Annotated in this window: 52 protein-coding genes (2 of these 52 only partly in view); 45 read left to right on the top strand and 7 right to left on the bottom strand. The window is 68.1% G+C overall.

Annotated elements, in window-relative coordinates:
- The 15 genes from ACQY9S_RS14450 to ACQY9S_RS14380 all read left to right on the top strand — a co-directional run.
- Positions 1-604: the end of an FTR1 family protein gene (locus ACQY9S_RS14450; protein ID WP_428425765.1), read on the top strand. The gene continues 1,343 nt to the left of window position 1, outside the view; the window shows 604 of its 1,947 coding nt (coding positions 1,344-1,947); its start codon lies off the left edge, out of view; the stop codon is at positions 602-604.
- Between the two features lie 43 nt (positions 605-647).
- Positions 648-1,016 (top strand): cation efflux protein, CzcI family, encoded by a 369-nt coding sequence (gene czcI, locus ACQY9S_RS14445; RefSeq protein ID WP_428420476.1) that lies wholly within the window; start codon positions 648-650, stop codon positions 1,014-1,016.
- Positions 1,017-1,123: 107 nt separating this feature from the next.
- Positions 1,124-2,461, top strand: a complete 1,338-nt coding sequence (locus ACQY9S_RS14440) for a TolC family protein (RefSeq protein ID WP_428420474.1) — start codon at positions 1,124-1,126, stop codon at positions 2,459-2,461.
- Positions 2,458-3,657, top strand: coding sequence for an efflux RND transporter periplasmic adaptor subunit (locus ACQY9S_RS14435; RefSeq protein ID WP_428420472.1), 1,200 nt, complete (start codon positions 2,458-2,460; stop codon positions 3,655-3,657). The genes ACQY9S_RS14440 and ACQY9S_RS14435 overlap by 4 nt, the downstream gene beginning before the upstream one ends.
- A 25-nt stretch (positions 3,658-3,682) precedes the next feature.
- On the top strand, positions 3,683-6,802 hold the full coding sequence (locus ACQY9S_RS14430; protein ID WP_428420470.1) for an efflux RND transporter permease subunit: 3,120 nt from the start codon (positions 3,683-3,685) through the stop codon (positions 6,800-6,802).
- 52 nt (positions 6,803-6,854) lie between these two features.
- On the top strand, positions 6,855-7,523 hold the full coding sequence (locus tag ACQY9S_RS14425; protein ID WP_428420469.1) for a ZIP family metal transporter: 669 nt from the start codon (positions 6,855-6,857) through the stop codon (positions 7,521-7,523).
- Positions 7,524-7,566: 43 nt separating this feature from the next.
- Positions 7,567-7,905 carry a P-II family nitrogen regulator gene (locus ACQY9S_RS14420; protein WP_428420467.1) on the top strand — a complete coding sequence of 113 codons (339 nt, stop codon included), beginning with the start codon at positions 7,567-7,569 and terminating at the stop codon, positions 7,903-7,905.
- A 10-nt stretch (positions 7,906-7,915) separates the two neighbouring features.
- Positions 7,916-8,464, top strand: coding sequence for a hypothetical protein (locus ACQY9S_RS14415; protein ID WP_428420465.1), 549 nt, complete (start codon positions 7,916-7,918; stop codon positions 8,462-8,464).
- Positions 8,465-8,504: 40 nt separating this feature from the next.
- Positions 8,505-9,548: an EamA family transporter gene (locus ACQY9S_RS14410; protein WP_428420463.1), complete on the top strand. Its 1,044-nt coding sequence runs from the start codon at positions 8,505-8,507 to the stop codon at positions 9,546-9,548.
- Positions 9,549-9,647: 99 nt separating this feature from the next.
- Positions 9,648-10,082: a hypothetical protein gene (locus ACQY9S_RS14405; RefSeq protein WP_428420461.1), complete on the top strand. Its 435-nt coding sequence runs from the start codon at positions 9,648-9,650 to the stop codon at positions 10,080-10,082.
- A 77-nt stretch (positions 10,083-10,159) separates the two neighbouring features.
- Positions 10,160-10,600 (top strand): hypothetical protein, encoded by a 441-nt coding sequence (locus ACQY9S_RS14400; protein ID WP_428420460.1) that lies wholly within the window; start codon positions 10,160-10,162, stop codon positions 10,598-10,600.
- 10 nt (positions 10,601-10,610) lie between these two features.
- Positions 10,611-12,032, top strand: coding sequence for a TolC family protein (locus ACQY9S_RS14395; RefSeq protein WP_428420458.1), 1,422 nt, complete (start codon positions 10,611-10,613; stop codon positions 12,030-12,032).
- 17 nt (positions 12,033-12,049) lie between these two features.
- Complete coding sequence (locus tag ACQY9S_RS14390; RefSeq protein ID WP_428420457.1) at positions 12,050-13,462, top strand: multicopper oxidase family protein; 1,413 nt, start codon at positions 12,050-12,052, stop codon at positions 13,460-13,462.
- A gap of 48 nt (positions 13,463-13,510) precedes the next feature.
- Positions 13,511-14,050, top strand: a complete 540-nt coding sequence (locus ACQY9S_RS14385) for a cupredoxin domain-containing protein (protein WP_428420455.1) — start codon at positions 13,511-13,513, stop codon at positions 14,048-14,050.
- Between the two features lie 44 nt (positions 14,051-14,094).
- Complete coding sequence (locus ACQY9S_RS14380; RefSeq protein WP_428420454.1) at positions 14,095-14,439, top strand: copper-binding protein; 345 nt, start codon at positions 14,095-14,097, stop codon at positions 14,437-14,439.
- Here ACQY9S_RS14380 and ACQY9S_RS14375 read toward each other — a convergent pair.
- The gene (locus ACQY9S_RS14375; protein WP_428420453.1) at positions 14,424-14,864 is read right to left on the bottom strand and encodes a MerR family transcriptional regulator; all 441 of its coding nucleotides are present in this window, start codon (positions 14,862-14,864) and stop codon (positions 14,424-14,426) included. The genes ACQY9S_RS14380 and ACQY9S_RS14375 overlap by 16 nt on opposite strands.
- Positions 14,865-14,953: 89 nt before the next feature.
- Here ACQY9S_RS14375 and ACQY9S_RS14370 point away from each other — a divergent pair, with 89 nt between their 5' ends.
- The 28 genes from ACQY9S_RS14370 to ACQY9S_RS14235 all read left to right on the top strand — a co-directional run bounded on the left by ACQY9S_RS14370 (position 14,954) and on the right by ACQY9S_RS14235 (position 48,857).
- The gene (locus tag ACQY9S_RS14370; RefSeq protein WP_428420451.1) at positions 14,954-17,407 is read left to right on the top strand and encodes a heavy metal translocating P-type ATPase; all 2,454 of its coding nucleotides are present in this window, start codon (positions 14,954-14,956) and stop codon (positions 17,405-17,407) included.
- A 4-nt stretch (positions 17,408-17,411) separates the two neighbouring features.
- The gene (locus ACQY9S_RS14365) at positions 17,412-17,738 is read left to right on the top strand and encodes a hypothetical protein (RefSeq protein ID WP_428420449.1); all 327 of its coding nucleotides are present in this window, start codon (positions 17,412-17,414) and stop codon (positions 17,736-17,738) included.
- A 210-nt stretch (positions 17,739-17,948) separates the two neighbouring features.
- Positions 17,949-18,380 (top strand): hypothetical protein, encoded by a 432-nt coding sequence (locus ACQY9S_RS14360; RefSeq protein WP_428420448.1) that lies wholly within the window; start codon positions 17,949-17,951, stop codon positions 18,378-18,380.
- 181 nt (positions 18,381-18,561) lie between these two features.
- A complete protein-coding gene (locus ACQY9S_RS14355; protein WP_428420446.1) occupies positions 18,562-19,854 on the top strand; it encodes a TolC family protein in 1,293 nt (430 codons plus the stop codon).
- Positions 19,855-19,856: 2 nt separating this feature from the next.
- A complete protein-coding gene (locus tag ACQY9S_RS14350; protein ID WP_428420445.1) occupies positions 19,857-21,521 on the top strand; it encodes an efflux RND transporter periplasmic adaptor subunit in 1,665 nt (554 codons plus the stop codon).
- Positions 21,518-24,688, top strand: coding sequence for an efflux RND transporter permease subunit (locus tag ACQY9S_RS14345; protein WP_428420444.1), 3,171 nt, complete (start codon positions 21,518-21,520; stop codon positions 24,686-24,688). Before ACQY9S_RS14350 ends, ACQY9S_RS14345 begins: the two co-directional genes overlap by 4 nt.
- Before the next feature lie 157 nt (positions 24,689-24,845).
- Positions 24,846-24,971 carry a hypothetical protein gene (locus ACQY9S_RS14340; protein WP_428425844.1) on the top strand — a complete coding sequence of 42 codons (126 nt, stop codon included), beginning with the start codon at positions 24,846-24,848 and terminating at the stop codon, positions 24,969-24,971.
- Between the two features lie 285 nt (positions 24,972-25,256).
- Entirely contained in the window at positions 25,257-25,697 is a 441-nt protein-coding gene (mraZ, locus tag ACQY9S_RS14335; RefSeq protein WP_428420443.1) for a division/cell wall cluster transcriptional repressor MraZ, read from the top strand.
- A 5-nt stretch (positions 25,698-25,702) separates the two neighbouring features.
- Complete coding sequence (gene rsmH / locus ACQY9S_RS14330) at positions 25,703-26,659, top strand: 16S rRNA (cytosine(1402)-N(4))-methyltransferase RsmH (RefSeq protein WP_428420442.1); 957 nt, start codon at positions 25,703-25,705, stop codon at positions 26,657-26,659.
- Positions 26,656-26,964, top strand: a complete 309-nt coding sequence (gene ftsL, locus ACQY9S_RS14325) for a cell division protein FtsL (protein WP_428420440.1) — start codon at positions 26,656-26,658, stop codon at positions 26,962-26,964. The genes rsmH and ftsL overlap by 4 nt, the downstream gene beginning before the upstream one ends.
- Positions 26,961-28,784 carry a peptidoglycan D,D-transpeptidase FtsI family protein gene (locus ACQY9S_RS14320; protein WP_428420438.1) on the top strand — a complete coding sequence of 608 codons (1,824 nt, stop codon included), beginning with the start codon at positions 26,961-26,963 and terminating at the stop codon, positions 28,782-28,784. Before ftsL ends, ACQY9S_RS14320 begins: the two co-directional genes overlap by 4 nt.
- A complete protein-coding gene (locus ACQY9S_RS14315) occupies positions 28,784-30,316 on the top strand; it encodes a UDP-N-acetylmuramoyl-L-alanyl-D-glutamate--2,6-diaminopimelate ligase (protein ID WP_428420436.1) in 1,533 nt (510 codons plus the stop codon). Before ACQY9S_RS14320 ends, ACQY9S_RS14315 begins: the two co-directional genes overlap by 1 nt.
- Positions 30,313-31,755 carry a UDP-N-acetylmuramoyl-tripeptide--D-alanyl-D-alanine ligase gene (locus tag ACQY9S_RS14310; protein ID WP_428420434.1) on the top strand — a complete coding sequence of 481 codons (1,443 nt, stop codon included), beginning with the start codon at positions 30,313-30,315 and terminating at the stop codon, positions 31,753-31,755. Before ACQY9S_RS14315 ends, ACQY9S_RS14310 begins: the two co-directional genes overlap by 4 nt.
- Before the next feature lie 28 nt (positions 31,756-31,783).
- The gene (gene mraY, locus ACQY9S_RS14305; protein WP_428420433.1) at positions 31,784-32,965 is read left to right on the top strand and encodes a phospho-N-acetylmuramoyl-pentapeptide-transferase; all 1,182 of its coding nucleotides are present in this window, start codon (positions 31,784-31,786) and stop codon (positions 32,963-32,965) included.
- Positions 32,966-32,975: 10 nt separating this feature from the next.
- Complete coding sequence (murD, locus tag ACQY9S_RS14300; protein WP_428420432.1) at positions 32,976-34,715, top strand: UDP-N-acetylmuramoyl-L-alanine--D-glutamate ligase; 1,740 nt, start codon at positions 32,976-32,978, stop codon at positions 34,713-34,715.
- Positions 34,712-35,998 carry a putative lipid II flippase FtsW gene (gene ftsW, locus ACQY9S_RS14295; RefSeq protein ID WP_428420430.1) on the top strand — a complete coding sequence of 429 codons (1,287 nt, stop codon included), beginning with the start codon at positions 34,712-34,714 and terminating at the stop codon, positions 35,996-35,998. Before murD ends, ftsW begins: the two co-directional genes overlap by 4 nt.
- 406 nt (positions 35,999-36,404) lie before the next feature.
- Entirely contained in the window at positions 36,405-37,508 is a 1,104-nt protein-coding gene (gene murG, locus ACQY9S_RS14290) for an undecaprenyldiphospho-muramoylpentapeptide beta-N-acetylglucosaminyltransferase (protein ID WP_428420428.1), read from the top strand.
- Between the two features lie 189 nt (positions 37,509-37,697).
- Positions 37,698-39,107: a UDP-N-acetylmuramate--L-alanine ligase gene (gene murC, locus ACQY9S_RS14285; RefSeq protein WP_428420426.1), complete on the top strand. Its 1,410-nt coding sequence runs from the start codon at positions 37,698-37,700 to the stop codon at positions 39,105-39,107.
- The gene (locus ACQY9S_RS14280; RefSeq protein ID WP_428420425.1) at positions 39,104-40,066 is read left to right on the top strand and encodes a D-alanine--D-alanine ligase; all 963 of its coding nucleotides are present in this window, start codon (positions 39,104-39,106) and stop codon (positions 40,064-40,066) included. The genes murC and ACQY9S_RS14280 overlap by 4 nt, the downstream gene beginning before the upstream one ends.
- Before the next feature lie 5 nt (positions 40,067-40,071).
- A complete protein-coding gene (locus ACQY9S_RS14275) occupies positions 40,072-40,872 on the top strand; it encodes a cell division protein FtsQ/DivIB (protein WP_428420424.1) in 801 nt (266 codons plus the stop codon).
- Between the two features lie 16 nt (positions 40,873-40,888).
- Positions 40,889-42,118 carry a cell division protein FtsA gene (ftsA, locus tag ACQY9S_RS14270; RefSeq protein WP_428420423.1) on the top strand — a complete coding sequence of 410 codons (1,230 nt, stop codon included), beginning with the start codon at positions 40,889-40,891 and terminating at the stop codon, positions 42,116-42,118.
- 58 nt (positions 42,119-42,176) lie between these two features.
- The gene (gene ftsZ, locus ACQY9S_RS14265) at positions 42,177-43,394 is read left to right on the top strand and encodes a cell division protein FtsZ (protein WP_428420421.1); all 1,218 of its coding nucleotides are present in this window, start codon (positions 42,177-42,179) and stop codon (positions 43,392-43,394) included.
- A 184-nt stretch (positions 43,395-43,578) separates the two neighbouring features.
- A complete protein-coding gene (gene lpxC, locus ACQY9S_RS14260; protein WP_428420419.1) occupies positions 43,579-44,514 on the top strand; it encodes a UDP-3-O-acyl-N-acetylglucosamine deacetylase in 936 nt (311 codons plus the stop codon).
- A gap of 42 nt (positions 44,515-44,556) precedes the next feature.
- Positions 44,557-44,742, top strand: coding sequence for a hypothetical protein (locus ACQY9S_RS14255; RefSeq protein ID WP_428420418.1), 186 nt, complete (start codon positions 44,557-44,559; stop codon positions 44,740-44,742).
- An 18-nt stretch (positions 44,743-44,760) separates the two neighbouring features.
- Positions 44,761-44,976, top strand: a complete 216-nt coding sequence (locus tag ACQY9S_RS14250; protein ID WP_428420416.1) for a hypothetical protein — start codon at positions 44,761-44,763, stop codon at positions 44,974-44,976.
- 115 nt (positions 44,977-45,091) lie between these two features.
- Entirely contained in the window at positions 45,092-45,892 is an 801-nt protein-coding gene (locus ACQY9S_RS14245; protein ID WP_428420414.1) for a quinoprotein dehydrogenase-associated SoxYZ-like carrier, read from the top strand.
- A 128-nt stretch (positions 45,893-46,020) separates the two neighbouring features.
- A complete protein-coding gene (locus ACQY9S_RS14240) occupies positions 46,021-46,938 on the top strand; it encodes a quinoprotein relay system zinc metallohydrolase 1 (protein WP_428425763.1) in 918 nt (305 codons plus the stop codon).
- Between the two features lie 173 nt (positions 46,939-47,111).
- A complete protein-coding gene (locus ACQY9S_RS14235; RefSeq protein WP_428420412.1) occupies positions 47,112-48,857 on the top strand; it encodes a PQQ-dependent methanol/ethanol family dehydrogenase in 1,746 nt (581 codons plus the stop codon).
- A gap of 377 nt (positions 48,858-49,234) precedes the next feature.
- On the opposite strand, the gene ACQY9S_RS14230 is transcribed toward ACQY9S_RS14235, so the two are convergent.
- A complete protein-coding gene (locus tag ACQY9S_RS14230; protein WP_428420411.1) occupies positions 49,235-51,343 on the bottom strand; it encodes a sigma-54-dependent Fis family transcriptional regulator in 2,109 nt (702 codons plus the stop codon).
- 346 nt (positions 51,344-51,689) lie between these two features.
- Between ACQY9S_RS14230 and pedF the strand changes: the two genes are divergently transcribed.
- Both pedF and ACQY9S_RS14220 read left to right on the top strand, forming a co-directional pair.
- A complete protein-coding gene (gene pedF, locus ACQY9S_RS14225) occupies positions 51,690-52,103 on the top strand; it encodes a cytochrome c-550 PedF (RefSeq protein WP_428425761.1) in 414 nt (137 codons plus the stop codon).
- Positions 52,100-52,930, top strand: coding sequence for a substrate-binding periplasmic protein (locus ACQY9S_RS14220; protein ID WP_428420409.1), 831 nt, complete (start codon positions 52,100-52,102; stop codon positions 52,928-52,930). Before pedF ends, ACQY9S_RS14220 begins: the two co-directional genes overlap by 4 nt.
- Positions 52,931-53,019: 89 nt before the next feature.
- Here the strand turns inward: ACQY9S_RS14220 and ruvC are convergent, their stop codons facing one another.
- From ruvC to ACQY9S_RS14195, 5 genes are all read right to left on the bottom strand, one after another.
- Positions 53,020-53,568: a crossover junction endodeoxyribonuclease RuvC gene (gene ruvC / locus ACQY9S_RS14215; RefSeq protein ID WP_428420408.1), complete on the bottom strand. Its 549-nt coding sequence runs from the start codon at positions 53,566-53,568 to the stop codon at positions 53,020-53,022.
- A 145-nt stretch (positions 53,569-53,713) separates the two neighbouring features.
- Positions 53,714-54,691: a phosphatidate cytidylyltransferase gene (locus ACQY9S_RS14210; protein ID WP_428420407.1), complete on the bottom strand. Its 978-nt coding sequence runs from the start codon at positions 54,689-54,691 to the stop codon at positions 53,714-53,716.
- Positions 54,688-55,335, bottom strand: a complete 648-nt coding sequence (locus ACQY9S_RS14205; protein ID WP_428420406.1) for a lysophospholipid acyltransferase family protein — start codon at positions 55,333-55,335, stop codon at positions 54,688-54,690. The genes ACQY9S_RS14210 and ACQY9S_RS14205 overlap by 4 nt, the downstream gene beginning before the upstream one ends.
- A gap of 59 nt (positions 55,336-55,394) precedes the next feature.
- The gene (purH, locus tag ACQY9S_RS14200) at positions 55,395-56,990 is read right to left on the bottom strand and encodes a bifunctional phosphoribosylaminoimidazolecarboxamide formyltransferase/IMP cyclohydrolase (protein ID WP_428420405.1); all 1,596 of its coding nucleotides are present in this window, start codon (positions 56,988-56,990) and stop codon (positions 55,395-55,397) included.
- Between the two features lie 58 nt (positions 56,991-57,048).
- A protein-coding gene (locus tag ACQY9S_RS14195) for a Fis family transcriptional regulator (RefSeq protein WP_428420403.1) crosses the window boundary here: on the bottom strand, positions 57,049-57,284 show its 3' portion. The gene runs 4 nt beyond the window's last position; the window shows 236 of its 240 coding nt (coding positions 5-240); its start codon lies beyond the right edge, outside the window; it ends in the stop codon at positions 57,049-57,051.

The raw sequence follows: 57,284 nt of genomic DNA, 5'->3' as shown, positions 1-57,284 counted from the left end.
CCTCGTCGGCGTCAGTGGCGCGAGCCGCGAACTGACCGAGGGATTCTCTTCGTTGTTCGCTGCAATCGTCTTGCTCGGCGTCGGCATGTGGATGCACCAGAAGAGCGTAGCCGGGCGCTGGCAGGTCTACCTCAAGGAGAAGATGTCGGCCGCGCTGAGCCAGCGCGCCGCCTGGTTCCTGTTCTCGCTGGCCTTCATCGCGGTGTACCGCGAAGTGTTCGAAACCGTGCTGTTCTATGCCGCGCTGTGGACCGAGGGAAATGGCTGGCCGCTGCTGGCCGGCCTGGCGGCGGGCATGGCCATCCTGGGCGTGATCGCGGCGATTCTGCTGCGCACCAGCGCAAAGCTGCCCATCGGCAAGTTCTTCGCCGCGAGTTCGTTGCTGGTAGCGGTGCTGGCCGTCGTGCTCGCCGGCAAGGGCATTGCCGGCCTGCAGGAGGCGGGCTGGGTTCACACCAGCCCGGTCGCCTTCCCGCGCATCGACATCCTTGGAATTCGCCCCACGTTGCAGACCTTGCTCGCGCAGTTGACGGTCTTGGTGGCAGTGGCGATTGCGTTCATGGTCAACACGCGCTCGACCGCGCCGACGCCAAAAGGCGTCTGACGCGCTCTTCATTCCGTCACGCGATCGTCGCTACACTTCGCCCGTGTCCCGTCTCCTCATCATCGTTCTGCTGCTGTGGCTGCCGTTCCAGTTCGCCTGGGGTGCGGCCGCGAGCTATTGCCAGCATGAGCAAGCTGCGAGCGTGAGCCACTTCGGGCACCACAGCCACAAGCACCAGGGCAAGTCGCTTCAGTGCACCGGCGACGCCACGCCGGACAAGAAGACCTCGATCGCCGACGAAGACCTCGATTGCGACTACTGCCACATCAGTTGCGCGCAGCCGCTGGCGCCCGTCATGCTCGGATACCAGATCGAGCCCGTACCGCACGCCGCGCCAGGCACTTGCGTGCAGGGTCACTCTCCTAATGTTCCCGACCTGATCGAACGCCCCAAATGGACTCTCGCCGCCTGATTCGGCGAGCAAGTCCCCGCGTGATCTTCCGGCTTCAAACCAACGCGTAGCACCGACTTCTCGCCGAATTCTTCCGGTCTGTTGTTTCCCACAACAAGGAGAGTTCGATGCGATCGAAGACGCTGGCGCATGCCATCGCGATGGCAGCTGCCGCAGTTGCGAACAGCGCCTTTCTGTTCATACCCATTGCCAGCCAGGCACAGCCTGTACCACCGGCCCAGGCCTCGGCGCCGGCCACGGCTACGCTGCAGGAATTGACCTTGCAGCAAGCGTTGACGCAGGCCGATGCGGCCAACCCGGCGCTGAAGACCAAGCAGGCGCAGCTCGCTGCTGCTGAAGGCGCCCAAACCGACGCAAACGCGCTGCTGTCCAGCAACCCGCAGCTGTCCGTCGATCAGACGCGGCGTTCGGTCCCGCAGGCCGGGCTCGGGTCTGAGACCCGGCGCGAATGGAGCGCCGGCATTTCGCAGACGCTGGAGATCGGCGGCCAACGTGGTCACCGGCGTGATGCTGCTGCCGCAGCCTTATCCGCGCTGCGTTCGGAGATCGAGGACGCGCGGCGCGTCGCTCGCACAGCGGCCTCGGAACGTTTCCATCACGTGCTGGCGCTGCAGCAGCGCGTCGCGCTGGAAGCCGAAGCCGGCAAGCTGTTCGATGACACCGCCGCAGCCATCCAGAAGCGCCGCGCCGCTGGCGAAGACACCAAGCTCGACGCCAACATTGCCACCGTCGAAGCAGAGCGCGCACGCAATCAGCTGGCCCTTGCCCAAGAGCAGTTGCTCGATGCACGGACCGAACTGGCCGCCTCGCTGCAGCTCCCGCCGGGAAGCCTGCCGCAGGCGGTCGGCGAGATGGTCCTGCCGCAGAGCAAGCTGACGCTCGGCGAACTGATGGCGTCGGTCGAAGCCCAACCCCGCCTGCGCGCATTGCAGGATCGAGAGAACAGCGCCACCGCCAAGCTGAGGCTCGAACAGGCCAGCGTCTACCCGGACGTGACGGTGGGTCTCAACGTCGGCCGCGAAGGGCCGAACGACGGCCGCGAGCGACTGACCACAGTGACGGTGTCGGTGCCCCTGCCACTGTTCAAACGCAACGCCAGCGGCATCGGCCAGGCACGCACCGACCTGAGCCAGGTGCAGATCGAACGCGAGACGGCCCTGCGCGATGCGCGTGCCAGCGTCAGCTCGCTTTGGCTGAAGCTCACCAGCCTCGAATCGCGAGTGCGGCGCCTGCAGGGAACGATGCTGCCGGCGCTCGCCGACAACCAGCAGCTCTCGCTCAAGTCGCAGCGCGCTGGCCAGATCGGGCTGCTCGAACTGATCGTCGTCAACCGCCAGGCGCTCGATGCGCGCCGCGACCTGAACGACGCTCTCGCCGACTACCACGCTACCCGTCACGCCCTGGAGGCTGCGGCCGGCCTGGCGCTGGAAGGAAACCAACCATGAAGAACATCAACTCGAATTCGCTCGTCTCGACGCTGCTGGCCGTTGCGCTGGTTGCCCTGCTCACCGCGTGCGGTGGCGGCAAGCCGGCCGAATCCAAGGAAGCGAAAGAAGGCAAGGAAGTCAGAGCCGAAGGCGCCAAGGAAGCCGGCGGCTTGAAGCTCTCCGCAGAAGAAGCCGCACGCGCCGGGCTAAAGGTCGAGACACTGGCGCAGCAGGCCTTCGCCGACACGATCACGGTCACCGCGACCATTCGTCCGAACCAGGATCGCATCGCGCGTGTCGCGCCGCGCATCGAAGGGCGCATCGTCCAGGTGATGGCCGGCCTCGGCGCGCAGGTCAAGGCTGGTCAGCAGCTGGCCGTGCTGGACAGCCTGGCCATCGGCGAAGCGCAGGCGGCGCTGCTGCACGCGCAGTCGAGCCAGCGCGTCGCGCAGGCCGACTTCAAGCGCGCCGAGTCGCTGATCGCCGACGAGGTCATTCCGCAGCGCGACTTCCTTCGTGCCAAGGCCGACGTGGAGAAGTCCTCTGCGGAACTGCGTGCCGCGCAAGACAAGTTGCGCCTGCTCGGCGGGTCGGCGAAGGCCGACGGCGCCGCGAACTCGACCTTCGCGGTCGTCGCGCCGCTGGCCGGCACCGTGATTCAGAAGAAGGCAACCGTAGGCGAATTGGGCACACCGAGTGACCCGCTGTTCACTGTCGCCGACCTATCGAAGGTCTGGATCGAAGCCAACCTGACCGAGGACACCTTGGCCAAGGTCAAGGCCGGATCGGCCGCGACCGTGACCGTCACGGCCTATCCCGGCGAGCGCTTTGCCGGTCGCGTGACCTACATCGCCAGCCTGCTCGACAAGGACTCGCGCACCATCCCCGCCCGCATCGAAGTGGAGAACAAGGACGGCCGCCTAAAGCCCGAGATGTTCGCCACCGCCACCATCGAGACGAGCGGTGCCGGCACGGCCGCCAAACGCGAGGTGCTGGCGGTGCCGGACGCTGCCATCCTGTTGCTGCAAGGCCAGCCGACCATCTTCGTGCAAGAGCATGGCGGCTACGAGCCGCGCGCCATCGAGCCGGGCGAAAAGTTGTCCGGCCGCACCGTCATCAAGTCCGGCGTGGAGGCCGGCGAGAAGGTGGTGACCGCAGGGGCCTACGCCCTCAAGGCCCGCTTGCTCAAGTCGCAAATCGGCGACGAGCACTGACGCATCGGGACAAGGACAACAAACCATGCTCAATGCCATCGTCGACGCTTCACTGCGTTACAAGGTTCTCGTGCTCGTCGCCTTCCTCATCGTCGTGGGGTTGGGCGTCCAGGCGTTCCGTCAGGTGCCGGTGGATGCGTTCCCGGACGTAACCCCCATCCAGGTCAACATCTACACCGAGTCGCCCGGCCTCGCGGCCGAAGACGTTGAGAAGTTGCTGACCACACCCATCGAAGGCGCGATGGCGGGCCTGCCCGGCGTCGAGGAAGTGCGTTCGGTCTCGTTATTCGGCCTGTCCTACGTCGGCATCTACTTCAAGGACAACGTCGACATCTACTTCGCCCGCCGCCTGGTCGGCGAGAAGCTGCAGGAGGCCAAGGGCCGGTTGCCGCAAGGCTACGGCGAGCCGGTGCTGGGCCCCAACAGCTCGGGCCTGGGCCAGGTCTTCTGGTACACGATCGAATCGGCCGACAAGAAGCTGAGCAGCATGGACCTGCGCACGCTGCACGACTGGACGGTGCGGCTGATCCTGCGCACCGCGCCCGGCGTCGACGACGTGGTGTCCTGGGGCGGCGACCAGAAGCAGTACCAGGTGCAGATCGACCCGCGCAAGCTCATCAAGTACGGCCTGTCGTTCAAGCAGGTGATGGAGCGACTGGCCGCGAACAACAAGCAGGTAGGGGGGCAGTCAATCGATCTGGGGTCCGAGCAATACCTGGTGCGCGGGCTCGGGCTCGTCGCCAGCACCACCGACATCGCTGGCATCGTGGTCGCCGAGCGCAACGGCGCGCCGATCTACGTGCGCGACGTGGCCGAGGTCAAGCAGGCCGCGGCACCGCGCTTCGGCGCCGTCACGCGCGACGGCAAGGAGGCGGTGCTCGGCATCGCGCTTTCGCGCGTGAACGAGAACGCGAAGAACGTCGTCGATGCCGTCAAGGCCAAGCTCGCCGTGGCGCAAGCCGCGCTGCCCAAGGGGGTGTCGCTGGTGCCGATCTACGACCGCACCGAGCTGGTCGAGAAGGCGCTGAAGACGGCGGAGAGTTCGCTGGTCGAAGGCGCGGTGCTGGTCGCGATCATCCTGTTCCTGTTCCTCGGCGAATTCCGCTCGGCCATCGTCGTCATCGTCACGCTGCCGATGGCGATGCTGATCGCCTTCATCCTAATGCAGCAGTTCGGCGTGTCGGCCAATTTGATGTCGTTGGCGGGCCTGGCCATCGGCACCGGGATGATGGTGGACGGGGCGGTGGTGATGGTCGAGAACGCCTTCCGCTTGCTCGCTCATGCGAAGGAATCCGGCAAGCCGACCCAGAAGACCCACCTGATCCTCGAAGCCGCACGCGAGGTCGTGAATCCGGTCGCGTTCGCGATCCTGATCATCATCGTTGTCTTCCTGCCGCTGTTCTCGTTGACCGGGCTGGAAGGCAAGCTGTTCAAGCCGATGGCCTACACCATCACCTTCGCGATGGTGGGCTCGCTGCTGCTGTCGATGACACTGGTGCCGGTGCTGGCTGCGCTGATCCTGAAGCCGAAAGAGGAGCGCGACACCTTCCTCGTGCGCTGGGCCAAGAAAGCCTACCTGCCGCTGCTCGACTGGGCGCTGGAGCGCAAGAAGCTCGTGATCGGCTCGGCGCTCGTGCTGCTGGTCGGCTCGCTGGCGCTGTTCCCGTTCCTGGGCAAGGAGTTCATGCCGCAACTGCAGGAGGGCACGATCCAGTTCCGCGTGACGGGCATCCCTTCGACTTCGCTGGACGAGTCGATCCGCGTCTCCAACGTCGTCAGCGACGAGCTGCACAAGAAGTTCCCGCAGGTGCGTTCGGTGTTGGCCACCATCGGCCGCGCCGAAGGTGGCGAGACCACCGACGTGAACTACATGGAGATCAACCTCGACACCAAGCCGCAGTCCGAGTGGCCCGAGAAGATCACCTATGCCAAGCTGGCCGCCGAGATGCAGGAGGCGATGGAGAAGGTCGTGCCCACCGTCGTCTTCGGCGCGACGCAACCGATCCAGTCGCGCGTCGAGGAGTTGATCTCTGGCGTGCGGGCGACGCTGGCGTTGAAGCTCTACGGCGAAGACCTGGAAACGCTTGACCGCCTGACCGCACAGCTGAAAGGCGTGCTCGACAAGGTGCCCGGCGCGGCCGACCTCTCGGCCGAGGCCAACAAGGGCAAACCGCAGCTCGTGATCAAGGTCAACCGCGAGGCCGCTTCGCGCTACGGCATCAACGCCGACGAGATTCTCGAAGTCGTGCAGGCCGGCATCGGCGGGCAGGCGGTCTCGACGCTTATCGACGGCACCAAGCGCTTCGACATCGCGGTGCGGCTGGCCGACGGGTTCCGCGTCGATCCCACGGCCATTGCGGCGATCCCGATCCGCACCGGCGAGGGCGCGCTGGTGCCGTTCTCGCAGGTCGCGACCATCGAGCTGGACGAGGGCTACTCCTTCGTGCGCCGCGAGGCACTGCAGCGCTATGCCGTGCTGCAGCTCGACGTGAAGGGCCGTGATGTGGACAGCTTCGTGAAGGAGGCTGACGCGAAGATCAAGGAGCAGGTCAAGCTGCCGGCCGGCTACTGGGTCGAGTGGGGTGGTGCGTTCGAGAACCAGCAGCGCGCGATGGCACGTCTGGCGGTGATCGTGCCGTTGACGATCGGGCTGATCTTCATGCTGCTGTACACCGCGTTCAACTCCGTGCGCCATGCGTCGCTGATCATCGCCAACGTGCCGTTCGCGATCATCGGCGGCATCGTTGGCCTCTTCGTCAGCGGGCAGTACCTGTCGGTGCCGTCGGCGATCGGTTTCATCGCGGTGTTCGGCGTGGCGATGTTGAACGGCATCGTGATGGTGTCGTTCCTGAACGACCTGAGACGCAAGGGGCTTGCGGTGCGCGACGCGGTGCGGCAGGGCGCGGCGCTGCGATTGCGGCCCGTGTTGATGACCGCGTCGGTTGCCATCCTCGGCCTGATCCCGATGCTGCTGTCCACCGGGGTCGGCGCCGAAACGCAGCGGCCACTCGCCACTGTCGTTGTGGGCGGGCTGTTCACCTCCACGGCGCTGACGCTGCTGCTGTTGCCGTTGATCTACGAATGGTCCGAGCTTCGCGCCGAGGCGCGGCGCATTCGGGCCGATGCTGTCTTGCAGGGTGCGTGACGTGGCACTGGCTCACATCCTCGGCCTGACCTTGATGCCAGTCGCGGCGACCGTGCTCGGCGGTGCCATCGCTGTCGTCAAGGTCCCGAGCGAGAAGACGCGCAGCTTGGTGCAACACTTCGCGGCGGGCGTGGTCATGGCCGTGGTCGCCGGGGAGTTGCTGCCAGAGATGACCCGAGAGCATCGACCGCTCGGCGTGGTGATCGGGTTCGTGCTCGGCGTCGCCTTGATGCTCGGGGTCAAGGCGCTGACGGAGCGCATCGAACAGAAAGACGAGCAATCCGGCGACGGCAAGGCCGGACTGCTGATCGCGGTGGGCATCGACGTGTTTCTCGACGGGCTGCTGATCGGCGTCGGGTTCGCGGCGGGGGAACGGGTCGGCACGCTGCTGGTGGTCGCGCTGACTCTCGAACTGCTGTTCCTCGGTGTCTCGGTGGCCGCCAGCCTGACCGAGGCCAAGGTCGGCCGCGCACGCAGCCTGTTGACGGTCACCGGATTGAGCGTCCTGGTGGTTCTGGGCGCCCTGTTGGGTGGTTCTCTTCTCTCGGGCCTGTCTGGCCTGGCGCTGGAGATCGTGCTGTCGTTTGGTGCCGCCGCGCTGATGTACCTCGTCATCGAGGAATTGCTCACCGAAGCGCACGAGGTCAAGGAAACGCCGCTGATCACCGCGTCGTTCTTCGCCGGCTTCGTCGCGCTCTACCTGCTGGAGCTGATGGCATGAGCCACGGCCGTTACGGCATTCGTTTTCATTGAAGGGGCATGACATGAAGGAAATCAAGGCTTACGTTCATCGCAATCGTGTGGCCGATGTGATCGCCGCCGTCAAGGGAACGGCGGCATGGGGCTCGGCTCTGAAGGCCCAGGGGCACAACCTGGCGGTGTACATGGTCAAGGGTTCGCTGCTGCCGCTGGCCGATGAAGACCGCCATTACTCGATCGACCTCGGCGACGAGGTCGTCAACGAATACAAGCTCGAACTTCTTTGCGATGACGCCGAGGTGGATGAACTGGTCGATGCGATCCGTTCGGCAGCCCTCACGGGACAGCCCTATGCGGGCTGGATCACGGTGACGGAACTGGCCCAGGCCATTTCGGTGCCATGACTGCTTCGTCATGAATTTCAGACGATTCGCATCGCTCGTGTTCCTGGGCGCCATTGCGACCCTGTCGAGCGGCTGCGCAACCTCGCCCGCGCGGCCCGTCGAAGCCGACGGGACCTACTGTCATCGCGTTGGCAAAACCTACCGCCAGACGCTGACTTGCACCGCGCTTCCGGTGCCCTCTGCCGCCGTCGAGGCAGATGCAAAGCGGTTCGAAGCAACGCCTGAAGCGGGGATGCTGTACATCGTGAGAAGGCGTTGGGGTGACATGGCAAACCGGGTGCCGGTGTTCGTCGACGATCAGCCGGCTGTGCTGACGATTCCGTATTCAGTGGTGCGTGTCCGGCTGAGGCCTGGCAACCATCAGGTCGTGATCGAGTGGGAGGCCAAGCGTCACGTCACATACGTCAATGCTCGTGCCGGGGAGGTTCTGTTCGTCGAAGTTGAAGGCAGTGTGTGGGCCTGGGGCTCCACGTACAGTTGGGCGGAGCCTGATGCAGAGGGCGCCCGGCGACGGGCGCTTCGGTCGAAACTCATTGCAGACGTCAACCTGGGCCCATGACGATGGCGGTCACCGAAGGACTTGACGCTCCGGCCAGCACATGAAGACCGGACTGGATCGAGGCGTCGTCGCCGCATTGGGCGCGGCGCTCTTGTTCGGCGCGGGAACACCGTTCGCCAAGCTGCTGGTCACCCGCACCGATCCCTGGCTGCTCGCCGCCTTGCTCTATCTGGGCTCCGGCACGGGTCTCTGGTTGCTGCGTCGGGTGCGCCGCTCGCCCTCAGTGCGCCCGTCGGGGCACGAGTGGGGCTGGCTGGCTGGCGCTACGCTGGCCGGTGGCGTGGTCGGGCCCGTGCTGCTGATGTTCGGGTTGGCGTCCATGCCAGCCACCGGCGCCTCGTTGCTGCTCAACGCCGAGGGCGTGCTCACCGCCGCGCTTGCCTGGTTCGTGTTCAAGGAAAACTTCGACCGGCGCATCGCACTGGGCATGCTGGCCATCGTCGCGGGCGCGGTCGTGCTGAGCTGGCCAAGCGAGAGTGCGGGCTACAGCGGACTCGGCGCGCTCGCCGTGGTCGGAGCCTGCCTGGCCTGGGCCATCGACAACAACCTCACCCGCAAGGTGTCGCTGTCCGATGCCTCCTTCATCGCGATGGTCAAGGGGCTCGCCGCAGGCAGCACGAACCTGCTGCTGTCGTGGTGGCTCGGGGCCACCTGGCCCGGTACAGCGACCCTGGCCTCAGCGGCAGTGCTGGGCTTCCTGAGCTACGGCGCGAGCCTGGTGTTGTTCGTCGTGGCGCTGCGGCATTTGGGCACCGCGCGTACTGGCGCCTACTTCTCCGTCGCGCCGTTCTTCGGCGCCTTGCTCGGGGTGCTCATGCTTGGCGAGCCGGTCACGCCGGTGCTGCTGCTGGCCGGGGCGCTGATGGCCGTGGGTGTCTGGTTGCACCTGACCGAACGGCATGGGCACCTGCACACGCACGAGCCCGACGAGCACACCCACGAGCATGTCCACGACGAGCACCATCAACATTTGCACGAGAGCGGTGCCGCACCTGCAGAGCGGCACAGTCATGCCCATGTGCATGCCGCCACCACGCACAGCCATGCGCACTATCCGGACCCTCACCATCGTCACAGGCATTGAGCGCGGCGTGCCTGGAACCGACAAGAGCTTCCTGCAACTAGCCGGTTGTGGCTGAGGCCATTCCGGCGGGGAAATTGAGAATCGCTCTACACTTGCTCGATGCGTCTTCGGTTCCGTATCGTGTTGACATGGCTGTTGTTGCTGGCGTTGCCCTTGCAGGGCTTTGCTGCGGCAACCATGTTCAATTGCGGCTCGAACCACCATCGCCTGATGACGGCTGCGATGGCCGACACCACCGAAGCCGACGAGCACGCCGCCGGTGAGCAGCACCACCACGAGATGGGCGTCGCCGCCGATCACGACGAAGCGGCGTCGGTCGACGGCGACGCACTGTCGGTGCACCACCTCGACAAGCTTATGAAGTTCAAATGCAGCGCCTGCGCGGCCTGCTGCATGGGGGCGGCGATGCCCACTGCCGCCGTCACCTTCGAACCCCTGGCGCCGGCCGTTGCGCCGGCCACCTACGTGCCCACGTCGCACGTCGGCTTCGTCGCAGACGGGCCGGACAAACCTCCCAGACTTTTCTTCGTCTAACGGGCGCTGCACGCGCCCTCGCATCGCTTTGGCGGTGCGACGCCTGCGTTTTCTGACGCGGCAGCGCGTGCGCTTCATTGACCGTCGCCGGCCGCGCAACGCTGCTGGTGTTCGAGACGAGGATCGTCATGCTCTTGAAATCCAAGGCAGCGTTGCTGCCGATGTGGGCCATCGCCGGCCTGCATCTTGGGCTTGCGCCTGCGCAGGCTCAAACGCCCGCCGCTGCACCGGCTGCGGCGACCGCAAAGGCCAACCGGCCGGACCCCGCCGACGCGAAGGCGCCGGTTCCTTCTGCGCTTTACGCCTCACCACTGCGGGCCTATCAGGCGTTCGCTGAGCCGCAGGTCGCGCCCTGGCGCGAGACCAACGACCTGGTTCGCCAGCGTGGCGGTTGGCGCTCCTACGCCCGCGAGGCCCGTGAGCCCGACACCGCGCGGCCAGCCGCGCCCGCAGCGTTGCAGCCGGTGCCCGCTGCCACGCCGGCATCGGGCGGCCACACCGGCCACGGGATGAAGTGAGGTGAACGCCATGAACTCCCGCTCCCTCAAGTTGCCCCGCAAGCGGCTCATCCTCGCTTCACTCGCGCTGCTGGCCCTGAGCGGCTGCGCGTCGCTCAGCCCCGACGGTGGCTTTGGGCCGGTCGAGCAGGTCGCCAAGGACCGGCTCGGCAAGCAGGTCACCTGGGCGCGCAGCGATGCCGATCGCGACGCCATCGACAAGCGCGTGGCGCAGCTGCTCGAACAGCCCTTGTCGGCCGACGATGCCGTGCAGGTCGCTTTGCTGAACAACCGAGGCCTGCAGGCTTCGTTCGCCGAACTCGGCGTCAGCGAAGCCGACATGGTGCAGGCCGGTCGCCTGCCCAACCCCGGCTTCAGCTTCGGTCGCCTGACCCAGGGCTCCAGTGTCGAGATCGACCGTGGCATCCAGTTCAACCTGGCGCGGCTGCTGATGCTGCCGATGGTGAACCAGATCGAGGCGCGGCGCTTCGAGCAGGCGCGCGGTGCCGTCGCGCTCAGCATGCTGTCGCTGGCATCCGAGACGCGCAAGGCCTATGTGCTTGCGGTGGCCGCCGACGAAACCAAGCGCTACATGCTGCAAGTGCAGACTGCTGCCGAGGCCGGCGCCGAGCTTGCGCGCCGGCAGGCCCAGGCCGGCAACTGGAACAAGCTGCAGCAGGCGCGCGAGCAGAGCTTCTACGCCGATGCCGCGCTCAACCTCGCGCGCGCCGAGCAGGCACGCGGCGCAGCTCGCGAGCGCTTGACCCGGTTGATGGGCTTGTGGGGATCGCAGACCCAGTTCCGCCTGCCTGAACGCTTGCCCGACCTGCCCAAGGCGCCGAACGACCTGCCCGACATCGAGCAGACCGCAATGGCGCAGCGCCTGGACGTGCAGGCCGCCAGGCTCGGGACCGAGCAGCTCGCGAAGAACCTTGGGCTGACCCGCGCCACGCGCTTCGTCAACGTGCTGGAAGTCGGCGCGGTGCGCAACTCGTACAACGATGCGCCGACACAGCGCGGCTACACCATCAGCGTCGAGCTGCCGCTGTTCGACTGGGGCGGCGCGCGCGTTGCCAAGGCCGAGGCGATCTACATGCAGGCCGTCAACCGCGCGGCCGAAACCGCGATCAACGCACGCAGCGAAGTGCGCGGCGCCTATGCGAACTACCGCACCAGCTACGACATCGCCCGCCACGTCCGCGACGAGATCGTCCCTCTGAAGAAGCGCATCTCGGAAGAGAACCAGCTTCGCTACAACGGGATGCTGATCGGCGTGTTCGAACTGCTCGCTGACGCCCGTTCGCAGATCACGAGTGTCAACGGCTACATCGAGGCCCTGCGCGACTTCTGGCTAGCCCAGGCCGATCTCGACATGGCGCTGATTGGCACTCCGAGCATGACCGCACTGCCCGCCGCGATGTCCACGACGGACAGCGGCGCGGCGGCGCATTGAACCCCAAGGACCATCAGATGTTTTCGAGACGCAATTTCTTTCGGGGTGCGGGGGCTATCACGGCCGCCGCTGCAGCGGCTTCCGTCAGCCGCGTGGCGATGGCCGCGTTGCCGGAGCCGGTCATGCAGACCAAGCCCGACACGATGCCGCCGCTGGTGCCCAACACCGGCCGGCCCTACAACCCCGTGGTCACCCTGAACGGCTGGACGCTGCCCTGGCGCATGAACAACGGCGTCAAGGAGTTCCACTTGGTTGCCGAGCCGGTGGTACGCGAGATGTCGCCGGGCTTCAAGGCGCACCTGTGGGGCTACAACGGTCAGAGCCCGGGGCCGACGATCGAGGTAGTCGAAGGCGACCGCGTGCGCATCTTCGTCACCAACAAGCTGCCCGAGCACACGACGGTGCACTGGCACGGCCAGCGCCTGCCCAACGGCATGGATGGCGTGGCTGGCCTGAACCAGCCCGCGATCCAGCCCGGCAAGACCTTCGTCTACGAGTTCGTCGCGCGTCGCCCGGGTACTTTCATGTACCACCCGCACGCCGACGAGATGACGCAGATGGCGATGGGAATGATGGGCTTCTGGATCACCCACCCGAGGGCGAAGCATCCGCTGATCGAAGAGGTGGACCGCGACTTCGTCTTCCTGCTCAACGCCTACGACATCGACCCCGGCGCCTACACGCCGAAGATCATGACGATGCTCGACTTCAACCTGTGGAGCTGGAACAGCCGCGTGTTCCCGGGCATCGACCCGCCGGTGGTGCGCAAGAACGACAAGGTGCGCATCCGCATCGGCAACCTGACGATGACGAACCATCCGATCCATCTGCACGGCCACGAGTTCATGGTGACCGGCACCGATGGTGGCCCGACGCCGAAGACCACGCGCTGGCCCGAGGTGACGACCGACGTGGCGGTGGGCCAGATGCGGCAGATCGAGTTCCTGGCCGACGAGGAGGGCGACTGGGCGTTCCATTGCCACAAGAGCCACCACACGATGAACGCGATGGGCCACGACGTGCCGACCATGATCGGCGTGGACCACCAGGGCGTCGCCAAGCAGATCACCAAGCTGATACCCGACTACATGGTGATGAGCGAACGCGGCATGGCCGACATGGCCGAGATGGAGATGCCGCTGCCCGACAACACCGAACGAATGATGACCGGCGAAGGGCCGGTCGGCTCGGTCGAGATGGGCGGCATGTTCAGCGTCGTCAAGGTCCGCAAGGAACAGAAGGCCGGCGACTACAAGGACCCGGGTTGGTACCAGCACCCCAAGGGCACGGTCGCCTTCGAGTGGACGGGTGCGATGCCCGATCCCGCGCGGTTCCAGGCCGAGGGCGGGCAGTCGATGCCCACCGAAAACATGCCCATGAAAGAGGTCGAAGTTCAGGTCCGCAAGCCCAGCGGACACATGGGCCATTGATGCCTGCCCGCCAACCCCTCTGTTCACACCAACTTGAAAGGAATCTCCATGAACTACATCCACAGACTCTTGGCCATCAGCCTCGTCGCGCTCGGCAGCGCCGCATTCGCACACGGCGACGACGATCACGCCAAGACAGCAGGCGGCCACGTGGACGGCGGCCATGCCTCGGCGCTGGGCAAGCCCGGCGACCCGAAGAAGGTCACCCGCACAGTCGAGATCACGATGAGCGACGCGATGCGCTTCAGCCCGCCGAGCGTTGCCGTTAAGCGCAACGAGACCATTCGCTTCATGCTGAAGAACCAAGGCAAGGTCAAGCACGAGATGGTGCTGGGCACCATCAAGGAGCTGAAGGAACACGCGGCGCTGATGCTCAAGTTCCCCGAGATGGAACACGCCGACCCGAACCAGGCCAGCGTCGAAGCCGGCAAGACCGGCGAGCTGGTGTGGCAGTTCACCAAAACCGGGACTTTCGACTTCGCCTGCCTGCAACCCGGCCACTACGAGGCCGGCATGAAGGGGCAGGTGGTGGTGGCTGGCACCGCAACACCGGTGAAAGCCGACGGCCACGGATCGCACCAGCACTGAACATCCCCGGCATCAACGCAAGTCCGAACTTCAAAGGAACGACCATGAACATTTCCAAGACCCTGCTGACGGCGACAACGGCCGCGATGCTCTCAATGCTTTCTATCGCCGCGTCCGCGCAATCCGACCGCAACGCCGACATCGTGGTGGCCCAGGCCGCTTCTACCGACATGACCGAGGGCGAGATTCGCAAGGTGGACAAGGACACCAAGAAGATCACCATCAAACACGGCGAGATCAAGAACCTGGACATGCCGGGCATGACGATGCTGTTCCAGGTCAAGGACGCTGCCATGCTCGACATGGTCAAGCCTGGCGACAAGGTGAAGTTCAGGGCCGAGAAGGCCGGCGGCGCGATCGTGGTGACGGAGATTCAGGTCGCCAAGTGAACCCGCTCGCTACCAGAGGCCGGCGACGCCAGCGTGGCGATGATCGGGCACGGCAGCTCGTTGCCGGTGTGCTCGCATTCGGTGACGAGGTGCCGCAACACCTTCTGCATCCGCTTCAGGTCGGCGAGCTTCTGTTCGATCTGGCCAAGGCGGTCGGTCGCGATGCGACGGATTGACTTGCGGTGCGCACCGTCCTCCAGCCGCAGCAGCTCGGTGATCTCGTCCAGCGAGAAGCCGAGTTCCTGTGCGCGCTTGATGAAGTGGATGCGGGCGGTCAGTCCGACCGGATAGTGGCGGAACGCGCCGACCGTGGAGGGCACCGGCAGCAGCCCGCGCTGCTGGTAATAGCGGATGGTCTCGACACCAACGCCGGCTGCGCGGGCGAGCCGTCCGATGGTCAGGGATTCGGGTGCGGTTGCGGTCATGCAAAGAAAGTCCTTGACTCTGGGGTCGAGTACGGAGTCTATCCTTTGCGCATTTCCTTGCCACTGACGAGCAAGCAGAGGAGAACACCATGAACGAATCGACTTCGAATCACACCAGCCACTCAGGCCATGGCGGGCATTCCTGCTGCGCGCACCATGCCACCGCTGCCGATGACGTGTCGCCCGTGCTCAAGGACCCTGTGTGCGGCATGACCGTCACGACGAAGTCGCAGCATGTCCTGCACCACGAGGGCCAGCCCGTCTACTTCTGCAGCGCTGGCTGCAAAGCCAAGTTCGCCGCGAACCCCACCAAGTACGCCGCCATGCCGAATGCACCGGCGCCGGCCCTGAGCCCTGTGGAGGCGGTAGCAGGGGCAATCTACACCTGCCCCATGCACCCCGAGGTGCGCCAGGACCATCCCGGCGCGTGCCCGAAGTGCGGCATGGCGCTGGAGCCGGAGATGCCCAGCCTCGACGAAGGCGAGAGCCCGGAGCTGACCGACTTCAGGCGGCGCTTCGTCTGGACGTTGCCGCTCACGCTCATCGTCACCGTGCTGGCGATGGCGGGCCACCGGCTGCACTGGTTCGAGATGGCGACGCAAAGCTGGATCGAACTCGTGCTTGCCCTGCCGGTCGTGCTGTGGGCGGGCTTCCCCTTCTTCGAGCGGGCGCTGCACTCGGTGCTCAACCGCAGCCCGAACATGTGGACGCTGATTGGCCTGGGCACATCGGCCGCATTCGTCTACAGCGTCGTCGCGACGGTCGCGCCGGGGGTGTTCCCCGCATCCTTCGTGGCGATGGGGCGGGTGTCGGTCTACTTCGAGGCAGCGGCCGTGATCATCTCGCTGACGCTGCTCGGCCAGATTCTCGAACTCAAGGCACGGTCGCAGACCTCGGCCGCGATCAAGTCGCTGCTCGGTCTCGCACCCAAGACGGCGCGCCGCATCAACGCGAACGGCGACGAAGAAGACGTGCCGCTGACCCACGTTCATGTCGGCGACACGCTGCGCGTGCGGCCCGGCGAGAAGGTGCCGGTCGATGGCGTCGTCGTCGAAGGCAGCAGCGCGGTGGACGAATCCATGCTGACCGGCGAGCCGGTGCCGGTGACCAAGCGCGTCGGTGACAAGCTGATCGGCGCAACGATGAATACCAACGGTGCGCTGGTGATGCGCACCGAGAAGGTCGGCGCGCAGACCGTGCTGGCAGGCATCGTGCAGATGGTGGCGCAGGCGCAGCGCTCCAGGGCGCCGATGCAGCGCATGGCCGACCAGGTGGCCGGTTGGTTCGTCATGGCCGTGGTTGGTGTGGCGCTGCTGACCTTCTTCGGCTGGGGGCTGTTTGGCCCCGAGCCGAGCTGGGTCTACGGCCTGATCAACGCCGTGGCCGTGTTGATCATTGCCTGCCCGTGTGCGCTGGGTCTGGCCACGCCGATGTCGATCATGGTCGCCACCGGCAAGGCCGCGACACAGGGTGTGTTGTTCCGTGATGCGGCGGCCATCGAGAACTTCCGCAAGGTGGACACGCTGGTCGTCGACAAGACCGGCACGCTGACCGAAGGCCGGCCGCGCTTCGACCGCGTCGTGGCTGCGCCGGGCCACGACGACGATGAGGTGCTGCGTCTGGCGGCAAGCCTTGACCAGGGCAGCGAGCATCCGCTGGCGCATGCCATCGTCAGCGCAGCACGCGAGCGCGGCCTGACGTTCGACAGGGCCGACGGCTTCGAGTCCAGCACGGGCATCGGCGTGCGCGGCCAGCTGGCTGGCCGAGCGGTCGCGCTGGGCAACACCGCCTTGATGGACCAGCTCGGCGGATCGGTCAAGGCGCTGGAGACGCAGGCCGAAGCGCTGCGCTCGGAAGGGGCCAGCGTGATGTTCCTGGCAGTCGATGGACAGGCGGCCGGCTTGCTCGCGCTTTCCGACCCCATCAAGTCCAGTACCGCTGAGGCCTTGGCGGCCCTGAAGGCCTCTGGCATGCGCGTGGTGATGGCCACCGGCGACGGGCTGACGACCGCCAAGGCCATTGCTGCCCGCCTCGGCATCGACGAAGTGCATGGCGAAGTCAAGCCGGCGGACAAGCTGGCGCTCGTGGAGAAACTTCAGCGCGAAGGCCGTGTCGTGGCGATGGCGGGCGACGGCATCAACGATGCACCCGCACTGGCAAGGGCCGATGTCGGCATCGCGATGGGCACGGGCACCGACGTGGCGATGAACAGCGCGCAGGTCACGCTGGTCAAAGGCGACCTGCGCGGGATCATGCAGGCGCGTGCGATCTCCGAAGCGACCATCGCCAACATGAAGCAGAACTTGGGTTTCGCTTTCGTCTACAACGCACTCGGCGTGCCGCTGGCGGCCGGGCTGCTGTATCCATTCACCGGCTGGCTGCTGTCGCCGATGATCGCGGCCCTCGCGATGAGTCTGAGTTCGGCATCCGTCATCACCAATGCCATCCGCTTGAGAGGAAGCAGTCATGAAGGCATCTCGTCACGCAACCCGTTGTGGACTCCCAGCCCTCGCGGTTCTGGCTCTGGCGGCCATTGCCACTGACGCGATGGCCGAGGCGGTGGACATCACGTGGGACACAGCCGGTCGCTTCGAGCACACGGTGAGCGTAGCGCCCGGCAAGCCCGTCGAGGTTTGCGGCAAGCTGCCCGCGCGTGTCAAGGTGCGCTGGGACTACCGGGCCGCCGCGCCGTTGGACTTCAACGTGCACTACCACGTCGGGAAATCCATCGTGTTCCCCGCCAAGCGGTCCGCCGCCGTCGTGGCCCAGGGCAGACTCGACACGAAGGTCGAGCAGGACTACTGCTGGATGTGGACGAACAAGGCGGCCGAACCGGCGGCGCTCACGGTCAGGTTGGCGCGGGGACAATCATGAGCGGCTTTTCGGTCACGGATTCCGGGCATCGGCCCGTAAGCCGTTCGGCCTTGGTGCGACTACACTGGAATCTCGACCAACGAGTTGCTCGTTCGCACTTCAAGACATGACCCTCTCGCCGATCACCGCTGACGCAACCGCAGACGCATTCTGCGTCAGCGCTGCGCCTTGTGCGGAGCGCGCGGCCCATGAGCTGAAGGGGCGTTTGGCATGAGACGCAGCTTTGCGCGTTCGGTCGCGCGGATGCTCGTCGGCGTTGTGCTGTTGGCGCAGCTGGCTGTCTCCGCCTATGCCTGCCCGGGGCTGACAGCCGCGAAGGTGCAGATGTCGCCCGATGCCATGCAAGGCGACCAGTCTTCTTCGCCGCAGGGTGCCACCGTTCAACCGATGGCCAATTGCGAAGACATGGCTGGTGCCATGGACCCGTCGTTCGCTAACCTTTGCGCGGAGCATTGCCATCAGGGTCAGCAGAGCGATCAGGCTGCGACTGTGAGCGTTCCGGCGGCATTGCTCAACGCCTTGTACGTCACCCCACTGGCTCCCGAGCCCACCGCCGCCCCGCGCCCTGCGGCCGATGCGACGAGTGCACTGGTTGCGGCCTCTCCGCCGCACGCCATCCTGCACTGCTGTTTCCGAATCTGATCCTCCAGACCACGCTGCGCTGACGACCCTGCGGGTCGCCTCGGCGCATCGGTCGTGCTCGTCCCGCGCGTGGGCTCGTGCCCGTCGCTGGCTGCCGGGCCGACACGAAGCCGACGTTTCGTTGTCTGGAGATTCCATGTTCGCTTCTTCCGTTCCACACCTTCCGCGCCGGGGAGGGGCCGTGCTGGCCGTCCTTTGCTCGGCACTTTGCCTGGCATTCGTCAGCCACGGTGCCCACGCGCAGGCCAGCCTCACGCTTGATCAGGCTCTGCGGGCGGCGCAGGACCGGTCGCAGCAGCTCGTCGCGCAGGACGCAGCAGCCGCCGCGTCACGCGACATGGCCGTGGCCGCGGGGCAGCGGCCCGATCCGACGCTCAAGGTCGGCATCAACAACCTGCCGATCAACACTCCGGACCGCTTCAGCCTGACGCGCGACTTCATGACCATGCGCTCGGTCGGTGTGATGCAGGAGATCACTCGCAGCGACAAGCTCAAGGCGCGCTCGGCACGCTTCGACCGCGAAGCTGAAGCGGCCGAAGCCGCTCGCGCCGCGGCCTTGGCCAACTTGCGGCGCGACACCGCGATGGCCTGGCTGGACCGCCACTACCAGGAGCAGATGCTGGTGGTGCTGCGCTCGCAGCGCACCGAGGCCAGCCTGCAGATCGAGGCTGCCGATGCGGCCTACCGGAGCGGGCGCGGAGCGCAGGCTGACGTGTTCTCAGCGCGCTCGGCCGTCGCGCTGATCGACGACCGCATCCGGCTGACCGAACGGCAGATCGCCTCCGCCAAGACCCGCCTCGCACGCTGGGTCGGCGACGCCGCCGAGCAGCCGTTGGGGGACCTGCCACCGGTGACGACCGTGCACTTTCATCCCGACGGCTTGGCCGGTCAGATTGAGCACCACCCCGAGATCGCCGTGATGCGCAAGCAGGAGGAGATGGCGCGTGCGGACGCCGACATCGCGCAGAGCAACAAGCGCTCCGACTGGAGTGTAGAGCTGATGTATAGCCAGCGTGGGCCGGCCTACTCGAACATGGTGTCGGTCAATCTCTCGATCCCGCTGCGACTGGATCAGAAGAACCGGCAGGACCGTGACCTGGCCGCCAAGCTCGCGCTGGCCGAGCAGATGCGTGCGCAGCGCGAAGAGGCTACGCGTGAGCACTTGGCCGAGACGCGAAGCTGGTTGCAGGAGTGGCAGGGCAACCGCGAGCGGCTGGCGCAGTACGACGCCTCGCTGATCCCGCTCGCGATGGAGCGCACCCGCGCCGCGATGGCCGCCTACCGGGGTGGCAGCGGGCCCCTTGGCGCCGTGCTCGAAGCCCGGCGCATGGAGATCGACACCCGCATGGACCGCCTGCGCTTGGAGATGGAAACCGCAGGTCGCTGGGCCCAACTCGAATACCTGGTGCCACCGGAGCACGACGCCGCGGTCTCGACACGACCGACGGGCTCGATCGACAAGCAGGAGCGCTGAACATGAACACGAAACCCCTCCTGATCGGCCTAGCAGCCATCGGTATCCTCGGCGCCGCGGGCTACGGCTTCTATGCGACCGGCATGCAGCGAGGCATGGGGATGAGCGCCACATCCGCGTCCGTCGCCGTCGCGGGTGCCGCTGCGAATGGTGCGTCGGCCGCGTCCGGCGCCGCCACCGAAGCGGTGCCGCAGAGCATCGCTCAAGGCGAGGACGCGACCCGCCGGCACATCACCTCGGGCATCAAGGCCGGCGATGTCGATCCGATGACAGGCAAGAAGGTCCTCTACTACCATGACCCGATGGTGCCGGGGAACAAGTTCGACAAGCCGGCCAAATCGCCGTTCATGGACATGATGCTGGTACCGGTCTACGCCGACAGCGACGGTGACGGCAGCAAGGTGACGGTCAGTCCGCGCATCCAGCAGAACCTGGGCGTGCGCACCGCCGCCGTCACCGAAGGCACGCTGTCGCCGCAGGTGTCTGCGGTCGGCAGCATCGCCTTCAACGAGCGCGACCAGGTCATCGTGCAGGCCCGGGCCACCGGCTACGTCGAGCGCCTGCACGTTCGCGCCACGCTCGACCGCGTGGCCAAGGGCCAGGCGCTGGCCGAGCTGTACGTGCCGGATTGGATCGCCGCGCAGGAAGAGTTCCTGTCGGTGCGCCGGATGCAGGGCACCGACTTGGCATCGCTCGTCGACGGCGCACGACAGCGCATGCGCCAGGTCGGCATGAGCGACACGCAGATCGCGCTGGTCGAAAGCACCGGACGCACCCAGCCGCGCATCACGCTGGTCGCACCGATCGGCGGTGTCGTTACCGAGCTGATGGTGCGCGAGGGCATGACGGTGATGGCTGGTGCCACGCTGTTCCGCATCAACGGCCTGGGCACCGTGTGGGCGAATGCCGAAGTGCCCGAGAGCCAGGCGGCGCTGCTGCGACCGGGTGCGAAGGTCCAGGCCACGAGCCCGGCCGTCCCCGGCACGAAGTTCGACGGCAAGGTGCAGGCCATCCTGCCCGAGGTCAATGCCACCACGCGCACGCTGAAGGCCCGCCTCGAACTCGCGAACGCCAACGGCGCGCTGGTGCCGGGCATGTTCGTGCAGATGCAGTTCATGGACACGCGCAGCGAGAAGGTGCTGCTGATTCCCACCGAAGCCATCATCCAGACAGGCAAGCGCACGGTCGCGATGCTGGCGGAAGACAACGGCCGCTTCCGCCCCGTCGATGTCGAGATCGGCATCGAGAGCGGCGGGCAGACCGAAATCAAGCGCGGCTTGCAACTCGGCCAGCGCGTGGTCGTGTCGTCGCAATTCCTGATCGACTCGGAGGCCAGCCTGAAGGGCGTGGAGGCGCGGTTGAACGTCGAGCCGCCACCCACTGCCGCGAACACCGCACCCCGACATTCCGGCACCGGAAGGATCGAGGCGATCAGCCGCGACGCGATGACCTTGTCGCATGGCCCCATCGCGTCGCTGAAGTGGGGCGCGATGACCATGGACTTCAAGCTGCCCAAAGGTGGCGTGCCGCGTGGGCTGGAGGCGGGGGACCGAATCGACTTCGAGTTCTACATGGACGCCAACAGCCAGCCTCAGCTCACCAGCACGACCTTGCTGCAGCCGGAGCCAAAGGCTCCCGCGTCCGCAGCCTCGCGGAGCAAGCCATGATCGCCAAGCTGATCCGCTGGTCGATCGCCAACCGCTTCCTGGTGCTGCTGGCGACCGTGATGCTCAGTGCCTGGGGTGTCTACTCGCTGCTGCGCACGCCGCTGGACGCGCTGCCCGACTTGTCTGACGTGCAGGTCATCATCCGCACGACCTACCCGGGCCAGGCGCCGCGCATCGTCGAGAATCAGATCACCTACCCGCTGACGACGACGATGCTGTCGGTGCCGGGGGCGAAGACGGTCCGTGGCTACTCGTTCTTCGGCGACAGCTTCGTCTATGTACTGTTCGAAGACGGCACCGACCCGTACTGGGCACGCTCGCGGGTGCTGGAGTACCTGAACCAGGTGCAATCGAAATTGCCGCCCGGCGCGAAGGCCTCGCTCGGGCCGGACGCGACCGGTGTCGGCTGGATCTACCAGTATTCGGTGGTCGATCGCAGCGGCACGCAGGACGCAGGGCAACTGCGCGCTTTGCAGGACTGGTTCCTGAAGTTCGAGCTGAAGACCGTGCCGAACGTGGCCGAGGTGGCCTCGGTCGGTGGCATGGTGCGCCAGTACCAAATCCTGCTCGACCCCGACAAGCTGGCTGCCTACGGCATTGCGCACACCAAGGTGGTCGAGGCGATCCAGAAGTCGAACCAGGAAGCGGGCGGCTCGGTGCTCGAACTCGGCGAGGCCGAGTACGTGGTGCGGGCCTCGGGCTACCTGCAGTCGCTCGACGACTTCCGCAAGGTGCCGCTGGTTAGCACGGCGGCCGGGGTGTCGGTGCGCCTCGGTGACGTGGCTCGTATCCAGGTCGGGCCGGAGATGCGGCGCGGCATCGGCGAACTCGATGGCGAAGGCGAGGCTGCCGGCGGCGTGATCGTGATGCGCTCGGGCAAGAACGCGCTGGAGACGATTGCGGCGGTCAAGGAGAAGCTCAAGACCTTGCAGGCGAGCCTGCCCAAGGGCGTGGAGATCGTGCCGGTCTACGACCGCTCAGGCCTGATCGAGCGTGCAGTGGACAACCTCGGGCACAAGCTGCTCGAGGAGTTCGTTGTCGTCGCGGTGGTGTGTTTCATCTTCCTGTTCCACCTGCGCTCCGCCTTCGTCGCCATCGTCTCGCTGCCGCTGGGCATCCTGGCCGCGTTCATCGTGATGCACTACCAGGGCGTGAACGCCAACATCATGTCGCTGGGTGGCATCGCGATCGCGATCGGCGCGATGGTCGATGCGGCGGTCGTGATGATCGAGAACGCGCACAAGCACCTGGAGCGCTGGAGCCACGAGCATCCGGACCAGAAGCTCGAAGGCGAAGCGCGCTGGCGCGTGATCGGTGACTCGGCCGCCGAGGTCGGGCCCGCGCTGTTCTTCTCGCTGCTGATCATCACGCTGAGCTTCATCCCGGTGTTCACGCTGGAAGCGCAGGAGGGGCGGCTGTTCTCGCCGTTGGCCTTCACGAAGACGTATGCGATGGCCGCGGCGGCGGGCCTGTCAGCGACGCTGATCCCCGTGCTGATGGGCTACCTGATCCGGGGGCGCATACCTGACGAGAAGACCAACCCGTTGAACCGGTTCCTGATCGCGGTCTACCGGCCGCTGCTGAACGTCGTATTGCTTGCACCCAAGACCACACTGGCGGTCGCTGCCGTGGCTTTGGTGCTGAGCCTGTGGCCGCTGCAGCACATCGGCGGCGAGTTCATGCCACGTCTCGACGAAGGCGACCTGCTGTACATGCCGTCGGCGCTGCCGGGCCTCTCGGCCGGAAAGGCGGCCGAGTTGCTACAACAGACCGATCGGCTCATCAAGACCGTGCCCGAGGTCGCGAGCGTCTACGGCAAGGCCGGCCGCGCCGAGACCGCGACCGATCCGGCCCCCATGGAGATGTTCGAGACCACGATCCAGTTCAAGCCAAAGAGTCAGTGGCGGCCCGGTATGACGCAGGACAAGCTGGTCGATGAACTCGACCGTATCGTCAAGGTGCCAGGTGTGGCCAACATCTGGGTGCCGCCGATCCGCAACCGCATCGACATGCTGGCCACTGGCATCAAGAGCCCGGTGGGCGTGAAAGTGGCCGGCACCGACCTGGCCGTGATCGACCGCGTGACGGGCGAGATCGAGAAGGCGCTGAAGGATGTGCCCGGTGTCAGCAGTGCGCTGGCCGAGCGGCTGACCGGTGGCCGCTATGTGGACGTGACGATCAACCGCGACGCGGCGGCACGCTTCGGCATGAACATCGCCGATGTGCAGTCCGTCATCAGCTCGGCGGTGGGCGGTGACAACGTCGGAGAGACCGTGGAAGGCCTGCAGCGCTTCCCGATCAACCTGCGCTATCCACGAGAGACGCGCGATTCTCTGGAGAAGCTGCGCGTGCTGCCCATCGTCACCGAGAGGGGGGCGCGGCTGGTGCTCTCCGATGTGGCCGACATCCGCATCACCGATGGCCCGCCGATGCTGCGCAGCGAGAACGCACGGCTGTCGGGCTGGGTCTACGTCGACATCCGTGGTCGCGATCTGCGCTCGGCGGTGCAGGACATGCAGCGCGTGGTCGCCGAGAAGGTGGTCCTGCCGGCGGGCTATTCGATCTCGTGGTCGGGCCAGTTCGAGTTCCTGGAGCGCGCGACCGCGAAGCTGAAGGTCGTCGTGCCGTTCACGCTGCTGATCATCTTCGTGCTGCTGTACCTGACCTTCAAGCGCTTCGACGAGGCGCTGCTGATCATGGCGACGCTGCCTTTCGCGCTGGTCGGTGGCATCTGGCTGCTGTACCTGCTGAGCTACAACCTGTCGGTGGCTGGGGCGGTCGGCTTCATCGCGCTGGCCGGCGTGTCGGCCGAGTTCGGTGTGATCATGCTGCTGTACCTGAAGCAGGCTTGGGGCGAGCGTGTGGATGCCGGCACAACGACGACCGACGACCTGCTCGATGCGATTCGCGAAGGCGCGGTCTTGCGCGTGCGGCCCAAGGCGATGACTGTCGCGGTGATCCTGGCCGGCCTGTTCCCGATCATGTGGGGCACGGGCACAGGCTCCGAGGTGATGCAGCGCATCGCCGCACCGATGGTGGGCGGGATGATCACCGCACCGCTGCTGTCGATGTTCGTGATTCCTGCTGCGTACCTGCTGATGCGGCGCAAACGTGAGCCCACGGCATGGCGCTTCGCGTTCTGGCGGAGGCAGCAAGCGACGGTCTGACCACATCCGAAGCTGGTGCACCTTCGTTAGCGCTGCGCTGCTGCTTTGCGTGGCGCTGGCGGGTGCGGGCGCCTGTGGTTCGGTGCTGCTGACCTGCCCCCCGTGAGGCGGTCCAGATCAAGGTTAGTAGAGTCCGTTTTCCGAGGAAGGAACGGACATGAAGAAGAGCAGGTTCACGGACGAGCAGATCGTCGGGTTCTTGAGGCAGGCCGAGGCCGGCATGCCGGCCTCGTCAGGACTGCGCTCTTGCAGCCAACGTGGCGGCTACTTCACGACCTCGTAGGGGACTTCGCGATCTCGTAGTGTTTTCGCGATCTCGCTGGGGAGGGAGTTCACGACCGGCTCTGGGGTTCCCAGGACCGACGGAGCGCCTCGCCGTGATCGGGGGCCAGTTCATCTTTCACTTCCACAGGACTTCGCAAGTCGTTCTTTTAGAACGATATTTTCTTGATATCACCTGCGAAATCGTGTCTAAGTGCTTGATTTCATTGAGATTTCCTTACATCTCCGGTTGACCCGCCTGCAGGGCTCCGCTAAAGTGGGGCAAAGTGCACTTTAGTGGGATTCCGTGGCAGAGATTGTTTTCCAGGGGGCTTCGGCGCTCGCGCTCGACGCAAAAGGGCGGCTGGCCGTCCCGGCGCGCCATCGCGACGCCTTGAGCGCCCTGGCGCAAGGCCAGCTCACGCTCACCAAGCACCCGGTCGGCTGCCTGCTGCTCTTTCCCCGTCCGGCGTGGGAGAGCTTTCGCGACAAGGTCGCCGCGCTGCCGATGCGCGCCGAAGGCTGGAAGCGCATCTTTCTCGGCAATGCCATGGACGTCGAGATCGACGGCAGCTCGCGCGTGCTGGTCTCGCCCGAACTGCGCCAGGCGGCCGGCCTGTCCAGGGATGTGATGCTGCTCGGCATGGGCAGCCACTTCGAACTCTGGGACGTGCAGCGCTATCAGGCGCACGAAGCCGAGGTCATGCAGCAGGGCCTGCCCGAGACCTTGGGCGACTTCTCCTTTTGACGCCCATGAACCAGGGAGCAGGGTCTTGGCAGCACACCACCGTCCTGCTGCACGAGGCGGTCGATGCCCTCGTGACGGCGCCAAGCGGGCTCTATGTCGACGGCACCTACGGCCGCGGCGGGCACTCGCGGCTGATCCTCTCCCGGCTGTCGGACGCGGGGCGCCTGCTGGCGATCGACCGCGACCCCGACGCGGTGGCGCATGCCACCTCGGGCGCGGCGCGGGTCACGGACCCGCGCTTTCACATCGAGCATGCGGCCTACAGCGAACTGCCGGCCCTGCTGGCGGCGCGCGGCGTGACGCGCATTGACGGCTTGCTGCTGGACCTGGGCGTGAGCTCGCCGCAGATCGACAACCCCGAGCGCGGCTTCAGCTTTCGCGCCAGCGGCCCGCTCGACATGCGCATGGACCCGACGCGCGGCGAGAGCGCGGCCGACTACCTGGCGCGCGCCGACGAACGCGAGATCGCCACGGTGATCCGCGACTATGGCGAGGAGCGCTTCGCGACGGCGATCGCCCGCGCGCTGGTGGCGCGCCGGCTGGGCGGGCGCGCGGTGCGCACCACCGAGGCGCTGTCCGAGGTCGTGGCGCAGGCGGTCAAGACCCGCGAGCCGGGCCAGAACCCGGCCACGCGCACCTTTCAGGCCTTGCGCATCTTCGTCAACGCGGAGCTGACGCAGCTCGAACAAGGCCTCGCGGCGGCGCTCCAATGCCTGAAGCCCGGGGGGCGGCTGGTCGTGATCAGCTTTCATTCGCTCGAAGACCGCATCGTCAAGACCTTCATCGCGAGCCACAGCAAGGAGTTGGTCGACCGCCGGGCGCCGTTCGCGCCGCCCAAGCCGATGCGGCTGCGCGCCGTGACGCGGGTGAAGCCGAGCGCCGAAGAGGTGGCGGCGAACCCGCGCTCGCGTTCCGCGATCCTGCGGGTCGCGGAACGCACGGACGTGGGGGTGTCTGCATGACCCGGCTCAACGTCATGCTGCTGATCGCGCTGGTGTGCAGCTCGCTCTACCTCGTCAAGGTGTCCTACGAGTCACGGCGCCTGTTCGCCGAGCTCGACCGCGCACAGGCGCTGGCCCTGAAGCTCGAGAGCGACCATGAACGGCTGCTGGTCGATGCGCGGGCGCAGGCCACGCCGCTGCGCGTGGAGAAGGTTGCGCGCGACCGGCTGGGCATGCGCAGCGCCACGCCGGCGGTCACGGAGTACGTCGTTCCCCCGGCGCCGGCCGCCGAGCCCGCGCCCGATGCGGCCGAGGGGCGCCGATGAGCTGGATCGCCAGGCTGTTCGACCGCGGCGGCAAGGGCCGGCCCCGTCGCCCGGGCGCGCGCGCCGCCAGCGGTGCCGTGAGCGCGCGCAGCGTGCGCTATGCGAGCAGCCCGTTGCTGGCCTCCAAGACGCCGCCGTGGCGCTCGAAGTTCCTGGTCGGCCTGGTCGGCGCCGGCTTCCTGCTGCTGCTCGGCCGCGCGGTCTACGTGCAGGTGATCGGCACCGAGTTCTACCAGCAGCAGGGCGCGAACCGCTACGCGTACAAGCTGGACCTGCCGGCCAATCGCGGCCGCATCACCGACCGCAGCGGCGAGCTGCTCGCCTCCAGCGTGGAGGCGCCGACCGTGTGGGCCATTCCGCGCGACGTCACCGCGTCGGCGGCCGAGAAGCGCCAGCTCGCGAGGCTGCTCGACATGAGCTCGGGCGAGCTGGAGCGCCGCCTGTCGGACAACCCGAATTTCGTCTACCTGCGTCGCCAGATCGACGAGCCGGTCGCCCTGCAGGTGCGCGCGCTGAACCTGAAGGGCGTGCACCAGCTCACCGAGTACAAGCGCCGCTACCCCGCCGGCGAGGCGGCGGCGCACGTGGTCGGCTTCACCAATGTCGAGGACCGCGGGCAGGAGGGCATCGAGCTGGCGTTCCAGGGCGCGTTGTCGGGCCGCGACGGCTCGCGCCGCGTCATCAAGGACCGGCGCGGTCGCGTGGTCGAGGACATCGGCGAGAGCGTGCCGCCGGTCGACGGCCGCGACATCGAGCTCGCGATCGACACCAAGGTGCAGTTCTTCGCCTACCAGCGCATCCGCGACGCGGTGGCCGAGCACAAGGCCAAGGCCGGCAGCGTGGTGGTGCTCGATGTGCAGCGCGGCGAGGTGCTGGCGCTGGCCAACTACCCGAGCTACACGCCGGGCGAGCGCCACAACCTCGGCGGCGGGCAGCTGCGCAACCGCGCGCTGACCGACACCTTCGAGCCCGGCTCGACGATGAAGCCCTTCATCGTCGGGCTCGCGCTGGAGACCGGCCGGGTCACGCCGTCGACGGTGATCGACACCGCACCGGGGCGCCTGACGATCACCGGCAGCACCATCAGCGACGCCCATCCGCACGGCGCGCTCACCGTCGAGCAGGTGATCCAGAAGTCGAGCAACGTCGGCACCGTCAAGATGGCGATGCAGATGCAGCCGCGCGAGATGTGGGAAACCTTCAGCGCGGTCGGCCTGGGCCAGAAGCCGCAGATCGACTTCCCCGGTGCGGTCACGGGCCGCCTGCGGCCCTACAAGACCTGGCGGCCGATCGAGCAGGCGACCATGAGCTATGGCTACGGCCTGTCCGTCAGTCTGTTCCAGCTCGCCCGCGCCTACACGGTGTTCGCGCGCGACGGCGAACTCATCTCGACCAGCATCACCCTTGCACAGCCGCCGGGCACCGGCGTGCGCGTGTTCTCGCCCGAAACCGCGCGCGCCGTGCGCCACATGCTGCAGATGGCGGCCGGCGACGGCGGCACCGCGCCCAGGGCGCAGGCGATCGGCTACTCGGTCGGCGGCAAGACCGGCACCGCGCACAAGCAGGAAGGCAAGGGTTACGCCGACAAGAAGTACCGCGCCTGGTTCGTCGGGCTGGCGCCGATCAACAACCCGCGTATCGTGGTCGCGGTGATGGTCGACGAGCCGAACGCGGGCAAGTACTTCGGCGGCGATGTCGCCGCGCCGGTGTTCAGCGAGGTGGTGCAGAAGACGCTGCAGGCGATGGGCGTGGCGCCCGACCTCGACGTCAAGCCGCAGATCGTCGCGCGCCACGAGGACGCCGTGGAGGAGAGCTTCTGATGCTCACCGCCCTGCGTTCGCCCGCCGCCGCCGCCCGCTGGCTCCAGGAATGGACCACCGGCACGCTGCGCACCGACAGCCGCCTCGTGCAGCGCGGGGACGCCTTCATTGCCTGGCCCGGTCACGCGACCGATGGCCGCCGCTTCGTGCCGGCCGCACTGGCCGCCGGCGCCGCGACCTGCCTGGTCGAGGCCGATGGCGTGGAAGCCCACGGTTTCGACGATGCGCGCATCGGCACGCTGCCGGCGTTGAAGGCGGCCACCGGCGCGATCGCCGACGCCTACTTCGGCCATCCGTCGCAGCAGTTGCAGGTGGTGGCGACCACCGGCACCAACGGCAAGACCTCCACCGCGTGGTGGACCGCCCAGGCGCTGACGCTGCTGGGCCGGCGCTGCGGCGTGGTCGGCACGCTCGGCATCGGCGAGCCGCCGCTGCCCGGGGGCGATGCGCGCATCGAGTTCACCGGCCTCACGACTCCCGACCCGGTGACGCTGCACGGCGGCCTGCGCCGCATGGTCGACACCGGCTTCAAGGCCTGTGCGATCGAGGCCTCGTCGATCGGGCTCAACGAGCACCGGCTCGCCGCGCTGCGCATCGAGGTGGCGCTGTTCACCAACTTCACGCGCGACCACCTCGACTACCACGGCAGCATGGACGCTTACTGGGCGGCCAAGCGCGTGCTGTTCGGCTGGCCCGGGCTGAAGGCGGCGGCGGTCAACCTCGACGACGCGCAGGGCGCCGAACTGGCCGGCAGTCTGGCCGGCCACGTGCCGGACCTGTGGACCTATTCGCTCGAGCGCGACGACGTGCGGCTGCGCGCCCGCGACCTCGGCTACGTCGATGGCGGGCTCGCGTTCACGCTCTACGAAGGCGGCACGGCGCTGCCGGTGCGCAGCGGCCTGATCGGCGACTACAACGCTGCCAACCTGCTGGCCGTCATCGGCGGCCTGCGTGCGCTCGGCGTGCCGCTGGCCGAGGCGGTGCGCGTGGTGCCGCAGCTCACGTCCGTGCCGGGGCGCATGCAAAGGGTGTCGGCAGCCGGGCCGCAGGGCACGTCGCGCAGTCCGGCGCCGAACGGCCCGGAAGTCATCGTCGACTACGCGCACACCCCCGACGCGCTGGAGAAGGCCCTGACGGCGCTGCGCCCGCTGGCCCGCGCGCGCGGCGGGCGGCTGCTGTGCGTGTTCGGCTGTGGCGGCAACCGCGACGCCACCAAGCGCCCGCTGATGGCGGCGGTCGCCGAGCGTCTGGCCGATCGCGTGATCGCGACCAGCGACAACCCGCGCGACGAGCTGCCGGCGGCGATCCTGGCCGGCGTCGTGGCCGGCTTCGTGTCGCCCGCGAAAGCCGAAGTGATCGAGGACCGCCGCGCGGCGATCGCACGGGCCGTCGGCACGGCCGATGCGCACGACGTGCTGCTGGTCGCCGGCAAGGGGCACGAGGACTACCAGGAGATCGCGGGCGTCAAGCAGCCGTTCTCCGATGTCGCCGAGGCGCAGCGCGCGCTGGCGGCGCGAGGGGCAGCGGCATGAGCGGCGTGATGATGGACCTGCGGCTCGCGCACGGCCTGCTGCCGGGCTCGACGCTGGTCGGCGATCCGGCCGCGCAGATCCTGCGCGTGCACAGCGACACCCGCACGCTGCGCGCCGGCGACCTGTTCGTCGCGCTCGAGGGCGAGCGCTTCGACGCGCACGACTTCCTGCCACAGGCGCGCGCCGCCGGCGCGGTGGCGGCGATCGCCGAACGCGGCCTCGCCGAGGCCGGCCTGCCGGGCCTGCAGGTCACCGACACCCGTGCCGCGCTCGGCACGCTGGCCGCGAACTGGCGCGCGCGCATGAGCCTGCCGCTGATCGCGGTGACCGGCAGCAACGGCAAGACCACCGTCACGCAGATGATCGCCAGCATCCTGCGCGCCTGGGTCGGCGATGCGGCGTTCTCGACCGAAGGCAACTTCAACAACGACATCGGCGTGCCGCTGACGCTGCTGCGGCTGCGCCAGGACGGCGACACGTGGCACCGCGCCGCGGTGGTCGAGCTGGGCATGAACCACGTGGGCGAGATCGCGCAGCTCGCGCGCATGGCCGCGCCCACGGTCGCGCTGGTCAACAACGCGCAGCGCGAACACCAGGAGTTCATGCCGAGCGTCGAGGCGGTGGCGCGCGAGAACGGCGCGGTAATCGAGGCGCTCGGCCCGAGCGGCACTGCGATCTTCCCGTCCGACGATGCCCACGTGGCTGTCTGGCAGGCGCTGGCCGGCGCACGGCCCACGCTGAGCTTCTCGCTCGAAGGCCCGTCCGACCTGCTGGCCGAGGCGGTGTGGAGCGACGACCACTGGGCCGCCGTGCTGCACACACCGGTCGGTGCCACCGCGATCCGGCTGCACGTGGCGGGCTGGCACAACGTCAGGAACGCGCTCGCCGCGACCGCCTGCGCGCTGGCCGCCGGTTGTCCGCTGCAAGCCATTGCACGCGGCCTCGAAGCCTTCTCGCCGGTCAAGGGCCGCTCGCAGGTCAAGGCGCTGCAGCGCGGCGGCCGGTCGGTCACGCTGATCGACGACAGCTACAACGCCAACCCGGACTCGGTGCGCGCGGCGATCGACGTGCTGGCCACCTTGCCGGGCCCGCGCTGGCTGGTGCTCGGCGACATGGGCGAGGTCGGCGACCAGGGCCCGGCCTTCCATGCCGAGGTCGGTGCCTACGCCGCAGCACGCCAGGTCGACGCGCTGTGGACGGCCGGTGCGGCCAGCGCGGCGGCGGCATCCGCCTTCGGGCCGGCCGCGCGGGCCTTCGCGAGCGTCGGCGAGCTGATCGCGGCCTTGGGCGTCGGTGGCGGGGGCGGTGAGCGGGCACTGGCGCCGGCCGTTCCCGACGCGGCAGCGATCGTCGTCAAGGGGTCGCGCTTCATGAAGATGGAACAGGTGGTCGCGGCGCTGCAGGCGAGCGCCGAAACCCCCGGGGGAGAACGCTCATGAGCATCGAGATGCCGGCGCGAGGACGACCATGCTGATCACCCTGTCGCAATGGTTGCAGGTGCTCTACCCGGAGCAGCTGGGTTTCCTGCGCGTGTTCCAGTACCTGACCTTTCGCGCCGTGATGGCGGCCATGACGGCGCTGCTGATCGGCCTGGCGCTCGGGCCCTTCGTGATCAAGCGGCTGGCCCACCTGAAGATCGGCCAGCCGATCCGCGAGTACGGCGTTGCCGAGCACATGGCCAAGCAGGGCACGCCGACGATGGGCGGTGCGCTGATCCTGCTGGCGATCGCAATCAGCACGCTGCTGTGGTTCGACTGGAGCAACCGCTTCGTCTGGATCGTGATGATCGTCACCTTCGGCTTCGGCGCGATCGGCTGGGTCGACGACTGGCGCAAGGTGGTCGACAAGAACCCCGAAGGCATGCGTTCGCGCGAGAAGTACTTCTGGCAGTCCGTGATCGGCCTCGTCGCCGCGCTCTACCTCGCGTTCAGCGTGTCGGAGACCTCCAACCTGCGCGTGCTCGAACTCTTCATGCGCTGGGTGCAGAGCGGCTTCTCGAACGACCTGCCGCCCAAGGCCGACCTGATCGTGCCCTTCTTCAAGAGCATCAGCTACCCGCTCGGCGTGTTCGGCTTCATCATCCTCACCTACCTCGTGATCGTCGGCAGCAGCAACGCGGTCAACCTGACCGACGGGCTCGACGGCCTGGCGATCATGCCGGTGGTGATGGTCGGCTCGGTGCTGGGCATCTTCGCCTACGCGACCGGCAGTTCGGTGTACTCGAACTACCTGCTGCTGCCGCACATCCCCGGCGCCGGCGAGCTGATGATCTTCTGTGCCGCGCTGGCCGGCTCGGGCCTGGCCTTCCTGTGGTTCAACGCCTACCCGGCGCAGGTGTTCATGGGCGACGTGGGCGCGCTCGCGCTGGGCGGCGCGCTCGGCACCATCGCCGTCATCGTGCGCCAGGAGATCCTGCTCGGGATCATGGGCGGCATCTTCGTGCTCGAAGCCTTGTCGGTGATGGCCCAGGTCGCCTGGTTCAAGTACACGAAGCGGCGCTACGGTGCCGGGCGGCGCATCCTGCTGATGGCGCCGCTGCACCACCACTTCGAGAAATCCGGCTGGAAGGAAACGCAGGTCGTCGTGCGTTTCTGGATCATCACCATGCTGTTGTGCCTGGTCGGCTTGTCGAGCCTGAAGTTGCGCTGAGCCGGACGCCATGAACGCACTGCAGGATCAAACCGTTCTCGTGCTGGGCCTGGGAGATTCCGGCCTCGCGATGGCGCAGTGGTGCGCCCGCGGTGGCGCGCTCGTGCGCGTGGCCGACACGCGCGAGGCCCCGCCGCAGGCCGCGGCGCTGGCGCAGCACGTGCCGGGAGCGACGCTGAGCTGCGGTTTCGACGCCGGGCTGCTGGACGGCGTGCAGCGCGTGCTCAAGAGTCCTGGCCTGTCGCCGCTCGACCCGGCGCTGGCGCCGCTGCTGGCGCGCGCCGCGGAGCTGGGCGTGCCGGTCGAAGGCGAACTCGACCTGTTCGCGCAGGCGCTGACCGAACTGAAGGCCGGGCGCGGCTACGCGCCGAAGGTGATCGCGATCACCGGCACCAACGGCAAGACCACCACCACGGTGATGTGCGGCCAGCTCGTCGAGCGCAGCGGGCTGCGCGTCGCGGTGGCCGGCAACGTGGGCCCGACGATGCTGGGCACGCTGGCGGCAGCGCTGGATCAGGAGGGTGAGATGCAGGCAGTGCTGCCCTCACCCCAGCCCTCTCCCGCCGGGGCGGGAGAGGGGGCCGATCCGGCACCGCTGTCTCCTGCTCCCTCTCCCGCGCCAGTGGGAGAGGGCCGGGGTGAGGGCTCGTCCCCGGACGAACCGCCCGACGACGAGGACGCCCCGCTGCAGCTCGCGTCGCCGCCGCCCGCCGCGCCGGTGTTCGAGCACCTGCCCGAGGCCTGGGTGCTGGAGCTGTCGAGCTTCCAGCTCGATGGCGTGCGCGGCTTCGTGCCGAGCGCTGCGGTGGTGCTGAACGTCACGCAGGACCACCTCGACTGGCACGGCTCGATGGCAGCCTATGCGGCGGCCAAGGCGCGCATCTACGGCCCGGCCGACGCCCGGGACTGCACGATGGTGGTCAACCGCGACGACCCGCAGGTCGAGGCGATGGTTCCCGCGCCGCTGCCGCAGAAGGGCCGCCTCGCCAAGCCGCTGGTGCGCAAGGTGATCCGCTTCGGGCTCGACGCGCCGCAGCGCCCCGGCGACTACGGCCTCGTGGTCGAGCACGGCATGGCCTGGCTGGTGCGTGCGCTGGAGGCCGACGAGACCCTGCGCCGCCGCAAGAGCGACGAGCCCGACGAGATCCACCTGCAGCGGCTGATGCCGGCCGACGCGCTGCGCATCCGCGGCCGCCACAACGCCGCCAACGCGCTGGCCGCGCTGGCGCTGGCCACGGCAATAGGCCGGCCGCTCGCGCCGATGCTGCACGGTCTGCGCGAGTACGGCGGCGAGCCGCACCGTGTCGAGCTCATCGCCACGGTGGGCGGCGTCGAGGCCTACGACGACAGCAAGGGCACCAACGTCGGCGCCACGGTGGCGGCGCTCGACGGCCTGGGTGCCGACAAGGCGCCGGCCAAGCTGGTGGTGATCCTCGGTGGCGACGGCAAGGGCCAGGACTTCACGCCGCTGGCCGCCCCCGTGGCGCGACATGCGCGCGCGGTCGCGTTGATCGGCCGCGACGCCGCGGCGATCGAGGCCGTGCTGGAGCCCGGCGGCGTGCCGCTGGCCCGGCACGACACGCTGCAAGCCGCCACCCGCTGGTGCTTCGGCCAGGCCCGCGCCGGCGACGCGGTGCTGCTGAGCCCGGCCTGCGCGAGCCTCGACATGTTCCGCAACTACGCGCAGCGCGCCGCAGTGTTCGGCGACGAGGTGCGCGACATCGCGCACGAGCAGGGAGAAACGGCATGAGCTGGTCGCCGGCCGCGCTCGGTGCCCGCGTCGGCTTCGACGCGCTGAAGGCGCGCGTGGCCGCCTTGCTCGGTCGCGGCACGCGCGGCGAGGCGCTGCCGATCCGCGACTGGGTCAGCGTGTCCAGCGGCCAGCCGGCACGCCTGCTGGGTTTCGATCAGGCGATGGTGTGCGTCGTGATCGCGCTGCTCGCGCTCGGTCTGGTGATGGTCTATTCGACCTCGATCGCGCTGCCCGACGACCCGCGCACCGCGCGCTTCGCCCCCACCCCGTACTACCTGATGGTGCGTCACGCCTTCGGCCTGCTGATCGCGCTGGCGGCGTCGCTCGCGGTGGTGCAGGTCCCGCTGCGCGTGTGGGAGCGCTGGGCACCGTGGTTGTTCGTGATCTCGCTGGTGCTGCTGGTGCTGGTGCTGATCCCGCACATCGGCCGTGCCAGCAAGGGCGCGCGGCGCTGGATCCCGCTGGGCTTCATGAGTTTCCAGCCGAGCGAACTGGCGAAGCTGGGCATCGCGATGTACGCCGCGAGCTACATGGTGCGCAAGATGGAGATCAAGGAGCACTTCACCCGCGCCGTCGCGCCGATGGCCGTCGCGCTGGCCGTGATCGGCCTGCTGCTGCTGGCCGAGCCCGACATGGGCGCCTTCATCGTCATCGCGGCCGTCGCGATGGGCATCCTGTTCCTGGGCGGCGTCAACGGCCGCATGTTCCTGCTGAGCATCGCGGTGCTGCTGGGTGTCTTCGTGTCGATGATCGTCGCCAGCCCCTGGCGCGCCGAGCGCATCCTCGCCTTCCTGAAGCCCTGGGACCCGCTGTACGCGCAGGGCAAGGGCTATCAGCTCACGCACTCGCTGATCGCGCTGGGCCGCGGCGAGATCTTCGGCCAGGGCCTGGGCTCCAGCGTCGAGAAGCTGCACTACCTGCCCGAGGCGCACACCGACTTCCTGCTGGCCGTGATCGGCGAAGAGCTCGGCTTTGTCGGCGTCGCGCTCGTGATCGCCGCGTTCTTCTGGCTCACGCGGCGCATCTTCCACATCGGCCGCCAGGCGATCGCGCTCGACCGCGTGTTCTCCGGCCTGCTCGCGCAGGGCCTCGGCATCTGGATGGGCGGGCAGGCCTTCATCAACATGGGCGTGAACCTGGGCGTGCTGCCGACCAAGGGGCTGACCTTGCCGCTGATGAGCTACGGCGGCTCGGCGATCCTGATGAACTGCGTGGCGCTGGCGATCGTGTTGCGCGTCGATATCGAGAATCGACAGCTCATGCGGGGAGGGCGCGCATGAGGGGCTTTCTCATGCAGGACATGCCCGAGGCCGTCGGTCTCGCGCGGTGCCGTGCGCGGCAGCCCGTCGGGTTTCGCCCCGGCAGGGCGACCTACTTTCTTTTGCTGGCTCAAAAGAAAGTAGGCAAAGAAAAGAGCCTCAATACATCGGGTCGTCTTGTCTCTCACGAGGGCTCGGTCGATCCCGACCGAGGCTCGTCACAGGCCGCATCGTCCAGGCAGAAGAGCCGGCCGAATGCGGTTCGGGCCCTTTGCTTTGGTTACTTTCATTTGGGCCAGCAAATGAAAGTGACTCGCCCCGCCGGGGCGAGACCCGGCGCGCTGCCCCGCGGGGCTCAGGCCTGCCGGCAAGGCGCCGCGGATCGCGCGATCCCAAAGACGCAGCAGGCGAGCGCAGGAGTCACGCCATGACTCAACGCCACCTCGTCGTCATGGCCGCCGGCACCGGCGGCCACATCATCCCCGGCCTGGCCGTCGCGCAGGAGATGCAGCACCGCGGCTGGACCGTCAGCTGGCTCGGCACCGCGCAGGGCATGGAGAACCGCCTCGTGCCGCCGGCCGCCGAGTCGGGCATCGAGATGGACACCATCTCGTTCAGCGGCCTGCGCGGCAAGGGCCTCGTGCACACGCTGACCGGCGGGCTGCGCCTGCTCGGCGCGTTCGCGGCCTGCCTGAAGATCTTGCGCCGGCGCGCCGCCACGGCGGTGCTGGGCATGGGCGGCTACGTGTGCTTCCCGGGCGGGCTGATGGCCTCGCTGCTCGGCAAGCCGCTGCTGCTGGTCAATGCCGACGCGGCGCTGTTGATGAGCAACCGCGCGCTCAAGCCGGTGGCCGACCGCATCGCCTTCGGTTTCGACGGCGCCGCCGCGGCGACCACGAAGCAGGCGGTCGTCACCGGCAACCCGGTGCGCGCCGAGATCGAGGCGCTGCCGGCCCCGGCCGAGCGCTACGCCGGCCGCGAGGGCCCGCTGCGCCTGCTGGTGGTGGGCGGCAGCCTGGGCGCGCGCGTGCTCAACGAGACGCTGCCGCAGGCGCTGGCCCTGATGGCGCCGCACGAACGCCCGTGGGTGCTGCACCAGACCGGCCAGCTCAACCGCGACGGCGTGAAGGCCGCCTATGCGGCGGCCGGCATCGACGAGGGCGTCGAGGTGCTGGCCTTCATCGACGACATGGCAGCGCGCCTGGCCCACTGCGACTTGGTCATCTGCCGCGCCGGCGCGGTGACGGTCAGCGAGCTGTGCGCCGCCGGGGTGGCCAGCGTGCTGGTGCCGCTGATCGTCAGCACCACCTCGCACCAGCGCGACAACGCGCTCTACATGGCACAGCACGGTGCGGCGCTGCACCTGCCGCAGAGCGAGCTGACGCCGCAGGGCCTGGCCGAACGCTTGCGCGGCTTCGGCCGCGCGCAGCTGGTCGAGATGGCGGAGAAGGCGCGCGCGCTGTCGCGCCCGCGGGCCGCGGCACGCGTCGCGGACGAGATCGAGCGTCTCGTGCGAAAGGAGGTGCTGTGATGAACCTGCAGACACTTGCGAACGCGGGCCGAGCGCCGGGCCGCCCCAAGCCGGCCCGTATCCCCTCGGGGGATCGGCCGACGTACTCGTCGGACGAGGGGCTGTCATGAAACATGCCGTCAAGCACATCCACTTCGTCGAAGGGCCACGGGCGCCGACGAAGCGACCGAGTGCCGCGGAGGGGCTGTCATGAAACATGCCGTCAAGCACATCCACTTCGTCGGCATTGGCGGCGCCGGCATGAGCGGCATCGCCGAGATCCTGCACAACCTCGGCTACACCGTCTCCGGTTCCGACCAGAGCGACGGCGCGACGACGCGCCGGCTCGCCTCGCTGGGCATCCGCGTGGCGATCGGACACGACGCGCTTCACATCGCCGGGGCCGAGGCGGTGGTCACGTCGACCGCGGTGAAGGGCGACAACCCCGAGGTCATCGCAGCGCGCGCCAAGCGGGTGCCGGTGGTGCCGCGTGCCGTGATGCTGGCCGAGCTGATGCGGCTGAAGCGGGGCATCGCGATCGCCGGCACGCACGGCAAGACGACCACCACCTCGCTGGTCGCCAGCGTGCTGGCCGAGGCCGGGCTGGACCCGACCTTCGTGATCGGCGGGCGGCTCAACAGCGCCGGCGCGAACTCGCGGCTCGGCGCCGGTGACTACATCGTCGTCGAGGCCGACGAGTCGGACGCGTCGTTCCTGAACCTGATGCCGATCCTGAGCGTCGTGACCAACATCGACGCCGACCACATGGACACCTACGGCCACGACCTCGGCCGCCTGAAGCACGCCTTCCTGGAGTTCCTCCACCGCATGCCGTTCTATGGCGCGGCCATCGTCTGCGGCGACGACCTCGGCGTGCGCTCGATCATCCCGATGATCTCGCGCCCGGTGGTGAGCTACGGCTTCGCAGAGGACGCCCAGGTCCGCGCCGTCGGCGTGCAGGCGCTGCCCGGGGGCCAGATGCGCTTCACCGCGCAGCGCCGCAACGGCGTGGCGATGCCCGACCTGCCGGTCATGCTGAACCTGCCGGGCCTGCACAACGTGCTCAACGCGCTGGCGGTCATCGCGGTGGCGGCCGAGCTGGAGTTGCCCGACGCGCCGGTGCAGAAGGCGCTCGCCGCCTTCGACGGCGTGGGCCGGCGCTTCCAGCGCTACGGCGAACTCGCGCTGCCGGCCGGCGGCAGCTTCACGCTGATCGACGACTACGGCCACCACCCGGTCGAGATGGCCGCGGTGATCGCCGCGGCGCGCGGCGCCTTCCCGGGCCGCCGCCTCGTGATCGCCTTCCAGCCGCACCGCTACACGCGCACCCGCGACTGCTTCGAGGACTTCGTCAAGGTGATGGGCACCGCCGATGCGGTGCTGCTGAGCGAGGTCTACGCCGCCGGCGAAGCGCCGATCGTCGCCGCCGACGGGCGGGCCCTGACGCGCGCGCTGCGCGTGGCCGGCAAGCTCGAGCCGGTGTTCGTCGACGAGATCGCCTCGATGCCGCGGGCGATCGCGGAGAACGCGCAGGACGGGGACGTGGTGATCACGATGGGCGCGGGGTCCATCGGGGCGGTGCCCTCCCAGGTGGTGGATCTGGTGGGGATGAGATCATGAGCACGACCCCCATCGACCCCAAGTCCTTCGGCAAGGTGGCCGTGCTGATGGGCGGCACCTCGGCCGAGCGCGACATCTCGCTGATGTCGGGCGGCGGCGTTCTCGCGGCGCTGCAGGCCCAGGGCGTCGATGCCCACGCCTTCGATCCGAAGGACCACGACCTGATCGAGCTCAGGCGCCAGGGCTTCCAGTGCTGCTTCATCGCCTTGCACGGCCGGCACGGCGAGGACGGCACGGTGCAGGGCGCGCTGGAGCTGTTGCGCATCCCGTACACCGGCTCGGGTGTGATGGCGAGCGCCATCGCGATGGACAAGATCATGACCAAGCGCGTGTGGCTCGCCGAGGGCCTGCCGACGCCGCGCTATGTGCGGCTCGCGCCCGACGAGCAGACGCGCGAGCGCCTCGTCGGCGTGCCCGACGAGCTGGGCCTGCCGCTGATCGTCAAGCCGCCGCGCGAGGGCTCGTCGATCGGCGTGACCAAGGTGCGCGGCTATTCACAGATGCAGGACGCCGTGCGGCTCGCCGCGAGCCACGACCCCGACGTGCTGTGCGAGGAGTTCATCGACGGGGCCGAGCTCACCTGCCCGGTGCTGGGCGAGGGCGCGAGTGCCGTCGCGCTGCCCGTGATCCGCATCGTGCCGCCCGAGGCCGGCTACGACTACCAGAACAAGTACTTCACCGACGAGGTGCAGTACCTGTGTCCGAGCGGCCTGCCGGCGCCCGAGGAGGCCGAGATCCAGCGCATCGTGCTGGCCGCCTACCGCGCGCTCGGCTGCCGCGGCTGGGGCCGGGCCGACCTGATGCTGCGCGCCAGCGACCGCAAGCCCTTCCTGCTGGAGATGAACACCTCGCCGGGCATGACCGGCCACTCGCTGGTGCCGATGTCGGCCAAGGCAGCGGGTCTCGGCTACGAGCAGCTGTGCCTGCAAATCCTGCAAGGAGCGGCGCTCGACGCCTGAGCACCATGGTCCGCCGCCCCCGCCCACCGCCCAGGCCGCAGCCGCTGCCGGCCGACGTGCGCCTGATGCACACCGCGGCCAGGTTGCTGTTCGCGTTCGCGCTGCTCGCCTTCGCCGGCCTGGTGCTGATGTGGGCGCTGCGGGCACCGCTGTTCACGCTGCGCGGCATCCGCGTGGAAGGCGATGTCATGCGCAACAGCGTCACGACGATCCGCGCCAATGCGATGCCCAAACTGGCCGGCAACTTCTTCAGCGTCGATCTCGCGCGCGCCCAGCAGGCCTTCGAGTCCGTGCCCTGGGTGCGCCGCGCCGCGGTGCAGCGCGTGTGGCCGAACCGCCTGGCGGTGCGCCTCGAGGAGCACCGCGTGGCCGCCTGGTGGCACGAGGAAGAGGGCGAAGACAAGCTCGTCAATGTGCAGGGCGAGGTGTTCGAGGCCAACCCCGGCGACGTCGAGGACGAAGGCCTGCCGGTGCTGCAGGGCCCCGAGGGCAGTTCGGCGGCGATGCTGGCGATGTACCGACGGCTCGCGCCGGTGTTCGAGGCCATCGATGCCCGCATCGAGACGCTGGTGATGAGCGCGCGCGGCTCCTGGCGGGCCGAGCTCGACAGCGGCGCGCAGGTCGAACTCGGCCGCGGCGGCGAGACCGAGGTGATGGCCAGGGTGCAGGCCTTCGCCGGCACCGTCACGCAACTGACCGCGCGCTACCAGCGCCCGCTGGCCTACGCCGACCTGCGCCACACCGACGGCTATGCGCTGCGGCTGCGCGGCGTCGGCACGACGGCACCGACGGCGGTGAAGAAATAGAAAAGGCGGACAGCACATGGCCAAGGAATACAAGGATCTCGTCGTCGGACTCGACATCGGCACCGCGAAGGTGATGGCGGTGGTGGCCGAAGTGCTGCCCGACGGCGCACTGCGCGTGGCCGGCATCGGCACCGCATCGGCGCATGGGCTCAAGCGCGGCGTGGTGGTCAACATCGACGCGACGGTGCAGAGCATCCAGCAGGCGCTCAAAGAGGCCGAGATGATGGCCGACTGCAAGATCACGCGCGTCTACACCGGCATCACCGGCAGCCACATCCGCGGCCAGAATTCCACCGGCATGGTGATCGTGCGCGACAAGGAGGTCACGCCGGTCGACGTGGCGCGCGTCATCGAGACCGCCAAGGCGATCAACATCCCGAACGACCAGCGCATGCTGCTGGTCGAGGCGCAGGAGTTCGTGATCGACGGCCACGAGGTCAAGGAGCCGATCGGCATGAGCGGCGGCCGGCTCGAGGTCAAGGTGCACATCGTGACCGGCGCGCAGAGTGCGGCCGAGAACATCATCAAGTGCGTGCGCCGCTGCGGGCTGGAGGTCGACATGCTGGTGCTCAACCCGAGCGCCTCCAGCCACGCGGTGCTGACCGAGGACGAGAAGGACCTCGGCGTGGCGCTGGTCGACATCGGCGCCGGTACCACCGACGTCTCGATCTTCACCGACGGCTCGGTGCGCCACACCGCGGTGATCCCGATCGCCGGCGACCTGATCACCAGCGACATCGCGATGGCGCTGCGCACGCCCACCAAGGACGCCGAGGAGATCAAGGTCGAGCACGGCGTCGCCAAGCAGCTGCTGGCCGACCCGAACGAGCAGGTCGAGGTGCCGGGGCTCGGCGACCGCGCGCCGCGCATGCTCTCGCGCCAGGCGCTGGCCGGCGTGATCGAGCCGCGCGTCGAGGAGATCTTCTCGCTGGTGCACCAGGTCATCCGCGAGAGCGGCTACGAGGAGCTGCTGTCCAGCGGCATCGTGCTGACCGGCGGCAGCGCGGTGATGCCCGGCATGGTCGAGCTGGGCGAGGACATTTTCCTGAAGCCGGTGAGGAAGGGCCTGCCCACCTACGCCGGCGCTCTGTCAGACATGGTGGCGAGCCCGCGCTCGGCCACCGTGATGGGCTTGCTCGAAGAGGCGAGGCTCGCGCGCACGCGCGGCATGAAGGCAGCGCAGCAGGCGGGGTCGGTCCAGACCCTGTTCGGCCGCGTCAAGGATTGGTTCATCGGGAATTTTTAAGGGCGTCATCCAGCCCACGTTTTCAACCGGCAACTGCATCAGACGAAGGAGGTCCACCATGGCCATCGAGATGATTGAGGAATTCGAGCTCGGCACGAAGATCAAGGTGATCGGTGTGGGCGGCGGCGGCGGCAACGCCGTCGAACACATGATCAACGAAGGCGTTCAAGGCGTGGAGTTCATCTGCGCCAACACCGACGCGCAGTCGCTGCACCGCTCCAAGGCCGACCAGCTCATCCAGCTCGGCAGCACCGGCCTGGGCGCGGGCTCCAAGCCGGCGGCCGGCAAGGCCGCGGCCGACGAGGCCGAGGGCCGCATCCGCGACGCGATCGCGGGCGCCAACATGATCTTCCTGACGGCCGGCATGGGCGGCGGCACCGGCACCGGCGCCGCGCCGGTGATCGCGCGCGTGGCCAAGGAGATGGGCATCCTGACGGTGGGCGTCGTGACCAAGCCGTTCGACTTCGAGGGCGGCCGGCGCATGAAGCAGGCCGAGGCCGGCCTGCAGGAGCTCGAGGCGAACGTCGATTCGCTGATCGTCATTCTCAACGAGAAGCTGCTCGAGGTGCTGGGCGACGACGTGTCGCAGGACCAGGCCTTCAAGCAGGCCAACGACGTGCTGAAGAACGCCGTGGGTGGCATCGCCGACATCATCCACATCGACGCGTCGATCAACGTCGACTTCGAAGACGTGAAGACGGTGATGAGTGAGCCCGGCAAGGCGATGATGGGCACCGCGATCGCGACCGGCCCGGACCGCGCCAACAAGGCGGCCGATTCGGCGGTGGCCTGCCCGCTGCTCGAAGGCATCGACCTGTCCGGCGCGCGCGGCGTGCTGGTGCTGATCGCGGCCAGCCGCGCGAGCCTCAAGCTCAGCGAGAGCAAGAACGCGATGAACACCATCCGCCGCTATGCCGCGGAAGATGCGCACGTGATCTTCGGCGCGGCCTACGACGAGACCTTGGGCGACCAGCTGCGCGTGACCGTCATCGCCACCGGCCTGGCACCGGCGCGCCGCGTGCAGGCGCCGATGACCGTGGTGCACAACGCCACGCTGCAGCGGACCGGCACCGACAACATCCCGGTGCTGAACCAGCCGCTGCACCCGCAGTCCGGCGGCCTTGCAGCGCCGACCCAGCACGACTACGCGGGCATGCAGGTACCGAGCGTGTGGCGCAGCGGGCGCACCCAGGCGGCGGCCAAGGTCGATGCACTGGCGAGCAACGGCATGGACGAGATCGAGATCCCGGCGTTCCTGCGCAAGCAGGCTGATTGATGGACCACCCCCGTTGCGGCTGCGCCGCTCCCCCTCGAAGGGGGCGACGCTGGCGGGCCGGCGGAGCCGGACCCGCGGCGTCTGCTCGGGATGGTGCGCGCGGTGGTGTGTGAGTGGATCTCGCTAAGAAGGTGATAGCGCGGCCCTGCAAGCCGGTCGGGGCCGCGCTTTTTACAATGACAGCATGCTGCAGCAACGCACCCTGAAGTCGATCACGCGCGCCGTCGGCGTGGGCGTGCACAGCGGCCAGCGGGTCGAACTCACGCTGCGGCCGGCCGCGCCCGACGCGGGCATCGTGTTCCGCCGGGTCGACCTGCCGAGCCCGGTGGACATCCCGGCGCGCTTCGATGCCGTCTGCGACACGCGCATGGCGTCGAGCATCTCACCGGGCGGCGACTCCGGCGGGCCGAAAGTGCAGACGATCGAGCATTTCATGTCGGCCTGCGCCGGCCTCGGCATCGACAACCTGCTGGTCGACATCACGGCCGACGAGATGCCCATCCTCGACGGTTCGGCCTCGAGTTTCGTGTTCCTGCTGCAAAGCGCAGGCCTCGAACTGCAGAACGCGCCGAAGCGCTTCATCCGCGTGCTGAAGACCGTGGAGGTGCGCGACGGCGAGGGGTCCGGCGCGAAGTGGGCGCGGCTCGAGCCCTATCACGGCTACAAGCTGGCGTTCGAGATCGTGTTCGACCATCCTGCCGTCAGCCAGACCGGCCAGCGCGTCGAGTTCGAGTTCGGTGAAGGGCTGTACCAGCGCGACATCGCCCGTGCGCGCACCTTCGGATTTGCCAAGGACGTGGATGCGATGCGAGCGCGCGGCCTGACGCTCGGCGGCAGCATGGACAACGCCATCGTCGTCGACGACCACCGCGTGCTCAATGCCGACGGCTTGCGCTATGACGACGAGTTCGTGAAGCACAAGCTGCTCGACGCGATCGGCGACCTGCACATTGCCGGCCACCCGCTGCTGGCCAGCTACACCTCGTTCAAGGGCGGGCATGCACTGAACAACCAGCTGCTGCGCGCGCTGTTCGCCGATCCCGGCGCCTACGAGATGACCAGCTTCATGCACGACGCCGAGGCGCCGCGCGGCCTTGCCGAGCTGCCGCCGGCCTGGTAGACGCCGCCGGACGGGCGCGCCGTCCCGCTTAGACTCGCGCCCATGCTGGTCTTTCGATGGATCGTCCTGTTGCTGCTCGTCGCCGGCCTGCTGTGTTTCGCGATGTACGCCGGCACCGGCCAGGCCCGATGGCGCGACAAGGGTCTGCGCATCGTCAAGTGGACGGTCGTCGCGGCGCTCGGATTTTTTGCGGTTCTGATGCTCGAGCGCCTGGCGCTCATGGTGTGAACAGGGAGAGCGCGTGCAATGACTGTCTTCTGGTGGATCGCCGGGGTGCTGGTGCTGGGGACCGGAGGAACGGCCGGGGTCGGGTTCGCCTTGTACGTCAGCAGCGGCGAGGACCGCTACATGGAGCTGGCGCGCGCTGCCTGGCGATGGACGGTGGTCTTCGCGCTCGGCGCATTCAACATCACGATCTTCAAGCACATCGTCTTGACCTTGATCAGCATCTGGAGGTCCTGACCCGGAGCGGCATCCGGTTGGGATCAGCGCCGGTAGCCGACCGGCGCCGGCGGTCAATCGTTCGGCAGGCCTCGATGGCCCGCGATTTGCCTCAGCATCCGCTCAGGAGGCAAAGATGTTCCCAGAAGCAGTGAAGTTGCAGCGCCGGCAAGTCGTGCTCGCAACGGTGGCCGCCTGCGTGTTGCCGGTCCGGGCGGCGGCGGACGAGTTCGGGGGCGACCCTTACCGTTCGGCGCAGTGGCCCGAGATGGTCAAGGAGTTCCTGGGTGCCGCAGCGCGGGTCGAATTCGATCCGCGCGTGCAGGTGAAGGGGCCGACACAGGCCGAAAATCCAATGGTCGTGCCGATCACGGTCACGGCGCCGGACCTGCACGACGTCCAGCAGATCATGGTGCTGGTCGACCGCAATCCGATCCGCAAGGTGCTCGAGTTCGAACCGCTCGCGGGTACGCAGGCGGCGATCTCGTTCCGATTCAAGCTGGAGCAGGCCAGCGCCGTGCGCGCCGCAGCGCGCACACGAGATGGCGTCTGGCACGTCGGCGGCACCTGGGTCGAATCGTCCGGTGGCGGCTGCACCGTTTCCGGAGCGAGCCGCCAGGACGGCAGCTGGGCGCAGACGCTCGGCCAGGTCAGCGGCCGCTTCTTCGGTGACGCCCTCGACACGCCGGGTGCGCGCCTGCGCGTGCGGGTGATGCACCCCATGGACACCGGGCTGGTCGGCGGCATCCCGGCCTTCTACCTGCGGCGCATGGCCGTCATCGACGCTGGCGGCGTGGAGTTGCTGCGCCTGTCGACCTTCGAGCCGATCAGTGAAAACCCGGTGTTCTCGTTCGATTTCAAGGGGCGTCCCCCGGGTCCGTTCCATGTCACCGGTGTGGACAACAACGGCAACCGGATCGACGGGCAGGTGACATGACCCACCCCCGTTGCGAGATGACCCACCCCCGTTGCGGCTTCGCCGCTCCCCCTCCAGGGGGCGACGCTGGCGGCCCGGCGGAGCCGGTGCCGCGGCGTCTGCTAGCCCGGTTGAGATTCTTGTTGGGAATGTTCCTCGGTGGGGTGGCGGCGGGCGCGATGGCGCAGGCCGATCCGGCCACGCTCGACTACCGCCTGACCGCCCGCACGCTGGCCCCCGATGTCTACGTGGTCGAAGGCGCCAATGCCGATTTTTCGCGGGCCAACGGCTGCAACATCATCAATACGGGCTTCATCGTTACCGAAGAGGGGGTCATCGTCGTCAACACGGGGCCGTCCAGGCGCTATGGCGAGCAGTTGCGCGCCCTCATCGCGCGCACGACGGCCAAGCCGGTGAAAGAGGTCGTCCACCTGAATCTCCACCCGGACTACTTCCTGGGCAATCAGGCCTTCGCCGACGTACCGCGCCTTGCCACGGCGGCAACGATCGCAGGCATGCGGGCCGAGGCCAAGTCCTACGAGGACAACCTCTACCGCTTGTGCGGCGACTGGATGAAGGCCACCGAGGCGCTGCTGCCCGACCGCGCGCTGCTGCCCGGCCCGCTGCTGGCGGGCAACCCGCGTTTCGAGTTGCGTGAACTGAAAGGGCACACCGCCTCGGACCTGATCCTGATCGATCGACGCTCGGGCGTGGTGTTCGTGGGCGGTCTGGTGTTCGTCGACCGGGTGCCGACGACGCCGCACGCCCATCTGGCCGACTGGCTGACCAGCCTCGATGCACTGTCCGCCCAGGTGTTTACGACGATGGTGCCCAGCCATGGCCCGGTGGTGAGCGATGCGCGCGGCATCGAGCAGACCCGGCGCTACCTGCGCTGGCTGGACAGCAGCTTCGGCGATGCCGCGCGGCGCGGTTCGGAGATGACCGAGGTGCTCACGCAGCCGGTGCCGGCCGACTTCCGCGCCTGGGCCGCGTTCACGACCGAGTACCCGCGCAACGTCGTGCACCTTTACCCCGCGTACGAACTCCGAACGCTCCAGGCGCGTTGAAGCAGACGGTGTTCCAAGCGGAGACAGCCGTCACACAGGATTGCGGTGAAACCCGCGGTATGACCCGGATTTAGTCCCGATCGGTCCGTGGCACGGCGCTTGCCCTTGGAGGGAGAGAACGCGCTTTAGCGGCCATGTCGTGCTGCACGCGTCACCCCCGAGGAGACAAATCCATGCGTCTGCATCTGCTTTCCCTGTTGGTCGCCGCAGCCTGCGCCAGTGTTGGCGCCCAGGCCGCCGGCGTCACCGACGCGATGATCGACAACGATGCCAAGACCCCGAACGACGTCCTGAGCTGGGGCATCGGTTCGCAAGGCCAGCGGTATTCCCCGCTGAAGCAGGTGAACACCTCGACCGTCCAGAAGCTGGTGCCGGCCTGGGCCTTCTCGTTCGGTGGTGAAAAGCAGCGCGGCCAGCAGTCGCAGCCGCTGATCCATGACGGCAAGATGTTCGTCACGGCGTCGTACTCGCGGATCTACGCGCTGGACGTCAAGACCGGCGCCAAGCTCTGGAAGTACGAGCACCGCCTGCCCGAAGGCATCATGCCCTGCTGCGACGTGATCAACCGCGGCGCCGCGCTGTACGACAACCTGGTCATCTTCGGCACGCTCGACGCCCAGCTGGTCGCCCTCGACCAGAAGACCGGCGACGTGGTCTGGAAGGAAAAGATCGACGACTACGCAGCCGGCTACAGCTACACCGCCGCGCCGCTGATCGCCGGCGGTCTGCTGCTGACCGGCGTGTCCGGTGGCGAGTTCGGCATTGTCGGCCGCGTCGAGGCCCGCGATCCAAAGACCGGCAAGATGGTCTGGGTGCGTCCGACCGTCGAAGGCCACATGGGCTACAAGTTCGACAAGGACGGCAACAAGGCGGAGATCGGCATCTCCGGCACGACCAACAAGACCTGGCCGGGCGACCTGTGGAAGTCGGGCGGCGCGGCCACCTGGCTGGGCGGCACCTACGACGCGAAGACCGGCCTGGCCTACTTCGGCACCGGCAACCCCGGCCCGTGGAACAGCCACCTGCGTCCCGGCGACAACCTGTTCTCCTGCTCGACCGTCGCGATCGACGTCAAGACCGGCCAGATCAAGTGGCACTACCAGACCACGCCGCACGACGGCTGGGACTTCGACGGCGTGAACGAGTTCGTCACCTTCGACATGGACGGCAAGCGCGTCGGCGGCAAGGCTGACCGCAACGGCTTCTTCTACGTGATCGATGCGGCCAACGGCAAGCTCGAGAACGCCTTCCCGTTCGTCAAGAAGATCAGCTGGGCCACCGGCATCGACCTGAAGACCGGCCGTCCGAACTACGTGCCCGAGAACCGTCCTGGCGACCCGACCGCTGGCGCCGACGGCAAGAAGGGCAGCTCGGTGTTCGCGTCGCCCAGCTTCCTGGGCGGCAAGAACCAGATGCCGATGGCCTACTCGCCCGACACCAAGCTGTTCTACGTGCCGTCGAACGAATGGGGCATGGAGATCTGGAACGAGCCGGTCACCTACAAGAAGGGTGCGGCCTACCTGGGTGCCGGCTTCACGATCAAGACGACCAACGACGACTACATCGGCGCCATGCGCGCCGTCGACCCGAAGACCGGCAAGATCGTCTGGGAAGTCAAGAACAACGCGCCGCTGTGGGGCGGTGTGCTGACGACCGCCGGCAACCTGGTGTTCTGGGGCACGCCGGAAGGCTTCCTGAAGGCGGCCGACGCGAAGACCGGCAAGGTGGTCTGGGAATTCCAGACCGGTTCGGGCGTCGTCGCCCCGCCGATCACGTGGCAGCAGGACGGCGAGCAGTACGTCTCGGTCGTGTCCGGCTGGGGCGGCGCCGTGCCGCTGTGGGGTGGTGACGTCGCGAAGAAGGTCAACTTCCTCGAGCAAGGCGGCACCGTGTGGGTGTTCAAGCTCCCGAAGTCCTGAGCGACTGACGGCCCGACCGGGCCGTCGCTGATCGACGACACGGGCGCTGCGGCGCCCGTGTCGTTTTTCTTTGTCCGTCACTCGAACCGTGGGAGCTGGAACTTGGCGGGCCGCTGAAGCAGCTCCTCACGCCGCGCGATTCGACGTGCTGCGACTGGCCGCCCAAGGCCTGGCCATGCGCGCGATCGCCGAAGCGATGCATCCGGGCGACAAGACCGTGCCGAACACCATGTCCTTGATCCGGCAGCAGCTGCAGGTCGGACTCTGATCGCAGCCTTGCTCGCGGGCTCGTCGCGCCAACGGCCTGCGGGGGGGGGGAAGGCGCCGCAGTGGGTGGGGGACGCAACGCGGGTCGAGTTCCCCCGGGGCGCCCTCGCTCAGCGACCTGCGCCCGGCGGCCAGTACAGCTTGCGGTAGATCGTGTTGCGGCTGATGCCCAGACGCCGGGCGGCGACCGAGATGTTACCGCCGGCTTCGGCCAGCGCACGGCGCACGGTGTCGTGCTCGAGTTGGTGCAGGGTGCTGCGTCCGCTCGGTACCTCGCCACCGCCACTGCTGTCCGGCAGCGGCGTCACCGCCTGGGGGGCGGTCGCTGGGCGTGCGACGGCGGCCACCTCCGGCGCCTCCTCCTCGAGTGCACGTCGTGCGTCCTGCAGGAAGTCCTCTGAAAGGTGTTCGATCGTGATCACCGAGTCATCGCCGGCCATCGCCACCGCCGTGCGCAGCACGGTCGCGAGCTGGCGGATGTTGCCGGGCCAGCGACATCCCTGCATCAACCGCAGCACCTCGGCATCGAGGCGCAGCAGGCGGCCGCGGCATTCGCGCTTCAGCAGCTTCTCGGCCAGCGTCAGCAGGTCGCTGCGCTCGCGCAGCGCGGGCAGCTGGACCACCAGGCCATTGAGGCGGTAGTACAGGTCCTCGCGGAACTGCTTGCGCTCGATCAGCTCGCGCAGCGGCTGGTGGGTCGCGCTGATCACGGACACATCGACCGGCAGTGCCCGCGTGCCCCCCAGCGGCGTGACTTCACGTTCCTGAAGCACGCGCAGCAAGCGCGCCTGCAGACTCAGCGGCATGTCGCCGATCTCGTCGAGGAACAACGTGCCGCCGTGCGCCTGCAGCACCTTGCCGATCGCGCCCTTGCGACGTGCGCCGGTGAAGGCGCCTTCCTCGTAGCCGAACAGCTCGGACTCGATCAGCGTTTCGGGGATCGAAGCGCAATTGACGGCGACGAACGGGCCGCTGGCGCGACGCGAGGCCTGATGGATCGCGCGGGCGAGGACTTCCTTGCCGGTTCCCGTCTCGCCCTGGATCAGCACCGGGATGTCGCGATCGAGCACGCGCTTGACGCGGGCGACCACGTCGTCCATGCGGGCGTCACCCGTTTGCAGCTGACGCAGGCTCGGCGACGGTGGTGGGGTGTTGGCGTGCGCCAATTCGCGCGCCGGCTCCAGGGCAGCGTCGCGGGCCGTCTCCCGGACCGATTCGCGCCCCGCCTCATAGGCGGCGGCTTCGTCACCGCTGAAATGACCCAGCTGGTGCCAGCCCGTGCCGTTGAACCGGGCGTGGGCATGGACCTGGCGGCCATCGGGCAGGCTCAGCTCCAGCGGGGTTGCCAGCGCCGAGCCGAAATGGTCGACCAGCGCGCCGAGCGACACGCCGAACAGGCCCGTGACCGTGTTCATGCGCAGCGCTGCACCCGACAGGCGCAGCGTGTCGAGCGCCGCGCGATTGGCGGCCAGCAACTTGCCGTCCGGGCCGACGGAAACGATGCCCTCCATCAGCGTACCGAGGTAGTCGCGACGCACGTGGAAGTGCAGGCGCAGCGTCTGGTGGCTGTCCTCGATCAACCAGTGGTTCTGGATCATGCGCGCCGACATCTTCACCAGGCCCATCGTGTGGACGTGGAAGGAATGGTGGTCGCCGCTGACATCCAGCACGCCGACCAGGTTGCCGCGCGGATCGAAGATCGGTGAGGACGAACAGGTCAGGAACTGGTTGGCATGGATGAAATGCTCGTCGGCGTGCACGAGGGTCGGCGTCTCGGTGACCAGCGCAGTCCCGATGGCATTCGTGCCCTTGTTCGATTCGCTCCAGTTCACCCCCGGGGCCAGCGCCACTTTCGAGGCACGGGTCAGAAAGTCGTCATGGCCGATCGAGTGCAGCACCGTGCCCTGCACGTCGGTCAGCAGGACCATGCTCTGGGTGGCCAGGATCTGCTCCAGCAGCATCTCCATGACCGGGACCGCGTGGAGCGACAGGCAGCGGTTGCGCTCCCGCACCACGGTGAGGTCGGAGCGCATCAGCGGGGTGTGGTCCGGCGGGCGGATCGGGCTGAGCCGCAGCGATGCGCAACGCTCGTGGGACTGCGCGATCGTGTCGATATGTCCCGGATCCGGCGGCAGCCAGACACTGGTGGCGGTATGGCCGAAGCCGGCGGGCCGGCGGCCGTCACGCTGGACTGCGCGCGTGGCGATAGGTGCGGTCATCGTGTCTCCTCGGGGCTGTGCGCCCTCGCGTGCGGCCGGCAGCCGCCATGCTGTCTGTCTCATTGCGTGCAGCGGCGTCAAATGCCATGGCGCTGCTGCCAGAAACGTCTCCTGTCCCGCCGCATCTGCCATGCCCCGCGACACAGCGGTTGGGAGCGTCAGTATGCTCCAGCGTGGAGCAAGCCGACGGTGTGAACCCGCCAGCAGGAGGGCTTCGAGACAGATCTGTGGCGGTGGCACATCACTTGCACCCTCGGACTGTCCCTCAGATTTGGAGCATCTTTCAATGAACTTTCGTACCCAGTGCCAGCGCCATGTGGTCGCGCTGAGCCTGATTGCCAGCGCCATGGGCGCTTTCGCCCACGGGGACGTCACGCCGCAAGCCGTCGATACCAAGACCCTGCCTCCGCTCGGCGATGCTTGGCGGGTCGAGAACCCGTATCGCAAGAACGACGAGGCCATCAGGATCGGCACGTCGGCCTACAACCAGAACTGCGCCCGTTGTCACGGCCTGGAAGCAATTTCCGGCGGGATCGCTCCCGATCTGCGCAAGCTCGACGGCGAGTGCGCCACGCTGAAGGACGACAAGAAGAAGACCGCCTGCGTGAACGAGATGGACGAGTATTTCGTGACCACCGTTCGCCACGGCCGCACCCGCAACGGCGCCGTCTACATGCCGCCCTTCGAAGGCGTGATGCAGCAGGAAGCCGTATGGGCCATCAAGAGCTACCTCGAAACCCGCCGCGAGAAGCCGCTGTGATCTCGCGCCGCAGGCTGCTGAGCGCCGCCGCGGCGCTCACGGCGCTGTCGCCGCCGCTTCGCGCCGAAGAAAGCGCACTCGAGCGCGTGCGGCGCAGCGGTCGGTTGGTGGTCGCGGTCTACCAGGACATGCCGCCGTTCAACCTGGACGGCCGCGGCATCGACGTCGACCTGGCCACGGCGCTGGCCGAGGCCGTCGGTGTGCCGCTCAGCCTGCTGCCGATCCCCGCGGGCGAGAGCGTCGGCGACGACCTGCGCAACGCCGTCTGGCGCGGCCACTACCTCGGCTGGGGTCCGGCCGACGTGATGCTGCACGTGCCGATGGACCGGCCGCTGATCGAGGCCAACCCGCAGGTCGAGGTGTTCGGCGCCTACTACCGCGAGACGGTCATGCTGGCCTGGGACAGCGAGCGCGGTCCGGCGCCCGACGCCATCGAAGGCCTGCGCGGCCAGAAGATCGCGGTGGCCAGCGTCTCCCTGGCCGGCTACTTGCTCGCCAGCGCTGAATCAGGGGCGCTGAGAGACACGCTCAATACCCAGAATGCCGACGGCGTGGCGGCGGCGCAGAGGCTGCTGGCCGGTGACGTGGTGGCAGCGGCCGGGCTCGCCTCGGAACTGGAGTCGACGCTGGCCGGCAAGCCACGCTACAAGATCGTGCCGCTGCCGCCCATCGTGCGCGCGCCACGCAATGGCTGGGTGGTCGGCTGCGCGGTGAAGCGCGGCGCGACCGACCTGGCGCAGGTGATGCAGCGGCGCCTGATCGATCTCAACAACGGCCCGGCCTTGCGCGAACTCTTCCAGCGGCACAGCGTGGTCTGGCGCGGCTAGAGGCGGTCTGCGCGCGGGCGCCCGCGGTGACCCGCGCATCGTTCTTTGGCGGCGCCCCGTGTCTGCGGCCTTTTTGGTCACCTCCCGTCTCAGTAGCTGCGACCTTTGCGGTATTGCGCATGCGCACGCCGCGCCAACGGGCTCACTGCGGCGAGCGCCGCCTGTGACGCGCCGGCATGCGCATGGCATACCGCGATTCCCAGCGCATCGGCCGCATCCTTGCCGGGTTCGCCGGGCAGCGCCAGCAGGCGCGCGACCATGGCCTGCACCTGCTCCTTGCGCGCATGGCCATGGCCGACGACCGCCTTCTTCATCTGCAGCGCGGTGTACTCCGCCACGTCGAGTTCGGCCGACACCAGCGCGGCCAGCGCTGCGCCGCGTGCCTGGCCGAGCAGCAACGTCGATTGCGGGTTGACGTTGACGAACACGATCTCGACCGCCGCGCACCGGGGCCGGTAGCGCGCCACCACCTCGCGCACGCCCTCGAAGATGATCTTCAGGCGTCCCGGCAAGTCACCGTTCGGCAGTGCGTCGGTCCGGATCGTGCCGCTGGCGATGTAGTGCAGCCTCGCCCCCTCGCACTCGACCACGCCAAAACCCGTCGTGCGCAAGCCCGGGTCGATGCCAAGGATCCTCATGGGGCGCGCCTCCGCAGGGGGTCGACGGCGCAAGGGTTTCGGTGCAGGCTCACATCCGCGGGCGGATGTGAAGGCGCGAAGCGGCGGCCGGAGCCAAAGCCCATCGTGCGCAAGCCCGGGTCGATGCCGAGAATTCGTGTCGCCATCAGAAGCTCAGGTTGAAGTACCACCGTACCGAATGGAAGAACACCGGCGCCGCGAAGCACAGCGGCGCGACGCGGTCGAGCAGGCCCACCGCACCGGTGACCGACGCCCGGTTGCCCCAGTAGCGCACGCCGGCATCGCGCTTGAGCGCCTTCATCACGAACTCGCCCATCGTGCCGCAGGCGCTGGCGATCAGCGCCATGGCCATCGCCTGGCCCGGCTTGAAGGGCGTGATCCAGTACAGCAGGCCGCCGACGAAGGCCGCGACGAGCGCGCCGATCAGCCAGGCGCGGTAGCTGAAGCTGCGGCTGATGTGGCGCGCCACCGGATGGCGACGCAGGCGGCGGCTCGCGAACTCCTGCGCGATGCGCGCCGCCGCGACGACCACCACCAGGAAGAACACCAGGAAGGCGCCGCGGTCCTGGGCGTTCGGGAACTGCAGCAGCAACAGCGCCGGCGTGTGGCTCATGCCATAGACGCAGACCATGATGCCCCACTGGATCTTCGCGTTGCGTTCGAGGAAGCGCTCCGGGTCGCCCGCGAGCGCGCTGACCACCGGGATCGCCAGGAAGATGTAGACGGGAATGAAGACCGAGAACAGGTCGAAGTTGCGGTTCGCGACCAGCAGGTACTGCAGCGGCAGCACGATGAAGAAGGCCAGGATGAGGCTGCGGTGGTCGCTGCGCCGCGTGTGCATCAGCGTGATGTACTCGCGCAGCGCCAGGAAGCTCAGGACGCCGAACAGCAGCGTTGCGCCCACCGGCCCCGACACCCAGGCCAGCCAGAACACCGAGGCGCCGACCCACACCGCGCGCAGTTCGCGCTTGAAGCGCTCGTGCCGGTCCCTGCGCTCGTCATCGCCGCGCTCGCGCAGCGAGCGCAACAGGGCCACGGCGCTGACGAGCAGCAGCGCACCGAACAGCAGCAGGAACAGCAGGCCGACCTGCTGCGAGACCGTGAGCTGTCTCAATCCACTCATGCCGCCACGGCCTTCAGGTCGATCACGGCATCGCGCGCGCGGTCGAGGAAGTCGCGCTTGTCCTCGCCGGGCTGCAGCGGCGACAGCGGGGCGCCGAAGGTCACCGAGCACAGGATGGGGACCGGCACCACCTCACCCTTGGGCATCACGCGCTGCACGTTGTCGATCCACGCCGGGATCAGCTGCACCGCGGGGAACTGCTCGGCCAGGTGGTACAGCCCGCTCTTGAAGGCCTGTGGGTCGCCCAGGTTGCCGCGCGTGCCCTCCGGGAAGATCACCAGCGAGTCGCCGCCGTGCAGCGCCTCGACCAGCGGCTCCAACGGGTCCTGGTCGTCGGTGCCATCGGGGCCACCCTTCGTGCGGGTGCGCGCCACGTAGACCGCGTTGAACACCTCGCGCGTGATCCAGTGACGCAAGGGGCTGGCGGTCCAGTAGTCCTTCGCGGCGATCGGCCGCGTGCGGGCGCGCAGGTCGCGCGGCAGCGCCGCCCAGACCAGCAGCCAGTCGAGGTGGCTCTGATGGTTGGCGAAGTAGATGCGCTGCTCGGCCTTTGGCGGACAGCCGTACCAGTGCCCCTGCGCGCCGGTGATGAGACGGGCGACAAAGGAGAGCAGCAGCCCCATCGAATCGGCAGCGATCGACATGGGCCTATGCTATTCGGAGCGGTGGCCGGAGCTCGCCGCGGCCGGGGCGCCGGCAGGTCCTAGTGTCGGAAGTGCCGCACGCCCGTCAGCACCATCGCGATGCCGCGTTCATTGGCCGCGGCGATCACCTCGTCGTCGCGCAGGCTGCCGCCAGGCTGGATCACGCAGCGTGCGCCGGCATCGGCCAGCACGTCGAGGCCGTCGCGGAAGGGGAAGAAGGCGTCGCTCGCGACCGCCGAGCCGGCCAGGCTCAGGTCGGCATGGGCGGCCTTGATGCTGGCGATGCGCGCGCTGTCGAGCCGGCTCATCTGGCCGGCGCCGACGCCCAGCGTCATGCCGTCGCCGCAGAACACGATCGCGTTGCTCTTGACGAACTTGGCCACCTTCCACGCGAACAGCAGGTCGGCCAGCTGCGCGTCGGTCGGCGCCAGCGTGGTGACGATCTTCAGGTCCTGCAGGCCGAGCACGTGGTTGTCCGCGCTCTGGATCAGCAGGCCCGAGCCGACACGCTTGATGTCGTGCGAATTCAGGCCGCGCGACCACGCGTCCGCGGCGTCGCGCTGCACCCCGTCCAGCGAGATCTCCAGCACCCGGAGGTTGGCCTTGGCCGCGAACACCGCGCGGGCCTCGTCGGTGTAGCCGGGGGCGATCAACACCTCGACGAACTGCTTCGAGATGGCCGTCGCTGCGGCGCCGTCGACCGGCATGTTGAAGGCGATGATGCCGCCGAAGGCCGACGTGGGGTCGGTCCGGAAGGCCTTGCCGTAGGCTTCGGCGGCGTTCGCGCCGAGCGCCACGCCGCAGGGGTTGGCGTGCTTGACGATGACACAGGCCGGCCCGTCGGTGGCTGCATCGAAGACCTTCACGCACTCCCAGGCGGCATCGGCATCGGCAATGTTGTTGTACGAGAGTTCCTTGCCCTGCAACTGCTGCGCGCTCACCAGCGAACCCGGCGCCGGGTGCAGGTCGCGGTAGAAGGCGGCGCTCTGGTGCGGGTTCTCGCCGTAGCGCAGGTCCTGCAGCTTGACGAAGCGGCCGTTGCTCTGGGCCGGGAACTCGGCGCGCGAGCCGTCGGGCCGCAGCGCCGACAGGTGGTCGCTGATCGCCGCGTCGTAGTTGCTGATGCGGTTGAACGCGGCGACCGCCAGCGTGAAGCGCATCGCCTCGCTCACGCGACCGTCCCGCTGCAGCTCGGCCAGCACGCCGGCGTACTGCGTCGCGTCGGTCAGCACCGCGACGTCCTTCCAGTTCTTCGCGGCCGAACGCACCATGGCCGGGCCGCCGATGTCGATGTTCTCGATCGCGTCCTCCAGCGTGCAGCCCGGTTTCGCGACGGTGGCCTCGAAGGGGTAGAGGTTGACCACCAGCAGGTCGATGGTCTCGATGCCGTGCGCGGCCAGCGCGGCCATGTGCGCCGGCAGCTCGCGGCGCGCCAGCAGGCCGCCGTGGATGGCCGGGTGCAGGGTCTTCACGCGGCCGTCGAGCATCTCGGGGAAGCCGGTGTGGTCGGCCACCTCCGTGACCGGCAGGCCGCTGTCGGCCAGCAGCTTGGCGGTGCCGCCGGTCGAGAGCAGCTTCACGCCGAGTGCGTGCAGCGAGCGGGCGAACTCGACGATGCCGGTCTTGTCGGAAACGGAGAGGAGGGCGGTGGCCATGGGGGTCGTGGGATTCAAGGGGCGGCGAGAGGCCGTGCGGCGGCGGACCGCCCGACGGTCAGGGTTTGATGAGCTTGTGTTCGAGCAGTTTGCGCCGCAACGTGTTGCGGTTGATGCCCAGCCACTCGGCGGCGCGCGACTGGTTGCCCTCGGCGTGCTGCATCACCACGTCGAGCATCGGCTTCTCGACGACCTGCAGGACCATGTCGTAGATGTTGCGCGGCTCGGCGCCGCGCAGGTCCTTGAAGTAGGCATCGAGGCTCTCTCGAATGCACGCGTCGATGTGCTTCTTGG

The organism is Methylibium sp. (assembly GCF_965279545.1).
Classification (GTDB): Bacteria; Pseudomonadota; Gammaproteobacteria; order Burkholderiales; family Burkholderiaceae_C; genus Methylibium.
The sequence above is the reverse complement of the archived record's forward strand: the minus strand, read 5'-3'. Positions and strand labels throughout refer to the sequence as shown.

Coding starts and splice junctions, on each gene's coding strand:
- ftsZ (WP_428420421.1), top strand. CDS start 42,177: ATGGCCATCGAGATGATTGAGGAATTCGAGCTCGGCACGAAGATCAAG.
- ACQY9S_RS14395 (WP_428420458.1), top strand. CDS start 10,611: ATGAACTCCCGCTCCCTCAAGTTGCCCCGCAAGCGGCTCATCCTCGCT.
- ACQY9S_RS14360 (WP_428420448.1), top strand. CDS start 17,949: ATGAGACGCAGCTTTGCGCGTTCGGTCGCGCGGATGCTCGTCGGCGTT.
- ACQY9S_RS14320 (WP_428420438.1), top strand. CDS start 26,961: ATGAGCTGGATCGCCAGGCTGTTCGACCGCGGCGGCAAGGGCCGGCCC.
- ACQY9S_RS14370 (WP_428420451.1), top strand. CDS start 14,954: ATGAACGAATCGACTTCGAATCACACCAGCCACTCAGGCCATGGCGGG.
- ACQY9S_RS14205 (WP_428420406.1), bottom strand. CDS start 55,335: ATGTCGATCGCTGCCGATTCGATGGGGCTGCTGCTCTCCTTTGTCGCC.
- murC (WP_428420426.1), top strand. CDS start 37,698: ATGAAACATGCCGTCAAGCACATCCACTTCGTCGGCATTGGCGGCGCC.
- ACQY9S_RS14430 (WP_428420470.1), top strand. CDS start 3,683: ATGCTCAATGCCATCGTCGACGCTTCACTGCGTTACAAGGTTCTCGTG.
- ACQY9S_RS14350 (WP_428420445.1), top strand. CDS start 19,857: ATGAACACGAAACCCCTCCTGATCGGCCTAGCAGCCATCGGTATCCTC.
- ACQY9S_RS14245 (WP_428420414.1), top strand. CDS start 45,092: ATGTTCCCAGAAGCAGTGAAGTTGCAGCGCCGGCAAGTCGTGCTCGCA.
- ACQY9S_RS14235 (WP_428420412.1), top strand. CDS start 47,112: ATGCGTCTGCATCTGCTTTCCCTGTTGGTCGCCGCAGCCTGCGCCAGT.
- ACQY9S_RS14405 (WP_428420461.1), top strand. CDS start 9,648: ATGCGTCTTCGGTTCCGTATCGTGTTGACATGGCTGTTGTTGCTGGCG.
- ACQY9S_RS14415 (WP_428420465.1), top strand. CDS start 7,916: ATGAATTTCAGACGATTCGCATCGCTCGTGTTCCTGGGCGCCATTGCG.
- ACQY9S_RS14310 (WP_428420434.1), top strand. CDS start 30,313: ATGAGCGGCGTGATGATGGACCTGCGGCTCGCGCACGGCCTGCTGCCG.
- pedF (WP_428425761.1), top strand. CDS start 51,690: ATGGGCGCTTTCGCCCACGGGGACGTCACGCCGCAAGCCGTCGATACC.
- ACQY9S_RS14365 (WP_428420449.1), top strand. CDS start 17,412: ATGGCCGAGGCGGTGGACATCACGTGGGACACAGCCGGTCGCTTCGAG.
- ACQY9S_RS14420 (WP_428420467.1), top strand. CDS start 7,567: ATGAAGGAAATCAAGGCTTACGTTCATCGCAATCGTGTGGCCGATGTG.
- ftsA (WP_428420423.1), top strand. CDS start 40,889: ATGGCCAAGGAATACAAGGATCTCGTCGTCGGACTCGACATCGGCACC.
- ACQY9S_RS14275 (WP_428420424.1), top strand. CDS start 40,072: ATGGTCCGCCGCCCCCGCCCACCGCCCAGGCCGCAGCCGCTGCCGGCC.
- ACQY9S_RS14250 (WP_428420416.1), top strand. CDS start 44,761: ATGACTGTCTTCTGGTGGATCGCCGGGGTGCTGGTGCTGGGGACCGGA.
- ftsL (WP_428420440.1), top strand. CDS start 26,656: ATGACCCGGCTCAACGTCATGCTGCTGATCGCGCTGGTGTGCAGCTCG.
- ACQY9S_RS14230 (WP_428420411.1), bottom strand. CDS start 51,343: ATGACCGCACCTATCGCCACGCGCGCAGTCCAGCGTGACGGCCGCCGG.
- ACQY9S_RS14390 (WP_428420457.1), top strand. CDS start 12,050: ATGTTTTCGAGACGCAATTTCTTTCGGGGTGCGGGGGCTATCACGGCC.
- purH (WP_428420405.1), bottom strand. CDS start 56,990: ATGGCCACCGCCCTCCTCTCCGTTTCCGACAAGACCGGCATCGTCGAG.
- ACQY9S_RS14340 (WP_428425844.1), top strand. CDS start 24,846: ATGAAGAAGAGCAGGTTCACGGACGAGCAGATCGTCGGGTTCTTGAGG.
- ACQY9S_RS14410 (WP_428420463.1), top strand. CDS start 8,505: ATGAAGACCGGACTGGATCGAGGCGTCGTCGCCGCATTGGGCGCGGCG.
- ACQY9S_RS14440 (WP_428420474.1), top strand. CDS start 1,124: ATGCGATCGAAGACGCTGGCGCATGCCATCGCGATGGCAGCTGCCGCA.
- ACQY9S_RS14380 (WP_428420454.1), top strand. CDS start 14,095: ATGAACATTTCCAAGACCCTGCTGACGGCGACAACGGCCGCGATGCTC.
- ruvC (WP_428420408.1), bottom strand. CDS start 53,568: ATGAGGATCCTTGGCATCGACCCGGGCTTGCGCACGACGGGTTTTGGC.
- ACQY9S_RS14375 (WP_428420453.1), bottom strand. CDS start 14,864: ATGACCGCAACCGCACCCGAATCCCTGACCATCGGACGGCTCGCCCGC.
- ACQY9S_RS14280 (WP_428420425.1), top strand. CDS start 39,104: ATGAGCACGACCCCCATCGACCCCAAGTCCTTCGGCAAGGTGGCCGTG.
- murD (WP_428420432.1), top strand. CDS start 32,976: ATGAACGCACTGCAGGATCAAACCGTTCTCGTGCTGGGCCTGGGAGAT.
- ACQY9S_RS14240 (WP_428425763.1), top strand. CDS start 46,021: ATGTTCCTCGGTGGGGTGGCGGCGGGCGCGATGGCGCAGGCCGATCCG.
- ACQY9S_RS14210 (WP_428420407.1), bottom strand. CDS start 54,691: ATGAGTGGATTGAGACAGCTCACGGTCTCGCAGCAGGTCGGCCTGCTG.
- lpxC (WP_428420419.1), top strand. CDS start 43,579: ATGCTGCAGCAACGCACCCTGAAGTCGATCACGCGCGCCGTCGGCGTG.
- ACQY9S_RS14435 (WP_428420472.1), top strand. CDS start 2,458: ATGAAGAACATCAACTCGAATTCGCTCGTCTCGACGCTGCTGGCCGTT.
- ACQY9S_RS14385 (WP_428420455.1), top strand. CDS start 13,511: ATGAACTACATCCACAGACTCTTGGCCATCAGCCTCGTCGCGCTCGGC.
- ACQY9S_RS14255 (WP_428420418.1), top strand. CDS start 44,557: ATGCTGGTCTTTCGATGGATCGTCCTGTTGCTGCTCGTCGCCGGCCTG.
- murG (WP_428420428.1), top strand. CDS start 36,405: ATGACTCAACGCCACCTCGTCGTCATGGCCGCCGGCACCGGCGGCCAC.
- ACQY9S_RS14315 (WP_428420436.1), top strand. CDS start 28,784: ATGCTCACCGCCCTGCGTTCGCCCGCCGCCGCCGCCCGCTGGCTCCAG.
- mraY (WP_428420433.1), top strand. CDS start 31,784: ATGCTGATCACCCTGTCGCAATGGTTGCAGGTGCTCTACCCGGAGCAG.
- ftsW (WP_428420430.1), top strand. CDS start 34,712: ATGAGCTGGTCGCCGGCCGCGCTCGGTGCCCGCGTCGGCTTCGACGCG.
- rsmH (WP_428420442.1), top strand. CDS start 25,703: ATGAACCAGGGAGCAGGGTCTTGGCAGCACACCACCGTCCTGCTGCAC.
- ACQY9S_RS14345 (WP_428420444.1), top strand. CDS start 21,518: ATGATCGCCAAGCTGATCCGCTGGTCGATCGCCAACCGCTTCCTGGTG.